Annotated in this window: 55 protein-coding genes and 3 tRNA genes (2 of these 58 cut by a window edge); 40 read left to right on the forward strand and 18 right to left on the reverse strand. The window is 52.9% G+C overall.

Features of this window, described 5'->3' with window-relative positions; genetic code table 11:
• A tRNA-Asn gene (locus tag EYC87_RS03815) sits at window positions 1-61 on the reverse strand; it reaches 15 nt to the left of the window's first position.
• A 159-nt stretch (window positions 62-220) separates the two neighbouring features.
• Here EYC87_RS03815 and uvrB point away from each other — a divergent pair.
• The gene (gene uvrB / locus EYC87_RS03820) at window positions 221-2,236 is read left to right on the forward strand and encodes an excinuclease ABC subunit UvrB (RefSeq protein ID WP_007229191.1); all 2,016 of its coding nucleotides are present in this window, start codon (window positions 221-223) and stop codon (window positions 2,234-2,236) included.
• Window positions 2,237-2,239: 3 nt separating this feature from the next.
• Here the strand turns inward: uvrB and EYC87_RS03825 are convergent, their stop codons facing one another.
• The 3 genes from EYC87_RS03825 to pdsR all read right to left on the reverse strand — a co-directional run bounded on the left by EYC87_RS03825 (window position 2,240) and on the right by pdsR (window position 5,336).
• Entirely contained in the window at window positions 2,240-2,470 is a 231-nt protein-coding gene (locus EYC87_RS03825) for a hypothetical protein (RefSeq protein ID WP_279251693.1), read from the reverse strand.
• A 122-nt stretch (window positions 2,471-2,592) separates the two neighbouring features.
• Entirely contained in the window at window positions 2,593-4,659 is a 2,067-nt protein-coding gene (locus EYC87_RS03830) for an ATP-binding protein (protein WP_279251694.1), read from the reverse strand.
• The gene (gene pdsR, locus EYC87_RS03835; protein WP_279251695.1) at window positions 4,647-5,336 is read right to left on the reverse strand and encodes a proteobacterial dedicated sortase system response regulator; all 690 of its coding nucleotides are present in this window, start codon (window positions 5,334-5,336) and stop codon (window positions 4,647-4,649) included. Before pdsR ends, EYC87_RS03830 begins: the two co-directional genes overlap by 13 nt.
• A gap of 165 nt (window positions 5,337-5,501) precedes the next feature.
• Here pdsR and EYC87_RS03840 point away from each other — a divergent pair, with 165 nt between their 5' ends.
• The 13 genes from EYC87_RS03840 (at window position 5,502) to EYC87_RS03900 (ending at window position 18,842) form a co-directional block, all read left to right on the forward strand.
• Window positions 5,502-7,679 carry a marine proteobacterial sortase target protein gene (locus EYC87_RS03840; protein ID WP_279251696.1) on the forward strand — a complete coding sequence of 726 codons (2,178 nt, stop codon included), beginning with the start codon at window positions 5,502-5,504 and terminating at the stop codon, window positions 7,677-7,679.
• Complete coding sequence (locus EYC87_RS03845) at window positions 7,672-8,298, forward strand: class GN sortase (protein ID WP_279251697.1); 627 nt, start codon at window positions 7,672-7,674, stop codon at window positions 8,296-8,298. The genes EYC87_RS03840 and EYC87_RS03845 overlap by 8 nt, the downstream gene beginning before the upstream one ends.
• A 75-nt stretch (window positions 8,299-8,373) precedes the next feature.
• Complete coding sequence (locus EYC87_RS03850; protein WP_279251698.1) at window positions 8,374-9,750, forward strand: wax ester/triacylglycerol synthase family O-acyltransferase; 1,377 nt, start codon at window positions 8,374-8,376, stop codon at window positions 9,748-9,750.
• A complete protein-coding gene (locus tag EYC87_RS03855; protein WP_279251699.1) occupies window positions 9,747-11,018 on the forward strand; it encodes an alpha/beta fold hydrolase in 1,272 nt (423 codons plus the stop codon). Before EYC87_RS03850 ends, EYC87_RS03855 begins: the two co-directional genes overlap by 4 nt.
• A gap of 240 nt (window positions 11,019-11,258) precedes the next feature.
• Complete coding sequence (thrS, locus tag EYC87_RS03860) at window positions 11,259-13,181, forward strand: threonine--tRNA ligase (RefSeq protein WP_279251700.1); 1,923 nt, start codon at window positions 11,259-11,261, stop codon at window positions 13,179-13,181.
• A 51-nt stretch (window positions 13,182-13,232) separates the two neighbouring features.
• Window positions 13,233-13,730: a translation initiation factor IF-3 gene (gene infC, locus EYC87_RS03865; RefSeq protein WP_479723009.1), complete on the forward strand. Its 498-nt coding sequence runs from the start codon at window positions 13,233-13,235 to the stop codon at window positions 13,728-13,730.
• A gap of 59 nt (window positions 13,731-13,789) precedes the next feature.
• Window positions 13,790-13,984: a 50S ribosomal protein L35 gene (gene rpmI / locus EYC87_RS03870; RefSeq protein ID WP_007229038.1), complete on the forward strand. Its 195-nt coding sequence runs from the start codon at window positions 13,790-13,792 to the stop codon at window positions 13,982-13,984.
• An 18-nt stretch (window positions 13,985-14,002) separates the two neighbouring features.
• Window positions 14,003-14,359, forward strand: coding sequence for a 50S ribosomal protein L20 (gene rplT, locus EYC87_RS03875; protein ID WP_040541246.1), 357 nt, complete (start codon window positions 14,003-14,005; stop codon window positions 14,357-14,359).
• Between the two features lie 275 nt (window positions 14,360-14,634).
• Window positions 14,635-15,648, forward strand: coding sequence for a phenylalanine--tRNA ligase subunit alpha (gene pheS / locus EYC87_RS03880; RefSeq protein WP_007229102.1), 1,014 nt, complete (start codon window positions 14,635-14,637; stop codon window positions 15,646-15,648).
• A 28-nt stretch (window positions 15,649-15,676) separates the two neighbouring features.
• Entirely contained in the window at window positions 15,677-18,052 is a 2,376-nt protein-coding gene (gene pheT, locus EYC87_RS03885) for a phenylalanine--tRNA ligase subunit beta (RefSeq protein WP_279251701.1), read from the forward strand.
• 11 nt (window positions 18,053-18,063) lie between these two features.
• Window positions 18,064-18,366, forward strand: a complete 303-nt coding sequence (gene ihfA / locus EYC87_RS03890) for an integration host factor subunit alpha (RefSeq protein ID WP_279251702.1) — start codon at window positions 18,064-18,066, stop codon at window positions 18,364-18,366.
• Window positions 18,347-18,709 carry a MerR family transcriptional regulator gene (locus EYC87_RS03895; RefSeq protein ID WP_279251703.1) on the forward strand — a complete coding sequence of 121 codons (363 nt, stop codon included), beginning with the start codon at window positions 18,347-18,349 and terminating at the stop codon, window positions 18,707-18,709. The genes ihfA and EYC87_RS03895 overlap by 20 nt, the downstream gene beginning before the upstream one ends.
• A 56-nt stretch (window positions 18,710-18,765) precedes the next feature.
• A tRNA-Pro gene (locus tag EYC87_RS03900) sits at window positions 18,766-18,842 on the forward strand.
• A 529-nt stretch (window positions 18,843-19,371) separates the two neighbouring features.
• On the opposite strand, the gene EYC87_RS03905 is transcribed toward EYC87_RS03900, so the two are convergent.
• Together EYC87_RS03905 and EYC87_RS03910 are read right to left on the reverse strand one after the other, a co-directional pair.
• Window positions 19,372-20,067 (reverse strand): anti-sigma factor family protein, encoded by a 696-nt coding sequence (locus tag EYC87_RS03905; protein WP_279251704.1) that lies wholly within the window; start codon window positions 20,065-20,067, stop codon window positions 19,372-19,374.
• 24 nt (window positions 20,068-20,091) lie between these two features.
• The gene (locus tag EYC87_RS03910; RefSeq protein WP_279251705.1) at window positions 20,092-20,583 is read right to left on the reverse strand and encodes an RNA polymerase sigma factor; all 492 of its coding nucleotides are present in this window, start codon (window positions 20,581-20,583) and stop codon (window positions 20,092-20,094) included.
• A gap of 149 nt (window positions 20,584-20,732) precedes the next feature.
• On the opposite strand from EYC87_RS03910, the gene EYC87_RS03915 reads away from it, so the two are divergent.
• Entirely contained in the window at window positions 20,733-22,532 is a 1,800-nt protein-coding gene (locus EYC87_RS03915) for a S8 family serine peptidase (protein WP_279251706.1), read from the forward strand.
• On the opposite strand, the gene EYC87_RS03920 is transcribed toward EYC87_RS03915, so the two are convergent.
• A complete protein-coding gene (locus tag EYC87_RS03920) occupies window positions 22,533-23,459 on the reverse strand; it encodes a hypothetical protein (protein WP_279251707.1) in 927 nt (308 codons plus the stop codon). It lies immediately after the preceding gene.
• A 437-nt stretch (window positions 23,460-23,896) separates the two neighbouring features.
• Here EYC87_RS03920 and EYC87_RS03925 point away from each other — a divergent pair, with 437 nt between their 5' ends.
• Window positions 23,897-24,145 (forward strand): hypothetical protein, encoded by a 249-nt coding sequence (locus EYC87_RS03925; protein WP_279251708.1) that lies wholly within the window; start codon window positions 23,897-23,899, stop codon window positions 24,143-24,145.
• 41 nt (window positions 24,146-24,186) lie between these two features.
• Window positions 24,187-24,459, forward strand: coding sequence for a DUF3144 domain-containing protein (locus EYC87_RS03930; protein ID WP_007228965.1), 273 nt, complete (start codon window positions 24,187-24,189; stop codon window positions 24,457-24,459).
• A 163-nt stretch (window positions 24,460-24,622) separates the two neighbouring features.
• On the opposite strand, the gene EYC87_RS03935 is transcribed toward EYC87_RS03930, so the two are convergent.
• From EYC87_RS03935 to EYC87_RS03960, 6 genes are all read right to left on the reverse strand, one after another.
• The gene (locus EYC87_RS03935) at window positions 24,623-26,149 is read right to left on the reverse strand and encodes an FMN-binding glutamate synthase family protein (RefSeq protein ID WP_279251709.1); all 1,527 of its coding nucleotides are present in this window, start codon (window positions 26,147-26,149) and stop codon (window positions 24,623-24,625) included.
• Window positions 26,150-26,268: 119 nt separating this feature from the next.
• Window positions 26,269-26,583, reverse strand: coding sequence for a DUF1330 domain-containing protein (locus tag EYC87_RS03940; RefSeq protein ID WP_007229095.1), 315 nt, complete (start codon window positions 26,581-26,583; stop codon window positions 26,269-26,271).
• A 25-nt stretch (window positions 26,584-26,608) separates the two neighbouring features.
• The gene (locus EYC87_RS03945) at window positions 26,609-27,487 is read right to left on the reverse strand and encodes a haloalkane dehalogenase (RefSeq protein WP_279251710.1); all 879 of its coding nucleotides are present in this window, start codon (window positions 27,485-27,487) and stop codon (window positions 26,609-26,611) included.
• Window positions 27,488-27,505: 18 nt separating this feature from the next.
• On the reverse strand, window positions 27,506-28,093 hold the full coding sequence (locus EYC87_RS03950; protein WP_279251711.1) for a TetR/AcrR family transcriptional regulator: 588 nt from the start codon (window positions 28,091-28,093) through the stop codon (window positions 27,506-27,508).
• Between the two features lie 65 nt (window positions 28,094-28,158).
• Window positions 28,159-29,409, reverse strand: a complete 1,251-nt coding sequence (locus EYC87_RS03955; protein WP_279251712.1) for a coiled-coil domain-containing protein — start codon at window positions 29,407-29,409, stop codon at window positions 28,159-28,161.
• A 298-nt stretch (window positions 29,410-29,707) separates the two neighbouring features.
• A tRNA-Leu gene (locus EYC87_RS03960) sits at window positions 29,708-29,792 on the reverse strand.
• Between the two features lie 265 nt (window positions 29,793-30,057).
• Here EYC87_RS03960 and EYC87_RS03965 point away from each other — a divergent pair.
• The 6 genes from EYC87_RS03965 to EYC87_RS03990 all read left to right on the forward strand — a co-directional run bounded on the left by EYC87_RS03965 (window position 30,058) and on the right by EYC87_RS03990 (window position 33,971).
• Window positions 30,058-30,339, forward strand: coding sequence for a hypothetical protein (locus tag EYC87_RS03965; protein WP_279251713.1), 282 nt, complete (start codon window positions 30,058-30,060; stop codon window positions 30,337-30,339).
• Between the two features lie 104 nt (window positions 30,340-30,443).
• On the forward strand, window positions 30,444-31,502 hold the full coding sequence (queA, locus tag EYC87_RS03970; RefSeq protein ID WP_279251714.1) for a tRNA preQ1(34) S-adenosylmethionine ribosyltransferase-isomerase QueA: 1,059 nt from the start codon (window positions 30,444-30,446) through the stop codon (window positions 31,500-31,502).
• Between the two features lie 14 nt (window positions 31,503-31,516).
• Complete coding sequence (gene tgt / locus EYC87_RS03975) at window positions 31,517-32,620, forward strand: tRNA guanosine(34) transglycosylase Tgt (protein WP_479723010.1); 1,104 nt, start codon at window positions 31,517-31,519, stop codon at window positions 32,618-32,620.
• Window positions 32,621-32,656: 36 nt separating this feature from the next.
• A complete protein-coding gene (locus EYC87_RS03980; RefSeq protein ID WP_279251716.1) occupies window positions 32,657-33,262 on the forward strand; it encodes an NUDIX hydrolase in 606 nt (201 codons plus the stop codon).
• Window positions 33,259-33,783: a gamma carbonic anhydrase family protein gene (locus EYC87_RS03985; RefSeq protein WP_279251717.1), complete on the forward strand. Its 525-nt coding sequence runs from the start codon at window positions 33,259-33,261 to the stop codon at window positions 33,781-33,783. The genes EYC87_RS03980 and EYC87_RS03985 overlap by 4 nt, the downstream gene beginning before the upstream one ends.
• Complete coding sequence (locus EYC87_RS03990) at window positions 33,780-33,971, forward strand: DUF1289 domain-containing protein (RefSeq protein WP_279251718.1); 192 nt, start codon at window positions 33,780-33,782, stop codon at window positions 33,969-33,971. Before EYC87_RS03985 ends, EYC87_RS03990 begins: the two co-directional genes overlap by 4 nt.
• A 10-nt stretch (window positions 33,972-33,981) precedes the next feature.
• On the opposite strand, the gene EYC87_RS03995 is transcribed toward EYC87_RS03990, so the two are convergent.
• Window positions 33,982-35,253, reverse strand: a complete 1,272-nt coding sequence (locus EYC87_RS03995; RefSeq protein WP_279251719.1) for an HlyC/CorC family transporter — start codon at window positions 35,251-35,253, stop codon at window positions 33,982-33,984.
• An 81-nt stretch (window positions 35,254-35,334) separates the two neighbouring features.
• Window positions 35,335-36,072 (reverse strand): cytochrome C assembly family protein, encoded by a 738-nt coding sequence (locus EYC87_RS04000; RefSeq protein ID WP_279251720.1) that lies wholly within the window; start codon window positions 36,070-36,072, stop codon window positions 35,335-35,337.
• A 173-nt stretch (window positions 36,073-36,245) separates the two neighbouring features.
• On the opposite strand from EYC87_RS04000, the gene ffh reads away from it, so the two are divergent.
• The 11 genes from ffh to recJ all read left to right on the forward strand — a co-directional run bounded on the left by ffh (window position 36,246) and on the right by recJ (window position 47,724).
• Window positions 36,246-37,652 carry a signal recognition particle protein gene (ffh, locus tag EYC87_RS04005; protein WP_279251721.1) on the forward strand — a complete coding sequence of 469 codons (1,407 nt, stop codon included), beginning with the start codon at window positions 36,246-36,248 and terminating at the stop codon, window positions 37,650-37,652.
• Window positions 37,653-37,932: 280 nt separating this feature from the next.
• A complete protein-coding gene (rpsP, locus tag EYC87_RS04010; RefSeq protein ID WP_007229161.1) occupies window positions 37,933-38,184 on the forward strand; it encodes a 30S ribosomal protein S16 in 252 nt (83 codons plus the stop codon).
• A 20-nt stretch (window positions 38,185-38,204) separates the two neighbouring features.
• Window positions 38,205-38,756, forward strand: a complete 552-nt coding sequence (gene rimM, locus EYC87_RS04015; protein WP_007229193.1) for a ribosome maturation factor RimM — start codon at window positions 38,205-38,207, stop codon at window positions 38,754-38,756.
• Between the two features lie 27 nt (window positions 38,757-38,783).
• The gene (gene trmD / locus EYC87_RS04020) at window positions 38,784-39,521 is read left to right on the forward strand and encodes a tRNA (guanosine(37)-N1)-methyltransferase TrmD (RefSeq protein ID WP_279251722.1); all 738 of its coding nucleotides are present in this window, start codon (window positions 38,784-38,786) and stop codon (window positions 39,519-39,521) included.
• A gap of 53 nt (window positions 39,522-39,574) precedes the next feature.
• Window positions 39,575-39,928, forward strand: coding sequence for a 50S ribosomal protein L19 (gene rplS / locus EYC87_RS04025; RefSeq protein ID WP_007229031.1), 354 nt, complete (start codon window positions 39,575-39,577; stop codon window positions 39,926-39,928).
• Window positions 39,929-40,061: 133 nt separating this feature from the next.
• On the forward strand, window positions 40,062-40,967 hold the full coding sequence (gene xerD, locus EYC87_RS04030; protein WP_279251723.1) for a site-specific tyrosine recombinase XerD: 906 nt from the start codon (window positions 40,062-40,064) through the stop codon (window positions 40,965-40,967).
• Between the two features lie 92 nt (window positions 40,968-41,059).
• Window positions 41,060-41,809, forward strand: a complete 750-nt coding sequence (locus tag EYC87_RS04035; RefSeq protein ID WP_007228982.1) for a thioredoxin fold domain-containing protein — start codon at window positions 41,060-41,062, stop codon at window positions 41,807-41,809.
• A 226-nt stretch (window positions 41,810-42,035) separates the two neighbouring features.
• The gene (gene alaC / locus EYC87_RS04040) at window positions 42,036-43,232 is read left to right on the forward strand and encodes an alanine transaminase (RefSeq protein WP_279251724.1); all 1,197 of its coding nucleotides are present in this window, start codon (window positions 42,036-42,038) and stop codon (window positions 43,230-43,232) included.
• Window positions 43,233-43,262: 30 nt separating this feature from the next.
• The gene (locus tag EYC87_RS04045) at window positions 43,263-44,576 is read left to right on the forward strand and encodes a homoserine dehydrogenase (RefSeq protein WP_279251725.1); all 1,314 of its coding nucleotides are present in this window, start codon (window positions 43,263-43,265) and stop codon (window positions 44,574-44,576) included.
• Between the two features lie 10 nt (window positions 44,577-44,586).
• On the forward strand, window positions 44,587-45,984 hold the full coding sequence (gene thrC / locus EYC87_RS04050) for a threonine synthase (RefSeq protein WP_279251726.1): 1,398 nt from the start codon (window positions 44,587-44,589) through the stop codon (window positions 45,982-45,984).
• Between the two features lie 12 nt (window positions 45,985-45,996).
• Window positions 45,997-47,724 carry a single-stranded-DNA-specific exonuclease RecJ gene (gene recJ, locus EYC87_RS04055; RefSeq protein WP_279251727.1) on the forward strand — a complete coding sequence of 576 codons (1,728 nt, stop codon included), beginning with the start codon at window positions 45,997-45,999 and terminating at the stop codon, window positions 47,722-47,724.
• A 60-nt stretch (window positions 47,725-47,784) separates the two neighbouring features.
• Here the strand turns inward: recJ and EYC87_RS04060 are convergent, their stop codons facing one another.
• Together EYC87_RS04060 and EYC87_RS04065 are read right to left on the reverse strand one after the other, a co-directional pair.
• Window positions 47,785-49,098 carry an aminotransferase gene (locus EYC87_RS04060; RefSeq protein WP_007229155.1) on the reverse strand — a complete coding sequence of 438 codons (1,314 nt, stop codon included), beginning with the start codon at window positions 49,096-49,098 and terminating at the stop codon, window positions 47,785-47,787.
• Between the two features lie 24 nt (window positions 49,099-49,122).
• Complete coding sequence (locus tag EYC87_RS04065) at window positions 49,123-50,592, reverse strand: NAD-dependent succinate-semialdehyde dehydrogenase (protein WP_279251728.1); 1,470 nt, start codon at window positions 50,590-50,592, stop codon at window positions 49,123-49,125.
• A 111-nt stretch (window positions 50,593-50,703) separates the two neighbouring features.
• Between EYC87_RS04065 and EYC87_RS04070 the strand changes: the two genes are divergently transcribed.
• From EYC87_RS04070 to EYC87_RS04080, 3 genes are all read left to right on the forward strand, one after another.
• Window positions 50,704-51,615 (forward strand): LysR substrate-binding domain-containing protein, encoded by a 912-nt coding sequence (locus tag EYC87_RS04070; RefSeq protein WP_279251729.1) that lies wholly within the window; start codon window positions 50,704-50,706, stop codon window positions 51,613-51,615.
• 84 nt (window positions 51,616-51,699) lie between these two features.
• Window positions 51,700-52,104: a Cu(I)-responsive transcriptional regulator gene (cueR, locus tag EYC87_RS04075; RefSeq protein WP_007229181.1), complete on the forward strand. Its 405-nt coding sequence runs from the start codon at window positions 51,700-51,702 to the stop codon at window positions 52,102-52,104.
• Window positions 52,101-53,243, forward strand: coding sequence for a permease (locus EYC87_RS04080; RefSeq protein ID WP_007229173.1), 1,143 nt, complete (start codon window positions 52,101-52,103; stop codon window positions 53,241-53,243). The genes cueR and EYC87_RS04080 overlap by 4 nt, the downstream gene beginning before the upstream one ends.
• Before the next feature lie 7 nt (window positions 53,244-53,250).
• On the opposite strand, the gene EYC87_RS04085 is transcribed toward EYC87_RS04080, so the two are convergent.
• On the reverse strand, window positions 53,251-53,913 hold the full coding sequence (locus tag EYC87_RS04085) for a pseudouridine synthase (RefSeq protein ID WP_279251901.1): 663 nt from the start codon (window positions 53,911-53,913) through the stop codon (window positions 53,251-53,253).
• Between the two features lie 53 nt (window positions 53,914-53,966).
• On the opposite strand from EYC87_RS04085, the gene EYC87_RS04090 reads away from it, so the two are divergent.
• The 3 genes from EYC87_RS04090 to tilS all read left to right on the forward strand — a co-directional run.
• Window positions 53,967-54,659 (forward strand): class I SAM-dependent methyltransferase, encoded by a 693-nt coding sequence (locus tag EYC87_RS04090; RefSeq protein WP_279251730.1) that lies wholly within the window; start codon window positions 53,967-53,969, stop codon window positions 54,657-54,659.
• Window positions 54,660-54,808: 149 nt separating this feature from the next.
• Window positions 54,809-55,756, forward strand: a complete 948-nt coding sequence (gene accA / locus EYC87_RS04095) for an acetyl-CoA carboxylase carboxyl transferase subunit alpha (protein WP_007229180.1) — start codon at window positions 54,809-54,811, stop codon at window positions 55,754-55,756.
• Window positions 55,757-55,776: 20 nt separating this feature from the next.
• Window positions 55,777-57,100, forward strand: the 5' portion of a protein-coding gene (tilS, locus tag EYC87_RS04100; RefSeq protein ID WP_279251731.1) for a tRNA lysidine(34) synthetase TilS. The gene runs 32 nt beyond the window's last position; the window shows 1,324 of its 1,356 coding nt (coding positions 1-1,324); its start codon is at window positions 55,777-55,779; the stop codon falls past the right edge of the window.

Below are 57,100 nucleotides of genomic sequence, written 5' to 3' on the forward strand. Positions count from 1 at the left end.
GGCTCGAACCAGCGACCCAATGATTAACAGTCATTTGCTCTACCAACTGAGCTAAGGCGGAAATGCTCTCTTCAGAGGCCGCGTATATTAATGATCACCGGGGTTTGGGTCAACAGCAATTTTGGGATTATTTTGCAATCTGGACAGGGCCTCGATTGAGGCTGCAATTGATCGCTATGTGGATGATAATAAACGGCTATTTTTCATTTAGGTCGACGCCGTGTCACGCCCATTTAAAGTTGAGTCCAGTTTCCAGCCAGCAGGGGATCAGCCCGAGGCCATTCGCCAGCTGGTAGAAGGTATACAAGCAGGTCTGGCGTCCCAGACCCTGTTGGGGGTGACGGGTTCAGGCAAGACGTTCACTATGGCTCACGTGGTTGAACAAATGCAGCGGCCAACGATTATCATGGCCCATAATAAAACGCTCGCTGCCCAACTCTACGGTGAGTTCAAAGAGTTCTTTCCTAATAACGCGGTAGAGTACTTCGTCTCCTACTACGATTATTACCAGCCTGAGGCTTATGTTCCCTCTTCCGATACCTTTATCGAGAAGGATGCCTCAGTCAACGAGCACATTGAGCAGATGCGGCTGTCGGCGACCAAGGCGCTGATGGAGCGCGAGGACTGTCTGGTGGTTGCTACCGTATCAGCGATATACGGATTGGGTGACCCTGCCTCTTATTACAAGATGCGTATGCATTTGTCGCGGGGTGAAATTATTGATCAGCGCGAGGTTTTACGTCATCTCGCTGACCTGCAGTACACCCGTAACGATGTTGACTTTGGGCGTGCAAACTACCGCGTGCGTGGCGACGTTATCGATATTTTTCCCGCGGATTCTGAGCGGGAGGCGGTGCGCATCGAATTGTTTGATAAAGAAATTGAAAATATCTACACCTTTGATCCCCTTACCGGAGCGGTAGAGAGTAAAGTGCCGCGCATCACGATTTTCCCGAAGAGCCATTATGTTACCCCTCGCGACACCATGCTTCAGGCTGTGGAACAAATCGAGGCCGAGTTGGCAGTTCGTCTCGATCAACTTAAGGACAACCAGAAGCTGGTAGAAGCCCAGCGGTTAGGTCAGCGTACGAAGTACGACATGGAAATGATTCGCGAGCTGGGTTATTGCCAAGGGGTGGAAAATTATTCTCGCTACCTGTCAGGTCGAAAGGCAGGGGAGCCGCCGCCGACCCTGTTCGAGTATTTGCCCGATAATGCATTGGTTATTATTGACGAGTCTCATGCGACTATTCCTCAGATCGGTGCCATGTACAAAGGTGACCGCTCACGCAAGGAGACGCTGGTGGAATATGGATTCAGACTGCCATCTGCACTGGATAACCGGCCCTTGCGTTTCCAGGAGTGGGAGCAGCTGGTGCCACAGGCGATTTTTGTGTCAGCTACCCCCGGTGCTTACGAAGCAGACCACGCCGGGCGGGTGGTAGAGCAAGTTGTCAGGCCCACGGGCCTCATTGATCCTGAAATTGAAATTCGTCCTGCAACCTCGCAGGTTGACGACTTATTGGGAGAAATCAAACTCACCGTGGACCGGGGCGAGAGGGTATTGGTGACCACTCTCACCAAGCGCATGTCCGAGGATTTAACGGAGTATTTAGCAGATCACGGCGTTCGCGTGCGCTACCTGCACTCTGATATCGATACGGTCGAGCGCGTAGAAATCATCCGTGACCTGCGGTTGGGCGAGTTTGATGTGCTGGTGGGTATTAACTTGCTGAGGGAAGGACTGGATATGCCGGAGGTGTCGCTGGTGACCATTCTTGATGCAGACAAAGAGGGTTTTTTGCGCTCTGAGCGTTCATTAATCCAGACCATTGGACGGGCAGCCAGAAATCTCAATGGTCGGGCTATTCTTTATGCAGACCGCATGACGGGTTCAATGGAGCGAGCGATAGCAGAGACTGCGCGGCGCAGGGAAAAGCAGTTGGAACACAACGAGGAACACGGCATAACGCCCAGGGGGGTGGAAAAGTCGGTCAAGGATATTATGGAAGGCGCTCGGCGGATGCCAACCAAGGGCAAGGGCAAAAAAGTGGCGGAGCCCAAGTTGGCCTTTGGTGCCGAGGTGGCCAGGCTGTCGCCAGCGGCTTTGTCTCGAAAGCTGAAGCAGTTGGAGTCTCAAATGCAAGAGCACGCCAAAAACCTGGAGTTCGAGGAGGCGGCCGCTCTGCGGGATCAGCTGACCGAGTTCAAGCAAGTCGCGTTTTTGGCGGAGTAGTACCTAGGCCTCGTCTCTCGACATTACCCGTTCGAAATAGGCTATTGCTGCGGGGGTAGCCGTCATTTCAATCGACTCTTCTTCGCCGTCTGGTCCTAACCAGCTTGCAAGGTTTGACAGAACCGATTCCACAGGGCTCGTTGCCGTGCGCATCGCTCTGCTCTTCACCGGTTTAAGTGGCAACTCCTGTTGCGCTTGGTGTGAGTGATCTCTTCCTGCTGGAAATGCGGTCATTACGGGTCTCCTCGTTTGTCAATGAGAGCATGTTAAGGAGAGATCACTGAACCACACATGGCCGCGAGCGACAGTGTGGTGGCCGTGTGCGCCTTTCTGCTGCGGCCTTTTTTTGCTGAGCTTTATGCGGCGGGCAGAGTCATAGTCACTTTTACCCCATTGGGATCATTCATATTTTCGGCGTATACCTTGCCCTTGTGGTAGTCACTAATCAGTCGCACCACGTGCAGTCCCAATCCAAGGTGTACAGTTTCGTCACTGTTTTGGCGCACCGACACCATAGGTTCAAACAGCTTGCTCTTGAGGTTCGCAGGTATTCTCGGTCCTTGGTTACAGACCGCGACAGCCCAATCACCATCGATAGCTTCCAACTGCAGTTCGATGGGCGAGCCGTCGCTGCTAAACGACACCGAATTTTCCACAAGTTTGTCCAGTGCCTGGGCAAGTAACTCCGGCGCCGCCCATGCAAGTGCTTGCTCTTGGCTGGTATTCAATGTGATAGCGTTAGTGCTGTATAAATCGCTATAGGCGGCGCACATCTCTCGCAATAGTGTGACCAGGTCGAAAGCAACGGTCTGGTTGTTACGAATACTTTCCTCCAGCCTGGATGCTTCGCTCATTGCATTGAGCATACGGTTAAGTCGACTGAGGCCGCCTCTTGCCCGCTCGAGATAAATGTCGGTTGTTTCTGTATTGCCCTGCTCCAGGTTTTCCAGCGAACTCTGGATTATCGCAATCGGGGTTCTGAGCTCATGCGATAGTTTGCGGCTCAAGGTTCGCAGGTACTCGTTGTATTCCCGCAGTTTTTCCAGCAGGTCGGCATAGTGACGCGACAATTCTCCTATTTCATCCTGCGCCCGACTGCGCGGGAATTCACCTGCGATAGCCCCTTCGGTATCGATGACTTTACTGGCTGCATCACTGAGACGTCTGATTCGGATTGATAGCAGTGTGGCATAAGCGAGCAGGCCCATTGCACCGATGCCAATAGCGAGCAGGCTATAACCGAGCAAGCGGCTGAATGCCTGGTCGGTGAGCGACAGGTACTGCTCTCCACTCTGGCTTACTATCACGCTACCTATGACCCTTTCACCGTGAAAGATGGGCGAGGCAGCCGCCAATAGAGTGCGAGTTTGACTGGCAGCAGCCCGATAGCGTGAACTGCTGTGCACACCGGCTAATGCGCTAGCTACGCTTTGTTTAGCGATTTTACCCGGGTTACCAGCGACGGGGAGGGAGGGTAGGTCATTCTCAGCCAAAATGCTGCGATAAACCCATCGAAGTAACCAAAAGGTGTCTGAGTTCGCGGAACCCACAGCGATTGGCTTTAATTCACCGACCCGCCAACGTCTGTTGTCAGTCACCTGGATTTCACGAGTTGCATGAGAAAATGGCGCCAGGGAATCGAGCAGCGCCGCGGAAGTATAAATTAGCCAGGGGGGAGCACTGGTCTCCAGCGCTGAGATGTTGCCAAGAGTTTCGAAGGAAGCGTTTTCTTTGCCGCTTTTATTGACGATATAGAAGCCAAGCCGTTCCCCGGTGTAAGCCAGCGGTATTTCCAACTCAAGGGTGTAACCGCCCACCGCATCCTGCCAATAGCCCTGTATGCGTCCAGGGTCATTGCCGCGCCACCTGCGATTAGCCGCGCGGGCCCGCAGGTTTCCCGGCGCAGCCGTAGCGATGACATATTCTTGTCGTTTCCCGTCCTGCCAGGTTCTCAGAATCAGGCGGTCTCCGTTGGGCTCACGGGAGAGCCCGGGGTTGTGGTAGATCACCTCTGGGTCTTTCACCTGTATTAACAAATATAGATTAGAGCCGCGCGTCACCGCTCGATAGCTCAGGGCCAGCGGCATGCTCAGGTCAGGGTTACTCAGGCTGGTTTTTGGCACATCTTCCCAGCCTTCGGCATAGCCATCCAGAGGGACGTACTGCGCCGATGGCAGTGCATACACAGGTGGCCGAGTATCGGCGGGCGATGTGATGCGAGCAGGGTCCGGATAGAGAGTTTTTTGCTCGGCGCCTACCACGGCGGCGACTGCCTCCGCTGTGGCCCGCAGACCCTGTTCCTGCCCCTGGCGAAGGGCTCCCTCCATTTCACGGATGAATTGACATCCTGCCCAGGGCAACGAAAGCAGCAGCAGGGAGACCAGAATCAACTGGCGCCGCAGGCTGAATTTTAGCCCTTCCATCGGTAACCCACGCCGTAGGCTGTATCAATGCTGCCAAAGTCAGCATCCAGTGCCTGAAATTTGCGCCTGATTCGCTTGATGTGGGAAGTGATGGTGTTGTCGTCCAGTACGACATTGGCACAGTCCATTAGCTGCTGCCGATTTTTGACGTGCCCCGGGTGGAGTGCAAGCGTATGCACCATCCAGAACTCGGTTACGCTAAGTTCCAGGGGCAATCCACGCCAGTTGGCTGTCATTCGCTCTTTGTTTAACTCCAGCGCACCTTGTACAACAAGATGCTTTTCCTGCTCCGGCTTCTGCAGAGCCTTGACCCGGCGAAACAGTGCATTAATCCTGGCGGTTAATTGTGCCTGGCTAATGCCTTTGGTGAGGTAGTCATCGGCTCCCAATCGGAAGCCGGAAATAATGTCCAACTCGGAATCTCTCGCGGTCAGAAATACAATCGGTATACCGGGAGCGCGGGCGCGCAGATCTCGGCAGAGTTCAAAGCCGCCTTCCATATCCTTGCCGAGTCCTACATCGATGATGGCAAGGTCAGGTAGCTGGATAGCGAAAGCCTCTGCGGCGCTGTTGCGATCGGCAAATAAAGAGACACGAAAACCTTGCCGCTGCAGGTGGTCACGGTAGTTTGCGGCAATGGCCGCCTCATCTTCAACGATGGCAATGTGCTGTTGCATATGGTCCCCGGTCCTTGGTGATTCCGCTATGGTTTCAAATATACCTTGTTAGCTCAAGCGCTCGTCATAATTGATCATAATTGGACATTGAAATGCCATTATTCGTGCCGTTGATTGCCATTGTTGGGAGTTTAGATAGAGGAAATCTAATCTGGAGTTTGAACAATGTATTTATCTCGCATCCATCAATTGTTTTCCCGTGATCTAAAGCGCTTCGGAGGCTGGCAATATTGGCTGTTGTTCCGGTGTCTTCCTATGTTGGTGTTCACCGCCCTATCAATAATGATCCTAGCAAGTACTAGTGCGCAGGCAGAAGACTATCTGGATGATGTGGCCAGTGGTCAAATGCTACTGCGGGAGGAGGGTGAAGATTACCAGCCAGCGCCAACCCAATCGACCAAGGTGGACTTGGTAGTGACAGGGATGCTGGCCACAGTCACTGTGGAACAGGAATTTCACAATGCGGGGGCCGATTGGGTTGAGGGTGTCTATGCCTTTCCGCTGCCTGAAGACGCGGCGGTGCGACGTCTAGAAATGTTGATAGGCGAGCGGCGAATTGTCGGTAAAATTCGTGAACGAAAAGAAGCTAAACGCGTTTACCAGCAGGCACTTAAGCAAGGGAAAAAGGCTGTTTTGGTGGAGCAGCAGCGGCCGAACTTATTTACTAATCGGGTGGCCAACATCGCTCCGGGAGAGAAGATTACTGTCAGGCTCGAGTACGTGCAGAGCGTGGAACACCGCAGTGGACGCTTTTCTTTGCGCTTGCCTACCACGATCACGCCACGATACATGCCAGGGATTGAGACAGAAACGGCAAACCAGGATATGAACGAAAACGTTGCTGTGACCCCCAGCCATGGTTGGGCATGGCCCACAGATCAGGTCACGGATGCACACTTGATTTCGCCGCTACAGTATTTCGCGCAGGGATCGGATTCAGCGCCCTTAAACCGGATTAAAATTTCAGCACGATTAGATATGGGCATGCCTCTAGCCAGTATTGAGTCACCCTATCATGAGATTGCTCTCAGTCGTCGCGCGGGTGTTTACAGCGTCAAGCTGGCTCAGGGTAGCGCCGAAATGGATCGGGATTTTGTGTTGCAGTGGTCTGCGGCGTCAGGAAGTCTCCCGGGCGCTGCCTTTTTTACTGAGCGTGTCGATGATCAGTACTATGGTCTGCTGATGTTGGTGCCGCCAGCTTCCCAGAGAGCTGCTGAAACCGTGCCCAGGGAGATTGTGTTTGTTATAGACACTTCAGGCTCTATGGGCGGCGTCTCTATCAAACAGGCGAAGGGAAGCCTCACCAGGGCTTTACGCCACCTGGGCCCGAATGATCGTTTCAATGTGATTGAGTTTAACTCGAGTCATCGAGCATTGTTCCAGCATGCGGTGCCTGCCAGTCATCACAACCTGCAGTTGGCGAGCGAGTATGTTCGTCATCTGGAAGCGTCCGGCGGGACAGAAATGATGCCGGCTCTGCAACTGGCCCTTAAGTTGCCTGGAGCGCAGGATGAGCTCCGCCCCGAGCCTGCATTGCGCCAGGTGATTTTTATCACCGATGGTGCGGTGGGAAATGAATCTGCGCTATTTGAACAAATTGTTGACAGCCTGGGCGGTAGTCGGCTTTTCACCGTCGGCATCGGTTCAGCACCTAACGCCTGGTTTATGCGAAAAGCCGCGGAATATGGACGTGGTACGTTTACCTACATTGGCGATGTGGCTGAGGTGGGTGAGAAAATGGATGCATTGTTTCTGAATTTGACCCGTCCTGTTGCGACCCATCTGAATGTCGATTGGCCCGACGGGGTTGATGTGTGGCCCGCACGAACGCCTGATCTTTACGCCGGAGAACCGCTGTTGATTGCGGTCAAATTAGGCGACGAGTTGCCTATTGATGGTTTGAAAATCCAGGGATTGTTGGGAGAGACAGAGTGGTCGACGAAGCTGCAGTTTCCAGCCGCATTGAATCCTTTGAGCATGAACAATAGTGAGGGTGTGGCCACCTTGTGGGCCCGCAAAAACATCGAGGGGCTGATTGATGAAAAGTACCGAGGTAAGAGTGAAGATTGGGTGCGACAGCGAGTATTACCTCTTGCGCTAAAACACTCTTTGCTCAGCCCCTATACCAGTTTTGTTGCAGTGGAGGAGGTTGTTTCTCGTTCCGAGAGCGAGGCAGCAAAAAGTAAGCCTTTGCCTAATACGCGGCCACAAGGTCAAAGTCCTCAGTTTTTTGCCTATCCCAACACGGCGACGACTGCGGCTGCCAACATCTGGTTGGGCAGCTTTCTGCTGTTGATAGCCCTGTTTATTATCGCGATAAGGGAGCGAGGTGCTGATGCCTGATTTGATGGCACGCGCACTGTTGCCACTGCTGATACTGCTGGCATTGCAGCAATTGGGAAGTGCAGGACTTATTAAAGCCAAAGCCGGACTGGCCCCTCTGATGCTGGCAAAAGCCTGGGAGCAGAGCCTTGCCTCCGAGGGGCGCCCCGTGAAACCGTGGCCATGGGCGGATACCTGGCCCGTGGCGAAGTTGCAGGTTCCTTCGATGGGGATCTCACAGTTTGTTTTAGCCGGCGACACGGGCAATGCTCTGGCCTTTGGACCAGGACATAATCTTGCGTCGGCTGCATTAGGGGCGGCGGGCCCTGCAATGATAGGCGGGCATCGAGATACCCATTTTCAGTTTCTCCAACACCTCAGAAAGGGTCAGCGAATAGTGCTGCAGTTGCCCGACGGTTTTTTGAGGCACTATCGGGTGAAGCAAATGACTGTTGATACTGCATCAGGTGACATGCTCTGGCCCAATGTTGGAGAGCAACTTCTGTTGGTGACTTGCTATCCTTTTGATGCGTTTGTGACCGGTGGTTCAGAGCGTTTTGTGGTGACGGCTGAGCCAGAATCCCTGCCACTGCAGACATTGGACGCATTGGGTGGCGAACCACAGCGAATATTGCTTTAGGCTAAATTGTGATTTTAGAAGCCCTGGATCTTGCTGCTATAATCCAGCGCCCACTGAATGACGATGCACAAAGTTATGCCTACGACTACTATGAAGCCACTGGATTCTGTCTGGCTGATGATGGAAACACCGGATACCCCAATGCATGTGGGTGTTCTGGCGAGCTTCGCGAAACCCGGTAGTGCCAGCAGGAGTTTTTATGCTGATATGGCTGAACAAATGCGCGCGGCGCAGGTTGTTTCGCCCTGGAATAGCCGCTTGTCTAGGGGATTAAGCCCGGGCATGGTTCCGGACAGAGAATTCGACATCGACTATCATTTCAGACGTTCAGCGCTTCCGCAGCCGGGGGGCGAGCGAGAGCTGGGAAGAATGGTTTCTCGTTTGCACAGCAATCCACTGGATCGAAGTCGGCCTCTTTGGGAATTCCATTTGATTGAAGGTTTGGAGCGTGACAGGTTCGCCTTCTACGTTAAAATTCACCACGCATTGGTAGAAGCCGTAAACGGAGTATCTGCACTGCTTTCTAATTTATCCTCTCGATCTCGAGTGCGCACAGCGAATCCTCTGTGGTCTCAGCCGCTGACTGACCATGACAATGACGATCTTACCGCGGGGCTGAATTCATCGGATCTGGCCGAGTCTTTGGACTCGATAGCTTCTCTGGGTAAAGCTGCGATGGGAATTGTGCAAGGCGCCGTTCGCCCGGGCGAGCGTAACAGTTTTTTATTTCCCCGCGGCACTCCCCGATCAACTTTGAACAGACGGATTAATTCGCAGCGTCGATTCGCAACTCAGCAGTTTGAAGAGCAGCGTATCGCCGCTTTGGCGAAGGCCACTGACAGCACGGTTAATGAAATTCTTACCTATCTTTGTGGCAGCTCTCTGCGCCGGTTTTTTAAGGAGTACAACGCGCTGCCTGAAGAGTCACTGATTGGCGTAATGCCGATTTCATTGCAGGAGCATGGTGAGCATTTAGCGGGTAATGCGATTGCGGGATTGAGGGTTCCTTTAGGCACTCATGTTGGCGACTCTGTCGCCCGCCTCGATACTGTGAAAGAAGCAATGAAGCGAGTGCGGAAGGATCGTGCAGCTTTGCCTCGCGAGACAGTGACACCCTATGTTCTGATGAGGGCGGCTCCAATGTTTGCCAGCCAGTTGAAAGGCGTTGGGCAGTTCGTACCGCCATTATTTAACCTTGCAGTTTCCAATACACCGGGCTCAGAGAAGCCGCTTTATTTTAATGGGGCTCGCCTGGAGGCGGTATACTCCTTGAGCCCACTGTTACAATTTAATGCGCTGAGCATAGATTGCGTAAGCTACGCAGGCACTTTCAATATCGGCTTCACTGGCGCCCGCGACACATTGCCTCGCCTGCAGCGAATGGCAGTCTACTTCGGTAAGGCTCTGGAAGAGCTTGAGGAACGGGTTGCCCCGGAGGAGGGTGCAGCATGAACAAACTCGCCAAATTAGCCCTGGACCAGGGTCTTGCCTTAAATCATCGCATGTCCGGCGTCACCGCAAACAGTCTTGATTGGTTGTTCAAACGAGACACATTGATCAAGTCAGGGCGAACCTGGTTTGAGCTGGTGCACGATGGCGACTTGATGTCGGTACGATATTACGAATTACCCGACGAAGACGAAATCGGCCTGGTTGACGGTAGCACTATGCCGATAAGGCGCGAGCAACATCCGGTGCCTCTGGTCTTGGTGCCGCCGCTGGGTGTTACAACGGAAACTTTCGACTTGATGCCCCAGCGCAGCCTGGTGCGCTATTTGGTGGCACGTGGGTTTAAGGTCTATCTACTGGATTGGGGCAAGCCGAAAAAAGAACACGCTCATCTGGGTATGTTGGATTATTGCGAGGACATGATGGGCACTGCCCTGGATAAGGTTCGTCGCCATTCTGGCAGTAAAGAATTGTCTTTGATGGGATGGTGCATGGGTGGCCTGTTTTGTCTTTTCTATCAGGGAATCGTCAAGGATAGGAGTATCCGCAATATTGTGACTATCGCCAGTCCTATTGACCTGGAGACAGGCAAGGGTGTTATTTCCATGGTTGCCGGTGTTGCGCAGGCGCTGGACGGGCCGGCTCAATTGGTGAGCAACTACACGAATCTTCGTCTCAATACGCTAAATCCCGCTCGCTTGTCTATGCCCGATTGGGCGACCACAATAGTCTTTAAATTGACGGACCCTGTGGGAAGTGTGACCACCTATTGGGATTTGGTGACCCGGCTATGGGATCGGGAGTTTGTGGAGTCTCATTCCACCACGTCGGACTATCTCAATAATATGTTGCGCTATCCTGGCGGCGTAGTGCGGGATATGGCCGGCGAGGTTGTCAGCGAGAATCAGATTGCCACTGGTCGGGTGCAAATACGCGATAAGGTGGCAGAGCTCGACAGTATCCAATCCGCCCTGCTGGCATTCGCAGGTGAGACCGACAACCTGGTTCCACCTGAGGTAGCGGAGCGTAGCGTGGAAATTGTCGCCTCAAACGACAAAGAGTTCCGCGTTGCTCCCGGAGGGCACATGGGGGTGATTATCGGCAGCAAGGCCCAGAGTGAGGTATGGAGTCAATCTGCTGATTGGTTGGAAGAGCGTTCCCAGGCGAAGCCGGTGAGGGCAAAACGCAAGCCCGTGTTAAAAACCAAGGCTGCAGCAAAAAATAAGGCCAAAGTGCGGCCGAAGCTCAAAGCCAGGGCGGCGCGGAAATAGCCAGCTGGTAGCGTAAATTCTTCCTCTTTAATTAACGCCCTAGCTCCATTAGAATGCGCCTCCGGCCCAGATAGGGGCCGGCATCAGCACAAACATTCAAACTTAGGGTAACGGGTCACTGAATTGGTCACTAAAACACGGAATCGTTGCCGTGAAAATGTGAAAAGCTTAGTGAAAACAACCAGTTACGAAGCGCCATGTGGCCACTAGTAGGGGCCACCACTGACACCAGGAAAACGCATGCCTGTTATTACTCTGCCAGATGGCAGCCAACGCTCTTTTGAGAACCCCGTTTCTGTTCACGACGTCGCCGCCGATATCGGTCCCGGCCTGGCCAAAGCGGCCCTGGCGGGCGTGGTTGATGGCCGCGAGGTAGATACCTCCCATATCGTTGAGGCGGACGCTGCGCTTGCCATTATCACTGAGCGCGATGAAGCGGGACTGGAAGTAATCCGTCACTCCACAGCTCACCTGCTGGCTCAGGCAACACAGCAGCTATTTCCCGGTATCCAGGTCACCATCGGCCCGGTGATTGAGGATGGTTTCTTTTATGACTTTGCCACTGGCCATAATTTTACTCCAGAAGACCTCCAGAAAATCGAGCAACGGATGGAAGAAATCGTTCAGCAGGACCTGACGGTGGAGCGTATTGTCTGCAGTCGTGAAAAGGCGGTCGAAATTTTCCGCAATATGGGCGAGCGCTACAAGGTACAAATCATTGAAGATCTGCCTGCTGACGAGGAAATTTCAATTTACCAACAAGGTGCCTGGATGGACCTCTGCCGGGGTCCCCATGTACCCAGTACAGGGAAGCTCAAAGCGTTCAAACTGACCAAGGTAGCTGGAGCTTATTGGCGCGGTGACTCCAACAACGAAATGCTGCAGCGTGTTTACGGCACAGCCTGGGCAAATAAGAAGCAGCTTAAACAGTACCTCAATAGAATCGAAGAAGCCGAAAAGCGCGATCATCGCAAGATCGGTAAAAAACTTGATCTGTTCCATACCCAGGAAGAAGCCCCGGGCATGGTTTTCTGGCACCCCGCTGGTTGGAGTATTTACCAAACAATTGAGCAGTACATGCGCGAGGCGCAGCAGCAACACGATTACCAGGAAATTAAAACACCACAACTGGTCGATTTGTCCCTGTGGAAGAAGTCGGGACATGCCGACAAGTTTGGCGATGACATGTTCATGCTCAAGGCAGAGGACCGCGAGTTTGCTGTCAAACCTATGAACTGCCCCTGTCATGTGCAGGTGTTTAATCAGGGCTTGAAGTCCTATCGTGACTTGCCACTGCGATTGGCTGAATTTGGTTCCTGCCATCGCAATGAGCCCTCGGGTTCATTGCACGGGATCATGCGTGTCCGCGGCTTTGTGCAGGACGATGCCCACATTTTTTGTACCGAAGAGCAGATCCAGCCTGAGGTTTCTTCTTTTATCGATTTCTTGCACGCGGTCTATGAGGATTTCGGCTTTTCCGATGTGATCTATCGTCTGTCGACTCGCCCGGAGCAAAGGGTGGGTTCCGATCAGGACTGGGACAGGGCGGAAAAAGCCTTAGCCGACGCACTGAATGCGCAGGATCTTCCGTGGGAGACATTACCAGGAGAGGGCGCTTTTTACGGTCCCAAGATCGAATTCTCGCTCAAGGATTGCATTGGTCGAGTCTGGCAATTAGGTACCATTCAGGTTGATTTTTCCATGCCCGGTCGTCTTGATGCGCAGTACGTAGCGGAGGACGGTTCTCGTCAGGTGCCGGTGATGTTGCACCGGGCCATACTTGGATCTTTCGAGCGATTTATCGGAATATTGATCGAACACTATGAAGGGATATTCCCCACCTGGTTGGCTCCAACACAGGCTGTAGTGCTCAATATCACCGATAAACAGTCCGAATATGCCAAATCTGTGGAAGATTCCTTAAAAAACAAGGGCTTTCGGGTCATTTCGGACTTGAGAAACGAGAAGATCGGCTTTAAAATCCGCGAGCACACGATTCAGAAGGTTCCGTACCTGCTTGTGGTAGGGGACAAAGAAGTAGAATCACAGACATTGGCCGTGCGCGCCCGTCGTGGTGAGGACTTGGGATCCATGGATTTCGAAGCGTTTGAAACGCACCTCGCAGACGATGTAGCGCGACGCGGCCGTATTGCATTGAATTAATGGAGATACAGCATTAAGAAAGATAGCGGCAAAGGCGCCAGCAAAAAGGCGATCATCAATGACCAGATTACGGCAGACCCCGTGCGTCTGGTTGGAGCCGAAGGAGAGCAGGTAGGCATAGTTCCGCTGAGCGAAGCGATTGCAGCGGCTGAGGCAGCTGGTATGGACCTCGTTCTAATAGCTGATTCGGAACCCGCAGTCTGTAAGGTAATGGACTACGGGAAGCATATATTTGAAGCAAAGAAGCAAAAATCTGCTCAGAAGAAGAAGCAGAAGCGTACCCAGATTAAAGAAATGAAGTTTCGTCCAGGGACGGAGGAAGGAGATTATCAGGTAAAACTACGCAACCTGACACGTTTCCTTGAAAACGGCGATAAGGCCAAAGTAACGCTGCGTTTTCGTGGTCGTGAAATGGCTCACCAGGAAATTGGCATGGAGCTACTCAAACGAGTAGAAGCTGATCTGGCCGAGTTGGGTGGTGTCGAGCAATTCCCGAAAATGGAAGGCCGACAGCTCACAATGGTTATCGCACCCAAGAAGAAGAACTGATGGCATTGTGACGCCTCAGTTTCTTTAATTTTTATTACTCAAATGCGGAGTATTTGATTATGTCAAAAGCAAAAGTTCACAGTGGTGCTGCTAAGCGGTTTAAGAAAACCGCCGGCGGATACAAGCGTAAAAGCGCGAATAAGAGTCACATCCTGACCAAGATGACTACCAAGCGTAAGCGTCAGCTGCGTGGAACCAGCATGATTGATAAGAACGATGTTGTTCTGATCGATCGTATGATGCGTGCCAAGTAACGGTAAAGGAGAAGACTTATGCCTCGCGTAAAACGTGGAGTGGTGGCTCATCGCCGTCACAAGAAAATTCTGAAGCAGGCCAAAGGTTACTACGGTGCCCGAAGCCGTGTATTCCGAGTTGCCAAGCAAGCCGTTACCAAGGCTGGCCAATATGCATATCGTGACCGTCGTCAGCGCAAGCGTCAATTTCGCGCGCTGTGGATCACTCGCATCAATGCCCAGTCTCGAGCCAATGGCCTTAGCTATAGCCGTCTGATCAATGGTCTTAAAAAGGCCGATATCGCGCTGGATCGCCGTGTATTGGCGGACCTTGCGGTTCACGACAAGCCGGCTTTTGCAGCGATCGTGGAGCAAGCGAAAGCCTCTTTGGCTTAAGCCCACCCCCACCGCGGAAGGTTCGCGGTTCGCTGGCTACATGTAAAACAAAAAGGGAAAGGGCTCAGCTCTTTCCCTTTTTTTATGTACAGGAGATGCGGTATGTCGCGAAAGCTCGGCAATAGGGTCCGCACGCTGGGGAACAGATGCGTTCTCCCAGTCATAAAAATACTAGCGTCACTCTCGCGAAGGCGGGAACCCAGAGGCCTTGATAATCTTCTGGATACCTGCCAACAGCGGGGAGACGAAAATTAATCACTCAGAGATAGAGATTAATGGAAAACCTTGAAGCACTGGCCAGTGAGGCCAAAGCTGCAATAGAAGCAGCCGGTGATGGCGCTGCACTGGAACAATTGCGGGTGGATTATCTGGGTAAGAAAGGCGCGATCACGGCGTTGCTCAAAGGCCTGGGCAAGTTATCTGCGGAAGAGCGGCCGCAAGCTGGCGCTCAGATCAACCTGGTGAAACAGGAGTTGCAGGGACTGATTGGCGAGCGCAAAGCAACATTGGATGCGTCAGCGGTAGCCCGGCAATTGGCGGCCGAAACCATCGATGTCACGCTCCCTGGGCGCGGACAATCTACCGGCGGTATTCACCCGGTTACCCGCACCATGGAGCGCATGGAAGCTTTTTTCGCCGCCATTGGCTTTGAGGTGGTTGAGGGGCCTGAGATTGAAGACGACTACCATAACTTCGAGGCACTCAATATCCCCGCTCATCATCCCGCGAGAGCCATGCACGACACATTTTATGTCGACGAGCACACGGTGCTGCGAACACATACGTCACCAGTGCAGGTGAGGGTGATGGAGAGCCAGGAACCGCCGCTAAAAATTATTTGTCCGGGGCGTGTGTATCGCTGTGACTCGGATCTGACCCATACCCCCATGTTTCACCAGGTAGAGGGGTTATTGATAGATGAGCATTCAAGTTTCGCAGACCTCAAGGGTGTCATCGAAGAGTTCTTGCGCGTGTTCTTCGAAAAGGAATTGGATGTCCGCTTCAGGCCGTCTTATTTTCCTTTCACTGAGCCTTCTGCAGAGGTCGATATTCAATGCGTGAACTGCGGTGGCGACGGTTGTCGAGTTTGTAGTCATACCGGATGGCTGGAGGTTATGGGTTGCGGAATGGTGCACCCCAAAGTCTTCGAATCATCTAACATCGACACTGAAAAGTACTCGGGCTTTGCCTTCGGTATGGGCGTCGAGCGCCTTGCCATGTTGCGCTATGGCGTCAACGACTTAAGGCTGTTCTTTGACAACGACCTGCGTTTCCTCGAGCAGTTCTGACCACAGCGATTTCTGGAGAATATAGATAGTGATTATCAGTGAACAGTGGCTGCGTGAATGGGTTAGCCCCGAAATTAGTACCGAAGACCTGGCGCACCAAATTACCATGGCCGGGTTGGAAGTGGATGCGATCGACCCTGTCGCCGGTGAATTTACCGGCGTTTTAGTGGCAGAAATACTCTCCGCCCAGCAGCACCCGGATGCGGATAAGCTGCGGATCTGTGAAGTAAGCACGGGCGCCGAGACGGTGCAAATAGTGTGTGGCGCACCCAATGCGCGTGCTGGGCTCAAGGCACCACTGGCAACCGTCGGGGGAGTGTTGCCCGGTAATTTCAAAATCAAGAAGGCTAAACTGCGGGGTGCAGAGTCCGTCGGGATGCTCTGCGCAGAGCAGGAGTTAGGTTTATCTGACGCCAGTGATGGTTTGATGGAATTGGCCGATGACGCCCCGGTGGGTGTTGATCTTCGTGATTACCTCAAGCTGGATGACCGAATGATTGAAATCGGTCTTACGCCTAACCGCGCTGATTGCCTCGGGCTTGCGGGCATCGCGCGGGAAGTAGGGCTGTTGAACGAGCTTGCAGTGAAAGCGCCTTTAATAGAGGCCGTACCAGCGTCAATAGAAGACTCTTTTCCTGTTGAGTTGCTGGCTCCCGAGCGTTGTCCTCGGTTTGTTAGCCGAGTGATTCGCGGGATCGATATTTCCAGTCCCAGTCCACTGTGGTTGCAGGAAAAATTGCGCAGGGTCGGCTTGCGTTCTATTGATGCAGTAGTGGACGTCACTAACTTCGTAATGATGGAGTTGGGGCAGCCCATGCACGCCTTTGACTACGGTAAGCTGGAGGGCGGCGTCAGGGTTCGCACCGCTGAACAGGGCGAGAGTTTGGAGTTGCTGGACGGCCAGACTGTAGAACTGGATAACGAGACGCTGGTCATTGCAGACCAAGGGAAAGCAGTAGCCATGGCCGGAGTCATGGGAGGGCAGGGAACTGCTGTCAGCGACAGCACAGTCGATCTGTTTCTTGAGGTGGCTTTCTTTACACCAGAGCTGATGGCAGGAAAAGCCAGGTCCTATGGTATGCATACAGATGCATCTCATCGCTTTGAGCGAGGTGTCGATTTCAAACTGCAGGCCACCGCTATGGAGCGGGCTACCGCGTTACTACTCGAAATTGTTGGCGGAGAGGCGGGTCCACTGCAGGAGACGGTCTCTGAGCCCCACTTGCCTGTTCGGCCGGATGTTTCGCTGCGCGCTGCGCGCATTCAAAAATTGCTCGGCTTTGAGATGGACAGCGAAGAGGTTGTTCGCATTCTGGCGGGTCTTGGTTTGGGCGTGACTGCCACTAATGAAGGATGGAGTTGCACGGTGCCAAGTTGGCGATTCGACATTGCCATCGAGGCGGATTTGCTGGAAGAGCTGGCCCGGGTTTATGGCTACAACCGATTGCCAGTGACGCAGATCAATGCCAATCTTGAGATTCCGTCCCGTCCTGAACAATCATTGGCATTATCGGATCTGCGATGCCACCTGGCGGCAAGAGGCTATAGAGAGGCTATTACCTACAGCTTTGTCGATCCTAAATTACAGCAGATGTTCGACCCCGGTCTAAAGCCAGTAGCCCTGAGTAATCCCATATCTGCTGATATGGCCGTTATGCGCACCAGCTTACTTTCCGGACTTGTTGCTGCGGTATTACGCAATACCAATCGTCAGCAGCCGCGAGTACGGATGTTTGAAACAGGCCTGCGTTTCTTGCCAGGTGAGGACGGTCTGAAGCAGTTGCCCAGTCTGGCGATGGTGATGACTGGCAGTCGCTTCGAAGAGGCCTGGAATGCTGATTCCGATGCAGCTGACTTTTTCGATTTGAAGGGTGATCTGGAGAGCCTGCTTGAACTTACCAGGGCGTCTGAGAGCTTCAGTTTCAGCGTTGCCAGCAGAGATGCTTTGCACCCTGGTCAAACAGCCCTGATTTACCGTGATGAGGAGGTGGTGGGTTATTTGGGCGCACTGCACCCTTCGTTGTGCAGTGAGTTAGGTCTGAACGCACCGCTTTATGCCTGTGAGATTACCCTTTCGGCGTTGCTCCAACGCGATCTGCCCGAGTTTGCCGAGCTCTCCAAGTTCCCCGAAGTTCGCCGAGATTTGGCCGTTTTAGTGGATAAAACGGTTCCGTCTCACGAACTTATGGCAAATGTTCGTGCCTCAGCAGGGACTTACCTCACGGACTTAACCCTCTTTGATGTCTATGATGGCAAAGGCATTGATCCTAAACGAAAAAGTCTGGCCCTGGGTTTGACTTTCAGAGATTCTTCACGCACTCTTAGTGACGAAGACGTGAATCTGGCAGTCGACCAAGTCGTTGATTCGCTGGAGAAAAAGTATAAAGCCGAGCTTAGGAACTAGGTAACGGGACGATGACCGCGCTAACAAAATCTGAAATGGCAGAACGCCTGTTTGAGGAGCTTGGGCTCAACAAACGGGAAGCCAAAGAGATTGTTGAGCTCTTTTTCGAGGAGATCCGCGCCTGCCTCGAAAACAATGAGCAGGTGAAGTTGTCAGGCTTTGGCAATTTTGACCTGCGTGACAAGAGCCAGCGGCCGGGGCGTAACCCGAAAACCGGGGAAGAAATACCGATATCAGCCCGTAGGGTGGTGACTTTCCGTCCTGGACAAAAGCTCAAAGCCCGAGTAGAGGAATATGCTGGAACCGAGCAATAACCATGAACTACCCGCCATTCCGGGCAAACGCTACTTCACCATAGGCGAAGTCAGCGAGCTCTGTGCCGTAAAACCTCATGTATTGCGTTACTGGGAGCAAGAGTTCCCTCAGCTAAAGCCCGTTAAGCGCCGCGGAAACCGCCGTTACTATCAGCGTGACGACGTGCTCACCATCCGTCAAATCCGCGGCCTACTATATGATCAGGGCTACACGATTGGTGGCGCTCGACAGCGCATGACCGACCAGGACAATGGCCCTACAGGCGTCGATATAACAGCGGTTATTCAGGAAACTATCGAAGAGTTGGAAGAACTGCTGAAAACGCTATCGCCCTCGAAATAGTATTTGTATGCAGTGCGGTATTGAGTATAATGCCGCCTCGCTGGTAAAGCGGGTTTCGGGGCGTAGCGCAGTCTGGTAGCGCACCACACTGGGGGTGTGGTGGTCGTAGGTTCAAATCCTGCCGTCCCGACCATAAAACTGTTGAAAAAGGTCACCTAAGAGGTGGCCTTTTTTGGTTTTGGTGAGGCGATTAACCGCCTTGGCGCTCTGACCGGGGCGGTAGCTTACAAATCGTTAGATTATTTTCGAAAATGATGGAATAAAGCGGGTGGCATGCACGTCATGTTTTTAAAGTGGAGTGAAACACCACCTCGAGGTAACGGGTTGTCAGTTATTTGGATACGCGCGAAAGTCCACACGGACATCACAGAATGCGTTGCTGCCACCGCCGACCTCACTCTTTTCGCTATAGATCTGGACAAGGTAGCTTGTTTGGATCTATGGCTCATGCCTCCCAGAGCGGGGACCGCTAGCCCTCCGCACTGAACTTCAGGGCCTGTCACCTACATGGGGTGGCAGGCCCTGTTTCTCTTTTAAATCAATCATTTAGCGTTCGCTAAAACCTTTTAACGCTTAGCGTCGCTGTGACTTCCGTAGATGTTTTGAGCATAAAAAAGCCCGGCGATCTTGCGACAACCGGGCCAAGGGGTATATCTATGGACCTACTCGCTCCAGTTGGAGGAGATGATAGATTTTTCCGCCGCTGCGTTAAGTGCTATACCCTCAGCTTTCTCAGCCAGGTAATTGGTTACTACATCTGAATCCCCCGCGCCCGCAGGGCGGAAGTCAGAAGCGTCTCCTGGGATGCTGGTGGGAGCCAGGACGCGAGTATTCCAGCGGCCGTCATCACGGCATGCAACACCATGTTCTGCGGCGCCTTCGAGCGCAACAAGGTACTCTCGGCACCAGGTGCCATCGACCGCCTTAAAGCTGAGCACCGGGCGCATTTCTCTGCCATCCGAGAGAGCCTTCCACCCGTCAGCCATAGAGGGCGTGGTCTCTAGTACCGAGGCAAGTGATGGAGCGGTGGTGGCGGGCGCCTGCCACTGTGGTGCTAATACCAGGCCAGCCGCAGCTATTAGGGACGCTGCGACTGCATATTGCCAGGCGGGTCGCCTGCGCTGTGGGAATGCCACAACGTTTGCGGGGGTTGGGCGGAGCATGTCGAGAATATGTTTTGGGGCCTGGTCAGTACCGGAATATGCCTGCCTAAGTCGGTTATCAAGGCTCCCGAGGCGATTTAGCGTATCCTGCAAGTCTGGCTCAGCAGTTAGACGCTGCTCCAGTCGACGGGTGGTGTCGTCATCCAGTTCCTGGTCCAGATACTGGGACAGTAATTCGTAATCCTGCTCGTTCATAATAGTGTCTCGTCAGCCATCTGTTTAATCGGGGCTGTAGTGCTGTAGTAAATTCTTCCTCGCTCTGGCGATGCGACTCATAACGGTCCCAACGGGAACCTCGAGTATTTCTGCTGCCTCAGCGTAGGTCTTTCCTTCTACGGTCACCAGGGTCAGGGTTAGCCTTTGCTCATCCGGCAGCTTTTCCAGCGCTGCTGATACAGCTTCTAATTTCCGTTCGCCGCCAGCGACTTCCTCGGTAGAATGTGACTCGTCATCTTCATCGGCTAACGCCGGATAACGCTGTCTAACACTCCTGGCTCGCAGCTCGTCAATCCAGACGTTTTTGCAAACCCGGTAACTCCACTTGGCAGGATGAGCGTCTTCTGGCATTCCTTTTTGCAACAACTTTTCAACGGTCGTTTGCAAGAGGTCGTCCGCGTCAGCGGCATTGCCAGTCAGCGAGTAGCAGTAACGGCGTAATCCACCCAGTTCGGCCATTAGGGCTTCACGTTGCGAATCCTTGAGCGCTGACATACAAATCCTGTTAAAATACTGGACGTTTAGCCGCATTATTTTATTCCATCAATTGGAATTTTTCTTGGCGCGGCACGTCATTAATACACTAGACGACGTTTTGTTGCGACGGTAAATATTAGCATGATTTGCGCAAGTTACTGAAAAATATGAACATATTAGATATATCCAGTGGTATTGGTCTGCTGCGTGCGGCTCTCATAGCGCTCAGTTTGGTCATTGCTATTCCTTATGGGGCGTTGGCTCAGGTTCCTGGGCAGCTGGTCGGTTCGGTCATTGAAGACGATCTAGAAGAATCTGTCGAAGACGTCGTCGAGGAAGCCGTAGACGACGCCATCGCAGAGGCAGCTGAGGAAAGCGCGCAAGAAGCAGTAGAAGAAGCCATCGAAGACCGGTTAACGCTGGGCCCTGGCGACCGCGTGGTCGAAGTAATAGAAGAACAGGTTGAAGAAGCTGTCGAGGAAGTAGTCGAGCAGGTAATTGAAGAAGAATCAGAACAGATAGTCGAAGAAACCATCGAAGGCAGCGTGGAAGACGCCATTGAAGATACGGTTGAAGAACAGATTGCCGATGCGGTCACTGAAGACGTCGAAGAGAACGTGGAAGAAAGTGTCGAAGAGGTCGTTGAGGAGGCCGTCGAAGAGGCCGTAGCCAGTACAGTAGAAGATTCGGTTGAAGATGAAATACAAGATGCTGTGCAGGAAGAAGTAGCTCAGAGTGTTGAATCGAACGTTGAGGAGAGTGTGGAAGGCGAGGTTGAAACTGCGGTCGAGAGTAGCGTAGAACAAGTGGTTGAAACCTCTGCTGAATTGCAAGTGGCTGACATCGTAGAAGAGCGTTTCGAAAGTCAGATTGATGACATTCTTGATGACCTGGAGACCGATCTTGATGTCGATGAGCAAAGAATACATCGCGAGCAGTGGCTGGTAATGGCTGAGCCTGCGGTTTTCGAGGAGTTAGCTGAGAAAGGTTACCTTTTCGATACCGTCACCGATCTGCCCGCTCTGGGCATGCGCATTGCGGAGGTGGCCGGGCCATCCAGCTTTGACATAACCGAGGTACGCCGCGGAGTGCTCGATGTGGTGGGCAAGGATAGAGCTGAGGTGGACCTTAATCACATTTATACAGCGGGATCACAGCTGGCGGTAAATAACACTGGTCTTACTCCCAGGGCTGCGATCAATATGCCTGAGCGAGGATCGCAACTTACACCCCGTATCGGGATGATTGATAGTGGGGTGGATCTCGACCACCCGGCATTCACGGCTGCTAATATCCAGAGCCGTTCTTTCGTGTCGCAGGGAGCACAGCTCCCCGACTTTCATGGCACCGCTATTGCATCAATCATCGCGGCTAATGACGCCGGTTATCAGGGACTACTACCGAATGCCCAGCTGTATGCGGCTGCGGTTTTTGAACAGGACGCTGAAAGAGGTGAAATTGCCTCGACGGTAAGTTTGCTGCGAGCGCTTGATTGGCTGATGTCGGCAGAGGTTGATGTCGTTAATATCAGTCTGGCTGGCCCCCCTAATCGATTACTGGAAGCTGCGCTTCAACGCGCCGCCGAGCGGGAAGTGCTGGTCATGGCTGCGGCTGGAAACGGCGGCCCGATCGCCAAGCCAATGTATCCGGCTGCGTATAATTCGGTTGTAGCGGTGACTGCAGTCGATGAGGGCCACCAGGTGTTCCGTCTGGCGAACCGTGGCGATTATCTTGATATCGCTGCTCCGGGTGTTGGTTTGCTGCACGCGAAAGCTGGGGGAGGCTATGTTGCGTCTTCGGGAACCTCTTTTGCAGTGCCATTTGCGGTAACCGCGGCGGCCAATCTCATGAGTCAACACCCTGAAAAAGACGTGATGACATCATTATACCAATCAGCGGAAGACCTTGGGCCCCCAGGACGCGATGAAATTTATGGTTATGGGTTGCTGCGCTTTGACGAGTCTTGATTACCAGCTGTATGACAGCCGGGTCCCTACCACCTCTTGGTCATAGTCTGAGCGTGGGTAATTAGAGTCGTAGTCAGCGTAGCCCGCGTAGACCGCGATTGCGCCAGACCCCAGAACCGGGTACTCAATATCCACCTGCCATCGATGTCGCTTGTCATCGCGCTCCTCTCCTATACTTGGCGTTACTGAGCTGTAATTACGGTGTTCATAACGCCACGAGAACTCAGTCTTGAGGACATCGCCAAATGCATCAAACCTATGGACATAGCGGGCCTTGATGTTGTTGGCGGCGTAGTCGAAACGATCCTCTATCGCATCTTCATCTTTGTATTTGTAACCGAAATTAAAATAGCTACGTAAGCCCCGGCGAAAATAGTAGAGATCCAGTTCGCCCGCATGGCTTTGGGCATCGCGTCCCTGGTTTTGTTCAATCGTTTTGTCAGAGTATACGTAGGCTCCGCGGGCGAACCACTTTTTGGCGAGAAACCCGGACAGGTACGGGGAAGCCCGGTAGTATTTTAAAAAAGCACTGCCGTCGAGGCGAGCGTTGATATAGTAAAGCGATAGTCCGGAGTTGATCTTGCGAAAGCTGGTGCCGAGATCAAGTCCCAGCAAATGTGTCTGCCTGTCAAGAAAACTGAACTGGTCGTAGTTGCTTTGGCTGAAATTGTAAGTAGCTGCGACATTGGTTGTGTCATTGAACTGATGATCCAGTTGCAGTTCCACATCCATATTGAGTGAATAGTCGCTCTCGCTACTGGAGGCATCCAGTTCGTCGATAGTGACGTTGCTATCATATTCAGCTCCCAGTCCTACTTCAGCTGAAAATTCAGTTGAAGCTTGACCCTCATCGCAAACAGCAGGCGTGGCGAACAACACGCTGGCAAGGGCGCAGGAAGTTTTAATCGTGTGTGCCGACAGCTTCATTCGGGGTCCTGGTAAAGTCGTACTTGTCTGTTCCGGGGGTTGCTTCCGGGGCTTGGACCAATGATAGCAAAAAAAAACAGGAGGAGGTCACATTGGAAATAACACCGCTGACGTGCAACTTAGAGGTCGATGTAGCGGCTAAGAACCCTGATTATGTTCAGTGATCTAGCCGCGTTATCTGCTTTTGGTCTTGGCTTTGGCAAGCCCTGTCGCTAGTTCGCAAAGCGAGTCCCCTAAGGAACGTGTGGCGCTATTGCATGGCGTGTTCAGATCGGCTTGTCTTAGACGCCTCTAAAGTGGAGTCGAGAGCGGAGGGGGCTTTCGATTTTTGGGGCGAATTTAAGCCGCTCGCTATAGATCAGTTGGGCTGGCGACAGCAGTAGTTTGTGCGTTAATTGGGACCAGTGGGGTTTCAGCCAGGAGTCATTGCGGGCAACTTGAGAAATACCACGTCTCTACCGGGCTTTCCCGATCAGCCCAGCGATGGAACTGTGTCTGTTGCAGAAACTATCGTTCCGGGAATGATGGACTTTTTACAAGTACCTAGGCTGCATAAGACCATGATTTTGAATTCCGTGGTCTGGGAACAAACTGAGCATTTTCTGCGAACGGGGGAATTTACCCGGGGGCTGATTAAGTATCTTTTAGCCGTTGCAGTGATTCGCACCGTCGCTCTAAAGTGCTAGACTCTTTCGCTTTCTCATACTCTGTTTTCAGGAGCTAACCGATGTCAAAATCTGATGCCGAACTTCACCACGAATGCATGAATCGTTTTATTGATCTTGCCAATACAATCAAGGATGAGAACGTGGGCACTCACGTTATTTCCGCAGCTATGATGTCGGCATCTGCCGTGTATGCAACGTATGTGTCCGCGGGAAATGAAGGCGGACTTACAGAATCAGGTATGGAGAAGGTTATTGACGCCTATCGGCACCAAATGCAACAGGTGCAAGCGATGAAAAAAGCGGAATTTGACCGAGCAAACGAGGCCTCTTAAATTCAAGCAGGGTTATTACGGTGAGAAGGCCAGAGCCTGGTGGTGGTATTTAAGCCTTTGACTGCACTCCTGGCCCCTGACCGTATCATCATCGTTACCCAGGCCTACTTCTTGGGCAGGGCTGCATTTTTGAGAGTCACCATCCTTGGCCGGAGGCTTTGACCTAGCTACCGCTTTGGTACTGCGATCGCGTGCGCGCGTCGGGATAAATTTCAGTCAGCGCCTGCGGACTGCCCATTTCGTTGATGATCTGCGCGTGCTCACGCCGCAACAGAGACGGTTCAGCCACGCCACAGGAATGGGAAATAACTTCGACCTCGTGCATAAGATTCTGCGCGTACTTGGCGACGCGTGCGGCCTTATCTGTTGCGTCCAAGCCTTTTTGCAGGTCCTCATCATGCGTAGTGATGCCTGTGGGGCAGGTGTTTTTATTGCATTGTAATGCCTGAATACAGCCAAGTGCGAACATGAAGCCCCTGGCAGAGTTTACGCAGTCTGCGCCCAGGCAAAGAGCGGCGGCAACGCCTGCCGGGTTGATCATCTTGCCCGAACAAATCACTCGAATTCTGTCGCGCAGACCGTATTCTACCAGTTTGTCCACGACTAATGGCAGACTGCGCTTTACCGGTAAGCCCATAAAATCTATCAGGCTCTGAGGTGCCGCGCCGGTGCCCCCGTCGGCACTATCGACAGTGAAAAAATCAGGGGCATAGTCCAGGCCCTTGTCCTGGATTGCCTGGAACAATTCGTCCAGCCATGCTGATTGCCCAATGACTGCTTTGATTCCAGTAGGCTTGCCGGTTACCTGGCGTACTCGGTGAATCATCTCGAGCAAGTCTGCAATAGAGCTGATGTCGGGATGGCGGTTGGGGCTGAGGGAATCCTCGCCTGCGGGTATGCCCCTTGTACTGGCAATGACCTCGGTGACCTTGGCTGCAGGAAGTATTCCGCCCTTGCCGGGCTTAGCTCCCTGGGAGAGCTTTATTTCGAACATTCGCACCTGCTCATGAGCCGCGATTTCACGGAGCTTGTCGTCACTCAAATTGCCCGTCTGATCTCTCACCCCATACTTAGCTGTGCCGATCTGGAAAATAACGTCACAGCCGCCTTTAAGGTGGTAGGGGGAGATAGCGCCTTCGCCAGTATTCAGCCAAATCCCTGCCTTGGAGGCGCCGGTAGAGAGGGCTGCAATTGCCGGCGCAGACAAGGCACCGAAACTCATTGCAGAAATATTGAAAAATGAAGAAGTTTGAAAGGGATTAGCGGCGAAGTTTTCACCGAAGCAAATGTCTGTTCGTGGCTTTACTTCCTCTTCGAGCGGCGGAAACAGGCCGTTTAGAAAAATAAAATCTCCGGGCTGATTTAACGGATTGGTTGATCCAAACGCCACGGTGGAATCAATGTCCTTGGCAGCACGGTATACCCATGAGCGCTGAGCGCGATTGAAGGGGAGCTCCTCGCGGTCAAGAGCGAAAAAGTACTGTCGAAAAAATTCCCCCAGATGTTCAAAAAAATAACGAAAGCGGCCAATAACGGGATAATTGCGACGTATGGTCTGAGAGGTCTGGGTGATATCGACTACGTACATATAAACGATGGCAATGATCAACAGGCCAAACGCAAGGCTCAGCACAATAGCGCTCACCTCGATAAAACCAAGGGCAAAGTCCTTGAGTGTATCTATCTCCATCTCCACCACCTGTTCTCCAATTTTTTACCGAGAGTAGAGCTGGCGAAGAATTTCTCGCCAGCGATACCATCAAGTTCTTATAGACAGGGCACGCCACCAGTCGTCGCTAAACCAGCTTCCTAGTCTCGCGGTGGAAGGCCGTGCACCATGGTAATGAATTTCAGGTCTGTACCGGCGCGGCGAAACTCTGACAGTTGCTGGTAGTCCGGGTCGTTATACCATGACTTGGCAGCGTCTTCGTTCGGAAATTTGAAGATAACCATTCGACCTTCCCTGGGCTCTGCGCCCTCGAAGGTCACTGGCTTGTCGTCGAAGGTAAAAAATTCGCCTTGATGACGATTTAATATCGGAAAAAATCCTTTTTCATATTTACGGTATTCATCCTTGTCGTGAACGATGAAATTGGCAATGACGTAAGCTGGTGCATCAGACATGTGTTATTTCCTGTGTTGGGGGTAATTAAATGTTCGTTAGCCAGTTGGCTACCGCTTGGCCGATTTCGACAGGGGAGTCTTCCTGCAAAAAATGCAGGCCGTTGACGGTAACTTCTTGTTGGTTGGGCCATTGCCGGCAAAATTCGCGGGCCGGGCCGGTCAGGATTGATCCTGGGTCCGCGTTGATGAATAGCTTGGGAATGTCGCTGCCCGCCATAAAAGTGCCGTAAGCGTTGACCAGGTCGACCATGTGAGCGGGCTCGCCATTGATAGGGATATGCCTTGGCCAATTGAGCGTAGGCTGACGATCGTCCGATGATGAAAAGGGTTCCCGGTAGGCTGCCATCTCTTTTTCGGTGAGCTCGCGGATGACAGAGGTTGGCAAAACGGCTTCAACAAACATGTTTCGATTCAAAATGAGGTCTTCCCCTTTTTCAGAGCGAAAGCCTTTGAAAATTCCCCTGGCGCCTTCAGGCCAGTCATCCCAGTTGAGTGGACATACGATAGCTTCCATATAGGCAACGCCGTGAATCGCATTCGGGTTATTCATAGCCCAATGGAAACCCAGGCCGCTGCCCCAATCGTGAATCACCAGAGTGACCTTTTCTTCTGCGCCCAACTCCTTCAAGAGTCCGGCCAAGTAGTGATAGGCCACCTCAAAACTGTAGCGATCGGCGCCGTCGCTTGCGGGCAGTTTGTCGGAGTCACCTTGGCCGATCAGGTCTGGAGCGATTACTCGGCCACTACCCTCTAATTCGGGAATGACGTTGCGCCACAAAAAGGAAGAGGTCGGATTGCCGTGTAGTAATACGATGGGGTCACCTGAGCCCACATCAACATAAGCAATTCTTTTGCCGTCAACAGTGGCGAATTTTTTTTCATAAGTCATCGTTTCGGCAATCATGATGTGCTCCTTATGGGGTTAGGCGGCGATGCCAAATAGAGTGAGACTGATGTCTATCGATTGTTGTAGACGAATTCGGTCAACCTGCTTTCTACATTGGACGCGAATGCCGAGATTCAGTGTCATCAAGGTTTCAGCCAGTTCAGCAGGGCTGTGGGTGTCGGTCATTTCGCCAGTCAATTGTGCGTTCGTTAGCAGCTGCCGAAATCGGTCCTGTATTTCATCCAACTTGGTTTGTGCCAGTAGCTGTAACTCGGGGTCAACGTCCGCCATTTCCAAGACGCTGTTGACCATCATGCAGCCCCGGGAAATTCGCTGCTCGGGTGCCTCGCTGACGGTTTGTAAGAAGAATGTCCGAATCGGGGCAAGGTTCTCGCGGGAAGATCCGGGCATCGCCAAAATAGCCAGCGTGCGGTTGCCGAATAACTCAAGACACTCCCTGAATAGCTCGCGCTTGCTGGAGAATGATGCATAAAAGCTGCTTCTTGCCACACCCATGGCGCCGAGTAGTTCTGGCATGGACGTGGCCGCATAGCCCCTGCGCCAAAACACCTTCAGCGCTGCATCGACCGCTGCATCCCGCTTGAAAGAGGAGGGGCGTGCCATAAGAAATCATCGCTCGGCTGTTTAAGAAGACAATAATTCTGAACCGATCGGTTCAGAATTTCAAGTCAAGTAAGAGCAACCTCGCCTCGTTTAATCTTTTCTTCTTCCTCCTTGAACCTCCGCAGTCGAGCATCCAGCGATTGCTCATGTCTCGCTCGTATTTTTTCCAGCTCGTTGAGGCGTTCCTGAACCTTGTTGTTGAGCTGTTGTTCCTTTTTCCAGAGTTCGGCAAGCCTGTCTTCGCGCGCGCGATCAGCCAGTTGACGGAGATGGCGAATTTCACTCACTTCAGTCATTTGCTGCTGCTCGTGTTCCTGCCGTTGTATTCGCAGGCTGTTAATGGCTTGCTGATAGGCTCCCTGTAACGACTCTGCTTTCATTGCCAGTCGTGCTTGCTCTTGCTGCAACACGGCTCCCGCTTCCTGCTGCAAACGGTCTATTGCTAACAGGTCCCGCTTTACCTGTGCTTCTGATGCAGCAATTTTCGCTTTCAAGCTTTCAATAGTTTCCTCGGCCAACTTTTGACAAGTCGAGCGGTCAATTTCAAGTTGTGTAGCGGTGCCTTCGTCTTTCTTTAATGCCGTTGCAGTTTGCTCATTCACTTGCTTGATTTGGCGCTGCAGTTTGTGTTTCTTTTCGGCCTCCTCTGCAGAAAGAATGGAAAGGCTTTTGTCGAGTTGTTCCTTGCTCTCGGCTTCCAGCTGCTGCAAGCGGGCAAATTCTTCCTTCGCGGCGAGCAAGGCTGCCTCCCTCTCTACCTCGACGTTCTTCAGGGCTGATGCATTTTCGTCTTTCACCTCTTTCTGCATCTGGCTCAACTGCTTCAGCTTGCTCTTGTGACTGGTTTTCGCGTCCAGTTTCAGGTCTTGCAGTTTTGCCAGGATTTCATTGGCAGGCGGCACGGCTGGTTCTAAAATAGTCGCTGAGGTCTCTTCAGGCTCAAGCAGAGCGTCGACTGCAGGGTCGCTGATAATTTCGCCCTTTCTGGCACGGTGAGGGCTGGAGGCAAAAAACACGCCCGTATTCTCCTTCTGTACTCGGGTCATTACCTGCTGTTTGGGTGCGTCTGTGGGGATAGCCGAAGACTCAGTAGGCACCAATTCTGCTACTCCACCGATATCAGTAATCTTTCTGAAATAGTCCGCTGCCGACTTGCGTCCCAAATTACTACGTAATACGAAGGTACCCCCGGAGAACAACTCGTCCATAACGAGGGGGTCGCGAACTTGAAACAACTCAGCCAGGCCCTCGCGAACGTGAGCAGGGTCGTAGTTAGGCAGAATATCTCCTTTGAAGGTGAGGTCAAAATTTTTCACCCGTTGGTCCTGTTTTCAGATGATTTCAGTCATCGAATTTAGGTGCGCGCGGGCTGCATTTCCAGATAAAACGAGCGAAAAGTAGAGATTTGTTCGATCAAATAAAGAGGCGTTTTAATCAGCTCATTGGTCAGTCTGATGGTTATCAAACTGCCTGTTCAAGCTGTGAGCGAAAGGCTTACCTCACCCTGTCTCCTGCATGCGCTTAGGGGATGCGCACACATTCACTATTGAGTGACACAAAGGATGCACGCGATGAGCACGTGGCTTGCAATGTGCAATTATTTTAGGTTGAGAGTGGTACCGGTGAACGGACTTGAACCGTTACTCCCGAAGGAACCAGATTTTGAATCTAGCGTGTCTACCAATTCCACCACACCGGCATTTTACTCTTAACCCATGACGTCGCAGCATCTCGTTCTCCACTGCTCTGTGTCTCAGCTCAGAAAGGCTGAATTGGCAAAGAGCGCCTGGACGTCTGTTTGGAGAGCGCCGGATTATAGCAATCGGCCTCTAAACTGCAATATTTTTCCTTAACCCCGCCCCTATTTGGTTGTAAACTCCGCGCCAGTTCCGTCGAGAGCAGCTAATTTATACCCAGGCCGCTGAAAGTGCGGATGATCTGAGTACCTTTGAGGAGAAAAGAACATGGCCATGAAACTGGTTAAGAAAACTGCAGATTACAGCATCTTCAAGCGCAGCGATGACCGCTATGCGGTAAAGGATGCCAACAAAAATGCTGTTAATGCTGAAGAAAAAGTCAAAATTTTACTGGCGGAAGACCTGATAAAGGTAGCAGCGGCGGCTGCACCCGAAGAAGCGCCGGTTGAGGAAGAGACCGCTGAAGAAGCTGAAGCTGCTGCAGAAGAACCTGAAGCTGCAAAAGAAGAATCCGAGGCTGCCGAAGAAGAGGCTCCTGAGGAAGAGTAATCTCTTTAGCAGGTTGCACCCTTAGAAGCCGGCCCCTGTGCCGGCTTCTGTGTCTATGAATGGACGTCAGTGAGTGTGGATCCGCTGGTTTACGGTATTAATCGATGAAGCGTACAGATTTTTCCTATCATCTTCCTGAGGAACTGGTAGCGCAGTATCCATTACCTGAGCGAAGTGATAGTCGGCTATTGTGCCTTGACGGTTCTGATGGGGCGATGGCACATCGCAATTTCACTGATTTCCCAGGCTTGCTAACAAGCGATGATTTGCTGGTCTTCAATAACACTCGAGTGATTCCGGCACGCCTTTGGGGCCAAAAAGAAACGGGCGGTAAGCTGGAAATCCTGATCGAGCGTGTCATTGGCACACACTCGGCCCTGGCTCATATTCGCTGTAGTAAATCCCCCAGACCGGGCACCCGAATTTTGCTTGCAGAGCGTGAAGGCGCTAGCCCCGGCGATTACCGTTTGGAGGTTACGGGGAGAGAGGGGGCATTGTTTATGCTCTCCAGTGAAGGCGGCCTGCCACTGACTGATATCATGCGGGATATAGGACACATGCCGCTGCCACCATACATCGCACGGCAGGATGAAGAAGCTGACCAGGAACGCTATCAAACTGTGTTTGCTGAGCGCGAGGGTGCGGTTGCTGCGCCTACCGCGGGGCTGCATTTTACTGACGATCTGCTGAGGCAGATCGCCGAATTGGATGTTCGCACTGCCAAGGTGACTCTGCACGTTGGAGCGGGTACTTTCCAACCCGTCCGTGAAGACAATATTCTCGATCATATTATGCATTCCGAATTTGTAGAAGTAGGGGAAGACGTCTGCGCCGCGGTTAGTGACGCACGTGCACGGGGCGGCCGAGTCGTAGCGGTGGGTACTACCGCCGTGCGCTCTCTTGAGTCTGCCAGCACCACCGGTGAGATAAGGCCTTTCGTCGGAGATACGGATATTTTTATTTACCCGGGGTATCAATTCCGTTCGGTTGACGCCATGGTGACGAATTTTCACTTGCCGGAGTCTACTTTGCTGATGCTGGTAGCCGCTTTTGCGGGCAAGGAGCATATAATGAACGCCTATGAGGAGGCGGTCGCAAGGTCTTATCGATTTTTCAGTTACGGAGATGCCATGTTTTTGAGTGCGGGAGAAAGTTCACAATGAGCCGTGATTGTCGCATGCGCTTCGAGCGGTTTGGGAGTGATGGGGATGCGCGCCGAGGCCGTCTACATTTTCCCCGTGGCACCGTTGAGACCCCGGCATTCATGCCAGTGGGAACTTATGGCACCGTAAAAGGCATGCTGCCCAGGGATATTCATGAAATTGGCGCCGAGATCATTCTGGGCAATACCTTCCATTTATGGCTTCGCCCCGGTACTGATATCATCGAGCAGCATGGCGATTTACATGACTTTATGCACTGGAATGGTCCAATCCTCACCGATTCAGGCGGGTTCCAGGTGTTTAGCCTTGGCGATATGCGGAAAATTTCTGAAGAGGGGGTAAAGTTCCAGTCGCCGGTGGATGGGTCGAAAGTCTTCCTTGATCCGGAAAAATCAATGTCCATACAGCGCAAGCTTGGGTCAGACATTGTCATGATATTCGATGAGTGCACGCCTTACCCGGCCACGGAGCAGGAGGCTAGCGATTCCATGAAGTTGTCTCTGCGCTGGGCGGCGCGCAGCAAAACCGCGCACGCTGATAGTTCGGCAGCGTTATTTGGTATTGTCCAGGGCGGCATGTACTCCCACTTGCGAGAACAATCGCTCGTCGGTCTCAAAGAGATAGGCTTTGATGGCTACGCTATTGGTGGCCTGTCTGTGGGCGAGCCCAAGGACGAAATGATGTCTGTGCTTGAGGTCATGCAGCCTCTTCTTCCTGAAGACAAGCCCAGGTACCTCATGGGAGTGGGTACACCTGCAGATTTGTTAGAGGGCGTGCGCAGGGGGGTGGATATGTTTGATTGTGTCATGCCTACTCGCAATGCTCGCAACGGCAATATTTTTACCTCGCACGGAGCGCTTAAACTGCGCAACGCAAGACATAAAACCAGCACCTTGCCACTTGATGAGGAATGCGGCTGTTACACCTGTAAAAACTTCAGTCGCGCTTATCTGCACCACTTGGACAAATGTAATGAGATTCTGGGTTCTCAGCTAAACACTATTCATAATTTATATTTCTATCAGCAACACATGGCGGGTATTCGAGAAGCTATCGAACAGGGCCGACTGGAGCAGTTCGCCGACCAGTTCTATGCGGAGCAGGAACGCGGTGTTTAGGTCTGGCATTACTTTCCGGACAGAGGCGCTGGCCTGATGGGCTTGCTATCTCCCATTCTGCAAACACTGGAAAATTCGCTGGTGCTGAATGGCTTAGTCTGGGACCACAGCGACCTGCCGCAGGCGGCAGTGCTGGTGATGCTGTCAGACGAGGCTGAGCCCAGAGTGCTTCTGGGTAGACGGGCAAAGCACCTGAAAAATCACCCGGGTGAAATCGCTTTTCCCGGCGGTAAGCGCGAGCCTGAAGACCTTACCCCTTGGGTAACTGCAAGACGCGAGGCCTGGGAGGAGGTTGGGGTTCGAGAAGAGCTGGTACATGCGCTCGGAGAATTATCTCCGCTGGTAACAAGAACAGGGTTTGAAGTTCACCCCTGTATCGCTCGTGTACCTGCTCAATTGGAGCTGAAAATTGACTACGGTGAATTTGACTCGTTGTTTACCCAGCCTTTGAGCTGCTTTGCTGATGTTGATTTGTTTCGACTGGAGCGAATGCAGGTAAATGGCGCTGAGAGAATGGTGCCGCACTATCAAATGAATGACGACAATATCTGGGGTGTAACAGCTGCCGTGCTGGCTATGATGGCAAATATTGCCTACGATGCGGGCCTTGATTTACAACGTGATTGGAATACTAGACCATGAAGTACTCTCTGGGGAATAAACAGGTAAAGCTGTTAGGCCAAGGCCATTTTATAGCGCCCAATGCGGCAGTGATTGGTGATGTCACTTTGCATGACAATGCCAGCGTCTGGTTTAGCTGCGTACTGCGTGGTGATGCGGATCGTATTGAGGTTGGTGCAGGAAGTAACATCCAGGATGGCACTGTTATGCACGCTGACCCAGGTTACCCAATGATCGTTGGCGAAAATGTAACAGTGGGCCATAACGCCATGCTGCATGGCTGTACGATTGGCGATGGTTCGTTGGTCGGCATCAATGCGGTCGTGCTCAACGGTGCACGTGTGGGCAAAGGCTGTTTGATAGGCGCAAATGCGCTGGTTACTGAAGGCACTGAAATTCCTGATGGCTCGATGGTGCTAGGCTCACCGGCTAAAATTGTCAGGCAGTTGAGTGATGAGGCGCAATTGCAACTGCAGCGTAATGCCGATCATTACGTAGGCAATGCCAAGCGCTTTGTTCAGGACTTGGTTGAGCAGACATGAACGATATTGGCCCGCAGTCACCTTGCATTTCAATTTGTGTTCTGGACGGTAATGATATTTGTCAGGGTTGCTTTCGCAGCGCCGGGGAAATCACTGAATGGTTTATGGAGAGCCCCAAAGGCAAGCAAGATATTCTGGAGCGGGCAATCGCGCGCCGCAAAGACTCATTCCCGGTAAAGCTGCTGTAAATAGAAGCGCTTAATTTGTCGGTTCAGCAGCGACCACATTTGCCTTTACGGCCTGCACAACATTACCTTCAAGTTCGAGAATTTCCAGTCGGTAAGTGTCTATAGACAGGCCGGCATTGGCGTCAGGAAAGCCTTCCAGGTATTCGAGGATCAGGCCACTGATTGTCTTGGGGCCGTCGGTGGGCAGATGCCAGTCCAGGGATTTGTTGATTTCTCGAATATTGGCAGTGCCTGCAATAATAAAACTACCATCTCGCTGGGGAAAAATATTGTCCTCGGTGCCTGCCATGTTAGAGGTGAACTCGCCAACGATCTCTTCAAGAATATCCTCCAGTGCGACCAGCCCCATCACTTCTCCGTATTCATCTACAACGACAGCAAGGCGGCTCTTTTTCTGTTGAAAATTCAGGAGCTGGGTATGCAGGGGAGTGCCTTCCGGTATGAAGTAGGGTTTTTCCATTTCCCGTTCCAGCGCATTTCGATCTAGTCCCTGGCTATCGATTACCCGGCTCATATTGCGCATGTGCAGCATGCCTACAATATTGTTGATGTCTTCTTTCCATACGGGCAAACGGGTGTGAGAGCTGGTTTGAATATAGCGCAGGATCTCATCGTCGCTGTCATCGAGGTCTATACCAAAAACATCGTTACGCGGAACCATAATGTCGTCGACGCTGACTTCTTCAAGGTCGAGAATGTTGAGCAGCATGCCGCGGTGGCGTGCGGGAATCAGCTTGCCTGCGTCGGTGACGATAGTACGCAATTCGTCCGATGAAACGTGTTCGTCATTTTGTTTCGCAGGGTCCATGCCAAACGTGCGCAGTAAGCCGTTGGTTATCCAGTTTACTGCAGCGACCAGTGGGTACAGTATTTTCAATAGCGGTAGCAATATCAGGCTGGCAGGGAACGCTATTTTTTCAGGGTGAAGTGCTGCAATAGTTTTCGGCGTTATCTCAGCAAAGATCAGGATGACCAGGGTTAGAGCGAAAGTGGCAATGAAAATTCCCGCGTCGCCCCACAGTCGTATGGCGATGACCGTGGCGATGGCCGAGGCAAAAATATTGACCAAATTGTTGCCGATCAGAATCAAGCCGATAAGCCGGTCTGGGCGTTCCAGTAATTTGCCGGCGCGAGTAGCGCCTCGGTGCTTGTTGTTCTGCAGGTGCTTCAATCGATAGCGATTGAGGGACATCATGCCGGTTTCTGAGCTTGAGAAAAAACCGGAGAGAAGAACAAGTGCAGCCAAAACCGAGAAGAGTAGACCCAGCGGTGCTTCGTTCAAGGTGGGTATAAACCTGTAATAATTTCTGAGTCGGTATCTTGAAGAAAAAGATCGGTAGGAGCAAGCCCCCAGCGGGCATGATTAGCCGCGCTGTAATATCAGTTCGAGGACCAGTTTGGAGCCAAAGAAAGCCAGCATCAGTGCGGCGAAACCGGCGAGCGTAAGACGCACGGCTGTTTGACTGCGCCACCCCAGCTTGTGGTGGCCCCATAGCAGCACGGAGAAGAGAATCCAGGCGAGCATAGTTAGCGCAGTCTTGTGCACCAGATGCTGGGCAAAAATGTCATCGAGGAATATAAAACCACTTATGATGGAAATTGTGAGCAGGACCACGCCCACCAAGAGCAGCTCAAACAGCATGATTTCCATGAGCTGCAGGGGCGGTAGTATTTGGACAATACCATGAGTATGTCGGTGGCGTAGCTGGTAGTCCTGGGCGGCAACCAATGCTGACTGGGCTGCAGCCAGGGTAAGTACTGCATAGGCCAGAATAGAGCAGCCAATGTGCAACAGCAGTCCACCGGGTAATTGAGTGGTAATTGATGCTGTCTCGGGTGCGAAAGTCGACACAAGCACCGACATCGCCGAGAGCGGAAAAAGAACGACAAGCAGGTTTTGCAGTGGGCGTCGAAGCATCAGCAAAACACACACCAGGTTAACAGCCAGAAACATCAAGGCGGAAATTTTGTAAAACCCGAGGCTGAGGCCGCCGGTAACACTGACACCCTGCACGGCCACGATGCTATGGCAGACCATCGCAATGCTGCCCATGACGGCAACCCCGCGGCTTAACCCCTGGCGTTGCTGAAAAATGTGCATGAGGTGCAGACCTGTCGCGGTCAGATAAAGTAATGCAGCAATAGGTGCTAGGAGGCTGGCAGACATCAGTTTGGGGGTTGGACCGAGGTGGCGTATACTCTGTCCTTTGTACAGGGGTGGCCCAGCAGAATCAATAGCGGCTGCTCTCCATTATGAAGTTTGAGAGTATTTAGATGTTTCAAAGTCTCAGCGATCGCCTGTCAAACAGTCTGCGTTCGATTACCGGTAAGGCAACCCTCACCGAAGATAATATCCAGGAAACCTTGCGTGAAGTGCGCATGGCGCTGCTGGAGGCCGACGTGGCTTTACCGGTAGTGAAACAGTTCGTGGAGTCTGTGAAACAGCGGGCTGTTGGCCAGGAGGTGATGAAAAGCCTCAGCCCGGGACAAGTTTTTCTGAAAATAGTCCAGTCCGAGCTCGAGTCTGTTATGGGTTCCGCCAACGAAGGGCTCAATCTTGCAACCCAGCCCCCGGCGGTGATTCTCATGGCTGGTCTGCAAGGGGCAGGCAAAACAACCTCTGTGGCCAAATTGGCCAAATTGCTGAAAGAGCGCGATAAAAAGAAGGTGACGGTAGTGTCGGCTGATGTCTACCGTCCTGCCGCAATCAAGCAGCTGGAAACCCTTGCAGCTGAGGTGGGTGTCGATTTTTTCCCTTCCGAGTCCTCGGAAAAACCGGTCGACATTGCCACTGCGGCACTTAGCCATGCCAAGAAGTCATTTTCTGATGTACTCATCGTGGACACCGCGGGTCGTCTCGCGGTAGACGAGGATATGATGGCTGAGATCGCGCAGCTTCATGCATCAGTTAATCCCATCGAGACCCTGTTTGTGGTCGATGCCATGACAGGTCAGGATGCAGCCAACACCGCCAAAGCTTTCGGAGAAACGTTGCCTTTGACCGGTGTCATTCTCACCAAGGTTGATGCTGATACGCGCGGTGGTGCGGCCCTGTCGGTGCGCTCGATCACGGGTAAGCCTATTAAATTCCTGGGCGTTGGCGAAAAAATCGCAGCCCTGGATCCGTTCCACCCGGATCGCCTGGCGTCACGCATTCTTGGCATGGGTGATGTACTGTCCCTGATCGAAGAGGCAGAGCAGAAGGTCGACAAGGATAAAGCTGCCAAATTGGCCCGCAAGGTCAAAAAGGGTCAGCGCTTCGACCTCGAGGACTTTCGTGACCAGCTGCAGCAGATGAATAATATGGGCGGTATTACCGGCATGTTGGATAAGATGCCGGGCATGGGAAACATGGCACAAATGGCTCAGCAAAACCTGGATGTGAAAATGTTTGCCCGTATGGAGGCGATGATCAACTCTATGACCCCCAACGAACGGCGTCGTCCGGAGACGATTCAGGGGTCTCGCAAGCGTCGTATCACCAAAGGTTCTGGTACTCAGGTGCAAGACCTCAACCGCCTGTTAAAGCAGCATAAGCAAATGCAGAAAATGATGAAGAAGATGAAAGGCGGGGGTATGCAGAAAATGATGCGCGGCCTTGGTGGAATGATGCCACCCGGCGGCGGCGGTATGGGTGGTCCAGGTGGCATGCCTCCGGGCGGAATGCCGCCCTTCAGATAGATTGTTTAAGACTTCTGGAGTCCGGATCGCAAGACTGGCTCCCTTTGTGCAGATGGGTCCTGAACGGAAGCTACTGCGCTCCCCAAAGGAGGTCTGGTAAAGGTAACTGGTTTCGCAGCTAAGCTGCGGAATTACCTAAATAAATCCCGCTTTTGGGGTTTTATTCCACAGCTGATTTCCGTATGATACGCCACCTTTCCGGCCGGTGTGTCGGTTTTTGTCGTGGGTAGCTGAAGCAAATCGACTCAGATGCCTCTAATTTTTCAGGAATTTTAAGCAAATGGTAACAATTCGTCTTGCACGTGGTGGCTCCAAGAAGCGCCCCTTTTACCACCTGACCGTAACTGACCACCGCAATGCGCGTAACGGTCGTTTCATCGAGCGAGTGGGCTTTTTTAACCCGGTTGCCCGTGGCCAGGAAGAGCGTCTGCGCGTCGACGCCGACCGCATCGAGTACTGGCAGGGCCAAGGTGCCCAGCTGTCTGAGCGTGTTGCCAAACTGGTCAAGGACGCAGCAGTAGCCGCGGCTTAAGGCCGGGCGACCGGTCTTTGATGAATGAGTCCGGATCCAACCCCCTGACCGCCGGTAAGATTACGGGCTGTTATGGCATAAAGGGCTGGGTAAAAATACATTCGTTCACTGATCCTGCGGAGAATCTCTTCCGCTTCGGTAAGTGGATGCTTCAGCGTCGAGGTGCACTGGTAGCGGTGGAGTTCGATCATTGGAAGCCACAGGGTAAGGGCATGGTTGCCCATATTGCGGGAGTTGATGACCGCGACCTGGCAGAATCCTATAAGGGACTGCAAATCGTGGTGGAAGCCGATAGTCTTCCACCGCTGGAAGAGGGCGAGTTTTATTGGCGCCAACTGCAGGGTCTGCAGGCTTGGGGTCGGGAGCCAGATTCCGGTGATGACAGAGTGTTGCTGGGCACCGTGGATTACCTGATCGAAACCGGTGCCAATGATGTGTTGGTCTTAAAGGCCACTGGCGACAGTATTGATGACAAGGAACGGCTCATTCCCTATCTGCCCGGCGATACAGTCAGCAGGGTAGACCTGGAAGAGGCAGTGATAGACATAGACTGGTTTATTCACGAAGAATAGGTCGGCAGAAATAACCGGGGGGGCAGGATGCAGATTGCACTGGTAAGCCTGTTCCCGGAAATGTTTGAGGCTGTCAGTGAGTTCGGTGTTACTGGCAGGGCGGTGAAACAGGGCCTGGTTCAGATCAGCCACAGCAATCCGCGGGATTACACCACCGACAAGCATCGTACGGTGGATGACAGGCCCTTTGGTGGCGGCCCGGGTATGTTGATGAAAATAAACCCTTTGCAGCAAGCAATAGCTGCAGCAAAGGCGGCGACAGGGGAAGAGGCAAAAGTAATTTACCTGTCACCTCAGGGTCAGCGGCTTGATCACAATAAGGCTGTGGCACTTTCGCGAGAGCGAGCGCTGATATTGGTTGCAGGCCGCTATGAGGGTGTTGATGAACGTCTTATAGAAGCCGAAGTCGATGAGGAACTATCCATCGGCGATTATGTACTAAGTGGCGGTGAGTTGGCTGCCATGGTAGTCATCGATTCGGTGACACGCCAGTTGCCAGGTGTTTTGGGGCATGAGGACTCTGCACAAGAGGATTCTTATGCAGATGGATTGTTGGATTGTCCGCACTACACAAGGCCCGAGGAGTACCTGGGTAAACGGGTACCTGATGTTTTGCTCAGCGGAAATCACGAGTTGATTCGCCGCTGGCGCCTGAAGCAGGCACTGGGCAGGACGCAAGAGCGTCGCCCGGATTTGCTGCAGAGCCGGTCAATGACGGCCGAAGAGAATGAATTGCTGGCGGAATATCTCCGTGAGCGAAGTTAATTAACGAGCCCGCTAGCTGTGAAGCTACGACTGGAACACTAAAGGAGCGCACCATGAGCACCAACAAGATCATTTCTCAGCTTGACGCTGAACAAATGGAAAAAGACCTGCCCGAGTTCGGCCCCGGTGATACCGTGGTTGTTCAGGTAAAAGTGAAAGAAGGCGAACGTGAGCGTTTGCAGGCCTTTGAAGGCGTTGTTATTGGCAAGCGTAATCGCGGCCTGAACTCTGCTTTCACCGTGCGCAAAATCTCCCACGGTGTTGGTGTTGAGCGTACTTTCCAAACTTACAGCCCTTTGGTTGACAGTCTGTCCGTCAAGCGCCGTGGTGACGTGCGCCAAGCTAAGCTTTACTACCTGCGTGAGCTGTCTGGTCGGGCTGCCCGTATCAAGGAAAAGCTGGGTTAATCCAGTTTTACCTTAGCAGTCTTCGAAAGCGGCCTTTATTGGCCGCTTTTTTATGCTCATAGGTTAATCCTGCTTTGTTATCCATCGAAGTGCGCCTGCCCAACTTATTCGCCGATCGTGGTAGTGTAGTGGAATGACCTCCGAGCTCCTCGTACACCCTGAAATTGAACGCTACATTGACGCCATGTGGATGGAGAAGGGGTTGAGTGATAATACGCTCAGTTCTTATCGACGTGATTTAAGGCAGTTCAATGACTGGTTGGCGAAGAGTAAAAAGAGCTCAGTTATTCGCACTGACAGGGCCGAGCTTCAGGCCTACCTTGGTGCGCGGTTACAGCAGGGGCAGTCGCAGCGCTCTGCCGCTCGATTTATGTCCTGCGCGCGAGGTTTCTACAAATACCTGCTGCGCGAGGGCAGGTTGACCGTAGACCCCACCCTGGATGTAGACAGTCCAAAGCTGGGACGCCCTCTGCCCAGGTCATTGTCCGAGGGCGATGTTGACAAGCTATTGGATGCCCCGGACCTGGATATCGCGCTGGAGTATCGTGACAGGACTATGCTGGAGATGCTTTACGCCTGTGGCTTGCGCGTTAGCGAGTTAACCGGATTGCAAATAAACCAAATCAGTATTAACCAGGGAGTTGTCAGGGTGTTTGGTAAAGGCAGCAAAGAACGCCTGGTACCCATGGGAGAGGAAGCGCTAGCCTGGTTGCAGGGCTACCTGGCAGGCCCCCGGGCTGAGCTTCTCAAGGGAATTCCCTCAGATGTAGTGTTTCCGAGCAAAAGAGGGCGACAGATGACTCGCCAGACCTTCTGGTATCGTATTAAAATCTACGCCCAGCGCGCTGGGATCAAGCAGAACCTGTCTCCCCATACGTTGCGGCATGCATTTGCTACCCACCTGCTTAACCACGGTGCTGACTTGCGGGTAGTGCAAATGTTGCTGGGGCATAGCGACCTGACGACGACCCAGATATACACTCATGTGGCTAAGCAGCGAATGCAGGAATTGCATGCGCAGCATCATCCCAGGGGCTGAGGAACTCTCGGCGTTAAAATTGTTCAAACAGGCGATGCATAATTTATCCGGTGGCAGGCGAGGAGTCTGTCACCCGCAATTGAGGAAAAACCATGGTATTTCGATTTAATCAGTCCGTTTCTGCGTTTCTGCTGCTGGCGCTGGCAGTCTTCGCCCAGGCGGGGACTCCAGCTGATAAAGCCACTGTGGCAAAGGTGCGCGCTGCCCTGGATAGTCCGGCAATGGGGCTGAAGGTGGCTACCGTTGAAACCAGTGAGGTCCCCGGGATGCTGGAAGTCCAGTTCGAGGCTGGGCCTATGGTTTATGCGACGGAAGATGGCAGTTATTTTATCCTTGGCGATTTGTTTCAGGTGAATAATGGCCAATTCGTAAACCTTGCAGAAAAACGCCGCGATAAAGAGCGATTGGTGAAGATGGAAGCGGTCGATACCAAGGACATGATCGTTTTCCCGGCGCAGGGTGACACACTTGCTCATATTTCAGTGTTCACAGACGTGACGTGCTTTTACTGCCAGAAGTTGCATAAAGAGGTACCTGAGCTCAATAAACGTGGCATTGAAGTGCGCTATCTGGCCTATCCACGCTCTGGCATGGACTCCCCGGGATATCGCCAGTTGGTAGGAGCCTGGTGCGCGAAAAACCCGCAGGAAACATTGACCAGCCTGAAAAACAAGGAATCTGTTGCGGTTAATCAGTGTGATGATAATCCGGTAGCCCAGCAGTATCAGTTGGGTCAAGAGTTGGGAGTGCGTGGCACACCCGCGATGATCACCGAAACAGGCCAGATGATTCCTGGCTACCAGAGTGCTGACCAGTTGATGGTGACGCTGGGCCTGAACTAGCCACTAGCTGCTTCAAATGGGCGACAGTTATCGCTAACTGACGCCTGACCTTGCTTCCCTGCCTGTGCGGGGATGCCAGGGTCGGTTAATTTGGCACCATTAAGCGCGGGTACAATGCCACAGTTACGGCCCCGCGCGTTGACATAACTCCTCTGAAACCTTACTGTTCCTGACCTTTCCCGGTCATCAATCCAGCCTCTTTGGGCCCCAATTCAGAGTTAATACTGTGGACGAGCAATTTCGGCGGATATCACGCCTTCCCCCCTATGTTTTCAATATTATTGGGGATTTGAAACAGCAGGCGCGCGCGGCGGGTGAGGATATCATTGATTTCGGCATGGGCAATCCAGACCAGCCGACACCTAACCACATTGTCGACAAGTTGGTGGAAACCGCCCAACGGGGTGATACCCACCGTTATTCGCAGTCCAAGGGCATTCCGCGCCTGCGCAGAGCGATTTGTGACTGGTATCAGCGTCGCTATGACGTGACCCTGAATCCGGAAACAGAAGCTATTGTAACTTTGGGTTCGAAAGAGGGGCTTGCTCATCTGGCCCTTGCGACGACCGGCCCCGGGGACGCGATTCTGGTGCCAAACCCCTCTTATCCAATTCATCCTTATGGCTTTGTCATTTCCGGGGCGGACATCCGTCACGTGCCCATGGGCGCAAATGAGGAGGAGTTCTTCGACGAACTGGACAAGGCAATTCAAAATAGCTGGCCGCGGCCTAAAATGCTGGTGCTGAATTTTCCATCGAACCCAACAGCTTATTGCGTTGAACTTGAGTTTTTTGAGCGTGTGGTCGCTATCGCCAAGGAGAACGAGATTTGGGTCGTGCAGGACCTGGCCTATGCGGATCTTTGCTTCGATGGTTATGTAGCACCTTCTATTTTGCAGGTAGAGGGCGCAATGGATGTTGCAGTAGAGTTCTACAGCATGTCTAAAAGTTATAATATGCCGGGGTGGCGCGTGGGTTTCTGTTGCGGCAACCAGGCCCTCGTAGGTGCTTTGGCTCGCATCAAATCGTATCTTGACTATGGGATGTTCACGCCTATTCAGGTCGCTGCTATTGCCGCGCTTGAAGGTGATCAGAGCTGTGTTAGTGAAATTAATGCGATGTATAAATCCCGCAGGGATGTTCTGTGTTCTGGGCTCACCGATGCCGGATGGCCTGTAGATCCACCCAAGGCGACCATGTTTGTCTGGGCGAAAATTCCCGAGTGCTATTCGAACCTGAATTCACTGGAGTTCAGTAAAAAATTGCTAAAAGAGGCTAAGGTTGCTGTGTCACCCGGCGTGGGTTTCGGTGAATACGGCGAGGGCTATGTGCGCTTCGGCTTGATCGAGAACGAACACCGAACTCGACAGGCTATCCGCAACATTCGAAAAATGATAAAAAATGATGGGGTCGCAGCGGCCTAGCCAGAGTTGTATCGGGGAAAGTAGCTAATAATGAGCTCAAATCTTGTAAAAATCGGCATTTGCGGTCTTGGCACTGTTGGCAGTGGCACCTTCAACGTGTTGAATCGCAATGCACAGTCGATTAACGCTCGCGCCCAGGCTGAGCTGGAGGTGATTCACATCGGTGCTCGCCGTGACAACCCCGACTGTGACATCGGTGAGATTCGGGTTAGTCGGGATATTTTTGACGTCGCCAGAGACCCCGAGGTGCAAATTCTGGTGGAGTTAATCGGCGGTACTTCGGTTGCTAAAGAGCTGGTCGAAGAGGCGCTGCGCAATGGAAAACACGTAGTGACCGCCAATAAAGCACTGGTTGCAGAGTTTGGTAATGAGTTGTTCGCACTCGCAGAGCAGAACAATGTTGTTATTCGCTACGAGGCAGCGGTGGCTGGCGGCATTCCCATTATTAAAGCTTTGCGCGAGGGGCTTGCGGGCAACCGTATTGAATGGCTTGCCGGTATTATTAATGGCACGGGCAATTTCATTCTCAGCGAAATGCGTGAGAAGGGTCGAGACTTTGCCGACGTACTCACCGAAGCCCAGGAACTGGGCTATGCCGAAGCCGACCCTACTTTTGACGTAGAAGGGATTGATGCCGCGCACAAGCTGGTAATCCTCGCGTCGTTGGCATTTGGTATGCCCCTGCAATTTAGCTCTGTCTACACCGAGGGGATTACCAGACTCACTACACAGGATGTGGAATACGCTGAGGAACTGGGTTATCGCATCAAGCACCTGGGCGTTGCCAAGCACAGTGCCGACGGCGTAGAACTGCGGGTTCATCCCACGTTGATACCTGAGGGGCGTTTACTGGCTAACGTAAATGGCGTTAAAAATGCGGTGTTGGTGGAAGGAGACGCAGTTGGTCCCACTCTATACTACGGCGCAGGTGCGGGGGCAGAGCCCACCGCATCTGCAATAGTTGCCGATATCGTTGACCTGGCGCGAGAGCTGTCTGCTGGACAGTCCTGTCGAGTACCGGCCTTGGGTGTTGCTACTGCAGACCTTAAGGCTTTGCCTGTTTTACCGATGGAGCAGGTCGTCACACCATGGTATCTGCGGATTATTGCAGAGGATAAACCCGGCGTATTATCTTCGATAGCATCAATTTTTAGCGATCACGGCATTAGTATGGAAGCTTTAATTCAGAAACCGCCGGCGGAAGGTGAAACTCGCGTGCCTTTGATTGTTCTCACCAGTCGCGCATCGCAAGGCAGCATGGATGTAGCGGTCGCCACTATCGAGGCATTAGAATCTATTTCAGGCGAAGTAGCCCGCATTCGGGTTGAAGCACTGGACGGTTAGGGTAAAAGAAGTGAAATACATTAGCACCCGGGGCCAGGCCCCTGCGCTCAACTTCGAAGAAGCACTGCTGACAGGGCTTGCCTCGGATGGCGGTTTGTATGTTCCAGAGTCTTTGCCTACTTTCAGCGCCGAGGAAATCGGCAGTATGGCAGGTCTGAATTATTCTCAGCTGGCACATAAAATCATCACTCCCTTTGTGGGCGAGTGTATTCCTGAAGATGATTTAAAAGCAATCCTGCGAGAGACCTACGCTGAATTTCGCCACGATGCTGTGGCGCCAATGATTCAACTTGGTCACAACCAGTGGGTGTTGGAGTTGTTTCACGGTCCTACGCTTGCGTTCAAAGACTTTGCCCTGCAGCTGCTGGGGCGTCTGCTTGACTATGTGCTGGAACGAAAGCATCAAAAAGTGGTGATCATGGGCGCGACTTCGGGGGATACAGGCTCCGCCGCCATTGAGGGCTGTAAGCGCTGTAAGAACATCGATATTTTTATACTGCACCCTCATGACCGCGTCTCCGACGTACAGCGCAAACAGATGACAACAGTGGTCGGAAGCAATATTCACAACCTGGCGGTGCAGGGCAATTTTGATGACTGCCAGGCGATGGTCAAAACCAGTTTTAACAAGCGTGATTTCCTGCCAAAAGATCGCAGGCTGGTGGCTGTTAATTCGATTAACTGGGCTCGGATCATGGCCCAGATTGTGTATTACTTTTATGCTGCTGTTGCGCTTGGCGCACCCGGGCGCAGCGTCGCTTTTTCTGTGCCGACGGGAAATTTTGGCGATATTTTCGCCGGCTACCTGGCCAGCCAGATGGGTCTCCCCATTGAGCGCCTCATTATTGCTACCAATCGCAATGATGTGTTGCACCGAGTTATGAGCAATGGCAGCTACGGGCGCCAGCCGCTTGAGCATTCTCTGTCCCCGAGTATGGACATTACTGTTTCGTCCAACTTTGAGCGTTTGTTGTTTGATTTGTATGAACGTGATGGTGCTTCCATTGCACAGCTGATGGCTGACTTCGACCAGGGCGACATCAGCTTTTCACAACAGGCGATGGCCAAGGCCAGTGCATTGTTTTCCAGCCAATGTGTTAATGATGCGGAAACCTGCGCTCAGATGGCAGCCACGTGGAAAGACTGTGAATATATGTTGGATCCGCACAGTGCGATTGGTGTGAAAGCGGCGTTTGATGCCAAGGTTCCCGCCTCGGTTCCCGTGGTAACGCTGGCCACTGCTCATCCGGCGAAATTCCCCGGCGCGGTGAAGGCAGCCAAGCTTGATACGGAACCATCGCTGCCCCATCACCTGCGTGATTTATTCGATCGCCCTGAACGATTCGAAGTCTTGCCCAATGACCTTTCAGCAGTGCAGGCGTTTATGCTGAAGAATGTTAACGCCTGATTTAGCGCGATTGTGAACAAACTTATTCGTCGGCGCGAAACTCACTCCTCAGTCCAGTGGGACGAAAATAAGCTGCATCCCCTCCTTGCCAGGGTCTATTCCGGCAGGGGAGTGCGGTCATCTCAAGACCTCGACCTTGGTCTCACCCACCTGCTGCCACCTGCACAATTACTTAACGCAGAGCGCGCAGCGAAAATGCTCGCTGACGCATTGGCTGAGCAACAACGCATTCTTATTGTTGGCGACTATGATGCAGATGGCGCGACCAGTACCGCGCTGGCTTTGGATGCACTGAAATCATTTGGTGCCACGCAAGTGTCCTACCTGGTGCCCAATCGATTTGAATATGGCTATGGCCTGACCCGAGAAATTGTTGAACTCGCCCTGGAGCAGGGTAAGCCCGACATCATCATTACTGTAGACAACGGTATCTCCAGTATTGATGGCATTGCCACTGCGCGGGAACAGGGTATCAATACACTGATCACCGACCATCATCTCGCTGGCCACCAATTGCCGGATGCTGACGTTATCGTTAATCCCAATCAGCCGGGCTGTAACTTTCCCAGCAAAAATCTCGCTGGTGTTGGAGTCATTTTTTACATCATGATGGCCTTGCGGTCCGAGTTGCGGAATCGGGATTGGTTTGCCGATAGAACAGAACCTAACTTGGGGCGACTCACCGACCTGGTTGCACTCGGCACAGTCGCCGACGTTGTGCCCCTGGATCGAAACAATCGAATATTAGTTGCAGCCGGCCTGCAGCGTATTCGCGCAGGGCAGGCACGCCCGGGCATAATTGCCCTGTTGGAAGTGGCCTCTCGCCCGCTGCGCGGTGTGGTGGCATCAGACCTGGGATTTGCAGTTGGACCTCGCATTAATGCTGCGGGCCGGCTGGACGATATTTCGGTGGGCATTGAATGTTTGTTGCAGGATGAGCCTTCGGCCGCCCGCAGGCTCGCAAGCGAACTGCACCAGAAAAACCAGGACCGCCGACAAATTGAGCAAGGTATGCAGGATCAGGCGCTCCAACTGCTGGATGAATTAGCCCTGGATGAAGTCGGTGTGCCCGTGGCTATGACGCTGTATCAGGGCGACTGGCACCAGGGCGTTATTGGCATACTTGCTTCTCGGATTAAAGACAGGCTGCATCGACCAACAATCGTTTTTGCCGATGGTGATGAAAGCGAAATTAAAGGTTCCGCCCGGTCCATCAATGGAATTCATATTCGTGACATACTCGACGCGGTTGCCACCCGTCATCCGGGCATGATTCTCAAATTTGGCGGGCACGCTATGGCGGCGGGATTGACCATTCCGCGCGAGCTTTACCGTGACTTTAATACAGCATTTATTGCGGAGGTGGAGCGCCATGCCAAAGATGTCGAACTGCAGGCCGTAGTCGAATCAGACGGTGAGCTGGGGGCTGGCGATTTCGCCCTGGACCTCGCGAATGAGCTGCGTTTTGCGGGGCCATGGGGGCAGCATTTTCCGGAACCGGTTTTCGATGGCCATTTTAAAATCGTTCAGCAGCGACTGGTTGGCGACAAACACCTCAAGTTAGTGCTGTCTTTGAAAGACAGTCAACAAATCATCGACGCCATTGCCTTTAATGTGGACCTGGATGTTTGGCCGGATGAGTCAGTGCTCGAGGTGGAGGTGGCTTATCGGTTGGAAGTTAACGAGTTCCGAGGTAAGCGCAGTGTGCAGTTGATGGTCGAGTACTTGCGGGCGCTCTAGCCTAGCTGTCCTCCGGATTCCCAGACGGGCGGAAATCCAGAGAACGCATGAAAATTTTCCTCAAATAGTCTGCTCAAGCGAGAGTTTCAGTTTATCTATCATCTCATCAACCTGCTCACGATTAATAATTAACGGTGGACACACCGCAATGGCATTGCCGGCCACATTACGCACGATCAGACCATTTTCCTGTGCTGCCAGGGTCACCTTTTTTGCCAGAGCGGCATCAGGTGCTTTACTGTCGCGGTGCTCAACCAGCTCGATAGCGCCGATCAGGCCCGCACCGCGTACTTCGCCGACTTGTTCATATTCCATAAGCTCGGCAAGCCGTGACTGCAGGTGTTCTCCCTGAGTCGCTGCATTGTCATAAAGACCGTCCCGTTCATAGATTTCCAGGGTTTTCAGTGCCGAGGCACAAGCTACCGGATGCCCCGAGTAGGTGTAGCCATGGCCGAACACACCGACTTCTTCGCTGGCCGCAATCATTGGCTCGTACATTTCGCCGCTGATAACAGAGGCGCTAATAGGGTAATAGGCGGACGACATTTGCTTGGCAAAAGTCATCATCGAGGGTTGCTGTATGTTGACCGTTTCACAACCGAATACTTTACCGGTGCGGCCAAAACCGGTGATGACCTCGTCAGCCCAAAATAGAATGTCATACTTTTCCAGAATGGCTTGTACTTTTTCGTAATAACCCGGTGGCGGCACCAGTACGCCGCTCGCACCGGTAATAGGTTCGGCGATAAACGCCGCTATGGTATCGGGGTCTTCTTGTAGAATGAGCTGTTCCAGGTTGTTGGTGATGCGATCAACGAACTGCATTTCGCTCTCGTCGCCCTGGGCTCCGCGATAGTAGTGTGGGTGGTCTGTGCGCAAAACGCCCAGTGCTTCCAGCGGAGCGTCGAAATGCGCCAGGTTAGCCGGCAAGCTGGTGAGTGAGCCTGCTGCTACGGTCACGCCGTGGTAAGCGCGATCACGGGTAATAATTTTGCGCTTTTCGGGTTTACCAATAGCGTTGAAATAGTAGCGGAGCATTTTGATATGGCTGTCGTTGGCATCGGAGCCCGAATTACCGAAGAACACCATCGCATCTTTTACCGGCACCATGTCTGCGAGTTTATCGCCCAGGTCAATAACTGGCTGATGTGTTTTGCCACCAAAAGTATGGGAGAAAGATAACTTGCCCAGCTGGTCACTGATGGCATCGATCAGCTCGCGGTTACCGTAACCGAGGCCGGTGCACCAGAGGCCTGCCATTCCCTCGAGGTACTGCTTGCCGTCCTGGTCATAAACATAAACACCGTCTGCGCGCTCGAATTTGAGCTGCTCGGTAGCGGCCAGGTTAGTTGTGGGGTAAATGACTGCTGACATAATAAGTACCTTATATTGTCCGTTTTAGGCTTGGGCGATGCCGCCCATACAAATGTATTTCACTTCGACATAATCGTCGATACCGTAATGGGAACCTTCCCGTCCCAGGCCTGATTCCTTGACGCCACCAAAGGGGATCAGCTCGGAGGTGATCGCTACTTCGTTGACGCCCACCATGCCGTACTCAATCGCTTCGCTGATCCGCCAGACGCGGCCTAAATCATTAGTATAGAGATAGGCAGCCAATCCGTACTCGGTATCGTTGGCCATAGCGATAGCCTCGATCTCATCGCTGAAGCGAAGCACTGGGGCGACGGGGCCAAAAATCTCCTCGCGAAAGACCCGCATGTCATTGGTGACATTCGCCAGTATGGTGGGCTGATAGAAGTTTGGCCCCAGTTCAGGCATCGCTCTACCGCCCAGGGCCAGGCTAGCACCGTCGGCAACAGCATCTTGCACCATAGCGTCTACCTTCAAAAGTGCCTTTGGTTCTATCAATGGCCCAAGGGTGTTGCTTTCATTCATGCCATCGCCCACGCGAAACTTGCTCACCTCTTGGGTAAGTTTCTCGATGAAGGCGTCATAGATAGTGTCCTGAACCAGCAGACGATTGGCACAGACGCAGGTCTGGCCTGCGTTACGGTATTTGGTGTCAATGGCTCCCTGGACCGCAGTATCCAGGTCTGCATCATCGAAAATGATAATAGGAGCGTTGCCTCCCAGCTCCATGGAAACCTTTTTTACTGTAGCGGCGCTCTGCGCGAGCAGATGTTTGCCGACGGGGGTAGATCCAGTGAAGGTAAGCTTGCGAATGATGTCACTGGAGGTGAGTTCGTCGCCAATTGCAGGAGCATCGGTGCCGGTGATGACATTAAATAAACCGCCGGGTATGCCCGCTCTATCTGCCAACTCGGCCAACGCCAGAGCCGACAGAGGAGTCTCGGCTGCAGGTTTGAGCACCACGCTGCAGCCTGCGGCGAGGGCGGGCCCCACTTTGCGGGTGATCATCGCACTGGGAAAATTCCAGGGTGTGATCGCTGCGACCACACCGACAGGCTGCTTGATGACAATTGAGCGTCTGTCATTTGGGCCAGGAATCACATCGCCGTAAATTCGTTTGGCTTCTTCAGCAAACCATTCCACAAAAGATGCGGCGTAGGTAATTTCCAGGCGTGACTCAGCAAGTACTTTGCCTTGCTCTGCCGTCATCAGGCACGCCAGGTCTTCCTGGTTGTCCATGATCAGGTTGAACCAGCGGCGTAATATTGCGCTGCGTTCTTTCGCTGGCTGCTGTCGCCAGCTGATCATTGCCTGCTGTGCTGCTGCAATGGCGGCGCGGGTCTCTGCCGCACCCAGATCCGTCACATCAGCAATCACCTCGCCAGTTGCCGGATTCTTCACAGTGAAACTGGACCCGTTGGCCGCCGGGCGCCACTCACCGTCAATGTAAGCCATGCTCTTCAGCAGGGTGGGGTCGCTGAGCTGCAGTTTCATGGTATTGATTCCGATAGAGTATGGCGATGTAGAGCATTTTATGTATTGTATTTGTCACTGCAATCGATATATTTGCACCTATGTGGTGATTAAAAGTAAACAGGAGTAGCCGTGGAACTATTGAGACGCAACTTGCCGCTTAACGCTATGCGTGCTTTTGAAGCCGCAGCCAGACACTGTCATCTGCGTCGAGCGGCGGCGGAACTGGGGGTCACCCACGGTGCGGTTTCCAGACAGGTTCGCCAGTTGGAGGAACAGTTAGGCATCCTGCTTTTTGATCGCAGCAGGAATCGGTTGACCCTGACTCAAGAGGGCAACCGCCTGGCGCAGGCGGTGGGTGAGGCACTGGACCGGCTGACGGAGGGAGCTCTTTCTGTCGATCCAGCATCCTTGCCTGGCGAGCTCGTGCTGGCCGCGCCGCCCTCCATATCTGCTTGCTGGTTGTTAGCGATGATCGGTGAATTCAATCAGAGCTATCCTGAAATTGAAATTCGTCTGGATAATATCCTGCCGATGCAACGAGAGTTGCCCGCAGAAATAGAGGTTGCCGTTTGTTTTGGTGAACCCATAGCGCCTAAAAAAGTGGTACGAGAACTGTTTCGCGAGAAATATGGGCCGGTCGTGAGTCCATCGCTGTTGCCCACTGGAGGTAGCGTTCTGGAGCCTTCGGAGTTGCTCAGATTGCCCTTGATTCATGACCGTCATGGACGCTGGCAGCGTTGGTTATCGAATAATGGGCTGGAGCAAAGAGAGGCTCGCACTAACCTTTACGTGCAGGATTCCTATTTAGGGATATGCGCAGCTCGCGATGGCTGCGGCGTGTTCCTTGCCGATCGGGTAGAAGTCTCCACCGATTTACGCAACGGCAGCCTGGTGGCACTGGGCGGTCAGACCGTAGAAGCTCAGCATTCCCATTACCTGGTGACTGGACAACCGGGCGTAATGAGCGCCCGCGCCCAGATCTTCACCGAATATCTAGGACGAGCGCTGAGCACGGAAGTCACCGAAGAAGTAGTTGCTTGATGAATTGAACATCGATGCACGAAAGGGTTGACCTTCTAGTAACTGGAAGGTTTACATTAGGGTGATGGGAACCCGGAGACGACAATGAATATCTCGGAAGCCGCCCGACGCAGTGGGCTCAGCAGTAAAACAATTCGTTACTACGAAGATATTGGCTTGACCGCTCCTGTCGATCGGACAGAGAACGGCTACCGGGTATACGAAGATGGCGCGGTGGAGGAATTAAAGTTTCTAAGTCGTGCCAGGGATGTGGGTTTTGACCTGAGCGAATGTCGGCAACTTTTGGGCTTACATCGCGACAGCGGCCGGCAGAGTCGGCATGCTCGCGCCCTGGTGTTGGAGAAGACTGAGCAGCTGCAGCAACGGATCGATTCGCTGTTGGCTATGCAGCAGGTTTTGCGGGACATGGCCAGTCGTTGTCACGGGGACGAGGGGCCCGATTGTGCCATCCTGAACGATCTTGCCAGCGCTGATGATTCCTCGCTATGAGTAAAGAACACGAGAGTAAAGACAGTCACTGTTGCGCGAGCGGCACTGAGGCGGCCAGCGCCGCTGAGAGTTCTGAGGCACCAACCGCCAGCTGTCATGCTCCAGAAACTGATGGCGACAGTTGCTGTGAAACACCGGCAAGCAGAGACTATTTCTTCTGGGTCTGTCTGCTTGTTGTTGCTGTTGCCTACTCTATAGGGGCGTTCAGCCAACACGATCACGGTGGCGTGTTAGGCGTTTTCACCGGCGGTATATTCGAGTTGTTTAACGCCATGTGGTGGGGTATCGCGCTGGGAATAATTTTCGTCGGATTGCTGAGTCGGGTGCCACGGGAATTGGTGATGGGTATTCTTGGGCGTGATGGAGGTATCCACGGGCTGTTTCGAGCCACCCTCGCGGGGGTGTTTCTGGACCTCTGCAGTCACGGCATTCTCGCGGTTGGGATGAAGCTCTACGAGCGTGGCGCGACGGTGGGCCAGGTGATGGCTTTTCTTCTGGCCAGTCCCTGGAACTCATTCTCTCTCACTCTGATTTTGTTTGGACTGATTGGCGTAGTTTGGACCTTGCTCTTCATTCTGCTGTCATTGGTGATTGGCTTAATTTCAGGAATGATTTTTGACGCACTGGTCTCTCGCGGCACCTTGCCCTCCAATCCCTGGCGGGAAGAGTTGGGCGAGGAACGCCCGCTGGATGAAATGTGGTCCGAGGTTCGCCGCTCCATGCGTTTCTCGCTTGGGGGAACCGTTGACATCCTCAAAGAGGGGTTTGCGGGGTCAAGGGTTGTGATTCGCTGGTCACTATTTGGCTTGATTTTGGCCGGCGCAATACGCGCTTTGGTGCCAGAAGATGCTTTCGCCGTCTGGTTTGGTGCAACATTTGCGGGACTCTGGCTGACCTTGTTGGCTACCACCGTCATTGAAGTCTGCTCGGAGGGCTCTACACCCATTGCGGCCGACCTGATGAATCGCGCCAACGCGCCCGGTAACGCGTTTACATTCTTGATGGCGGGCGTGGCGACTGACTATACCGAGGTCATGTCGATCAGGGATACCACCCGGTCATGGAAGATTGCACTGTTTCTGCCCCTGATTACAGTGCCACAGGTGATGGTCATTGGCTTTATTCTCAATCAGTTTTGATGGTCAATCAGAAGTCTGGTGCGCACTCACCTGTTAACCACTCGCCACTGGTCGGGTGCTCAAATCCGATGAAGCTTGCATGCAGTAACATCCGGTCGGCCATTTCCAGGGCTTGCTGATGGGCATACATATCACAGCCCAGAATAGGATGCCCCAGCTCGCGCATATGAATACGGAGCTGGTGAGAGCGGCCAGTGACAGGTTTTAACAACAGCCGAGTGCGGTCGCTGAGTCGCTCCAGTATCTCGTAGCGGGTCAGGGCGTGCTTCCCTTGTTCATGATCAATCATCTGCAAAGGCCGGTTTTCCCAGTCACAGCGTATGGGCAGTTCCACTTCGCCTGAGTCCTGCTCGACCAATCCAAACACTACAGCGTGGTAGCACTTTTCTACCAGGCGCTCCTGAAACTGACGGCTGATATGGGCATGGGTGGGCTTGTTCAAAGGAATGATCATGATGCCCGAGGTATCAAGGTCCAGTCGATGAACAATACTCGCCGTGGGGTAGTCCTGTTGCAGTCGGGTAATAAGACAGTCTTTGTTGAGCGGGTGCCTGCCGGGAATGCTCAGCAGGAGATCGGGCTTGCGCACCAGCAGTAGGTCGGCATCTTCGTAAAGAATGCGTATCTCTTCCTGGCTATGGGGAACAATGTAGGGAGGTAGGTCTGACATGGCGCGTAGTGTAATCGCCGCAGTTTTTATCACAACCGTTATAATGCCCGCACATGTCTTCCTCTCATAAAAAATTGAATTCTCGTTTAAAGGAAATTATTCCCAGCGCAGAGCTGGAGGTGATGACTTTGCCAAATGTGCCTGAGCTCAAGCTCTTGTTGTTGGCGAAAAACTATCCGCAGGGAGCGCTGAGTGAGCAGGAAATGCAGCGGGTGATGAACAATCCGCTGTACTGGGTTTTTTGCTGGGCCTCGGGCGAGGTGCTCGCCCGCTACCTGTTAGACCATCCAGAGCAGGTGAGTGGCAAGCGAATACTGGATTTTGGCTGTGGCTCCGGTGTCGTCGCTATCGCAGCGGCTATCGCCGGGGCAGGAGAGGTTATCGCCTGCGATATCGACCCGTTGGCGCTGGAAGCGACGGCGGTGAATGCGAAACTCAATGGTATTGACCTGCAGTTATGCGATGACTATTTCGATATCGAGGGCGAGGTAGACCTGATTATTGTTGCTGACGTACTTTACGATAGCGAAAACTTCGTCTGGTTGGAGAGGTTTTCCAGACGAGCTCCGCGTGTGCTCGTTGCTGATTCCAGGGTGAAAAATTTCGACTATCCCCCTTTTAGCCAAATCGATCAGATGGACAGCTGTACGCTGCCTGACCTCGATGAGTCTGCTGAATTTCGCGATGTGCGAATTTACCTGGCGGACAGGTCACAAAGCACGGAAGAAACCTTGGTCTTGGTTTGAGGCGGGTAATTTAGAGGCGTTGGCAGGGTAATCAACACAACGACTCGCGGTTGGCATCAAAAGCTGCCTTGCGTAGCAATGTGCATTGGTGAGACAGCACGATTTTTTGTACACTGGCCGCTGCCATAGACATCAGGAACTGCTGACGCATGAATCCCAATTACCTGGATTTTGAACAACCAATCGCAGAACTCGAAGTGAAGATCGAGGAACTGCAGTTGGTTGGCTCGGATAATGAGCTCAATATCGGTGAAGAAATAGAGACCTTACGCGACAAGAGCACCAAGCTCACCGAGAAAATATTTTCCAATTTAAGTGCCTGGGATATTGTTAAGGTGGCGCGCCATCCGCAGCGTCCCTATACCCTGGATTACATTCCCCAGATATTCACTGAATTTGATGAACTGCACGGCGATAGGCACTTTGGGGATGACAACGCGATTGTGGGAGGTATGGCGCGTCTGGAGGGACGTCCCGTGATGGTTATCGGTCAAGAGAAGGGCCGTGCTGTCAAAGACAAGGTGATGCGCAATTTTGGCATGCCCAAACCCGAGGGCTATCGCAAGGCTTTACGTCTTATGGAGATGGCCGAGCGTTTCAAGATGCCGGTCGTCACGCTCATTGATACGCCGGGAGCCTATCCGGGCATCGATTCAGAAGAACGCGGTATCAGTGAGTCCATCGCTCAGAACCTGGCGGTAATGTCGCGACTGGCCACACCCATTATCTGCATTGTGATAGGTGAGGGCAGCTCAGGTGGTGCGCTGGGCATAGGCGTCGGTGATCATTTAGCCATGCTCCAGTATTCCACCTACTTCGTTATTTCCCCCGAGGGTTGTGCCAATATCATCTGGAAAGATTCAGCTAATGCGCCTGACGCCGCTGAGGCTATGGGTGTAACGTCCTCTATCCTGCAGGATTTGGAAATTGTAGATGCGACTATTGCGGAGCCCCTCGGTGGAGCTCATCGAGATGTTGCGTTGATGGCTGAACGCATTAAAACTCACCTTATTGAGCAGCTGGATGTCCTGCAGGCACTTCCTCTGGAAGACCTTTTGGCCAAGCGCTACCAGCGGTTGATGTCCTACGGTAACTAACGCGCAGATGTACCTGTTTTATGGCAAAGGCCATTAGTCATAGCAATCTGAATGCGGAGCTCTCCGCATTCAGTGATGCGCCTCACTGGTACGTGGCCTACAGCGGTGGGATTGATTCAACCGCACTATTGCAGCTGGTTAACAGCTGGTGCAAAGCTAACGGCCAAGCGCCACCTCTCACCGCGCTGCACATTAATCATGGTCTGCAGGCCCAGGCTGCAGACTGGGAGAATCACTGTGCCTGGATTTGCCGCTTTCTTGATGTTCCCTTTCTTGCCTTGAATGTTGATGTTGATCCCGATGGCAAGGGCGTGGAATCTGCCGCCAGACAGGCGCGTTATGCTCGCTTCGAAGAACAGCTGGAAGAGGGCGAAGTGTTATTTTTTGGTCATCACCAGGATGATCAGGTGGAGACATTTTTCCTGCGACTATTGCGAGGCGCAGGCGTCGATGGTCTGGCCGCTATGCCGCGGCAGCGAGAGCTGGGCAAGGGCTTGCTGCTAAGACCGTTGCTGGATTATTCCCGAGCACAATTGGAAGCCTATGTTGAGGCCCAGGGACTTCGTTATATTGAAGATCCTTCCAATCAGGATGTGTCCCTGGACCGTAATTATCTGCGCCAGGATGTACTGCCGGTGTTGGCCAGTCGATGGCCTGGGTATCGTCAGACAATCACCCGGGCAGCAGGGCACCTGGCGTCGGTTTCTGGGGCCAGGGAATCAGCGGTGACCATCCCCCAGACCTGCTACAGCGCGCTGGGTGATCCGGGTCTGCCAGGCGGTGTCTTGAAAGTCGATGACCAGGTACAGGCGGCGCTGGTATTGAGAGGGTGGCTGAAATCAGGGGGCTACCAGGCTCCGGATCAGTCGGTTCTGGATGAGTTTTTGCGACAGCTACGGGCGTCTACTGGAGACGCCAGGCCACAGTTGAATTCGGGTAGTTATCGCTTACAGCGCTACAAAGAGGCCATATACCTGCTGCCAGAGGATCCAGGGCCGGTTGATCAAGAGCTCGCAATAGCTCCCGGAGGGGTTATTGAGATCCCCGGCGTTGGCCGCATTAGCTTGCGGCGCACCGAGAGCGAGGGCATCTGGCTGGCGGCAGATGAGAGCCTATCGCTGCAATGGCGAGATGGCGGCGAGCGCTGCCGTTTGGCTGGGCATAAGCGGAGCAAAAGCCTCAAGAAAGTCCTTCAGGAGTCTGGAATACCGCCCTGGTGGCGACAGCGTGTTCCCTTACTGTACCTTGAAGAGGAGCTGCTTAGCCTGGGCAGCGTGGGCCCTTGTCAAAGCAGCCGCTGGGGAGTCAGTGGCCAGGATGCAGAAGCTCCCTGGGAGCTGGTTT

This window comes from Candidatus Seongchinamella marina (assembly GCF_026262685.1).
In the GTDB taxonomy this organism is placed as follows: domain Bacteria; phylum Pseudomonadota; class Gammaproteobacteria; order Pseudomonadales; family Halieaceae; genus Halioglobus; species Halioglobus marinus.

Bases quoted from the DNA above. Each gene is read 5' to 3' on its own strand.
- EYC87_RS03915 (WP_279251706.1), top strand. From the start codon at position 20,733: ATGAACATATTAGATATATCCAGTGGTATTGGTCTGCTGCGTGCGGCT.
- thrS (WP_279251700.1), top strand. From the start codon at position 11,259: ATGCCTGTTATTACTCTGCCAGATGGCAGCCAACGCTCTTTTGAGAAC.
- EYC87_RS03965 (WP_279251713.1), top strand. From the start codon at position 30,058: ATGGCCATGAAACTGGTTAAGAAAACTGCAGATTACAGCATCTTCAAG.
- EYC87_RS03855 (WP_279251699.1), top strand. From the start codon at position 9,747: ATGAACAAACTCGCCAAATTAGCCCTGGACCAGGGTCTTGCCTTAAAT.
- EYC87_RS03825 (WP_279251693.1), bottom strand. From the start codon at position 2,470: ATGACCGCATTTCCAGCAGGAAGAGATCACTCACACCAAGCGCAACAG.
- cueR (WP_007229181.1), top strand. From the start codon at position 51,700: ATGAATATCTCGGAAGCCGCCCGACGCAGTGGGCTCAGCAGTAAAACA.
- EYC87_RS03935 (WP_279251709.1), bottom strand. From the start codon at position 26,149: ATGGAGATAGATACACTCAAGGACTTTGCCCTTGGTTTTATCGAGGTG.
- rplT (WP_040541246.1), top strand. From the start codon at position 14,003: ATGCCTCGCGTAAAACGTGGAGTGGTGGCTCATCGCCGTCACAAGAAA.
- trmD (WP_279251722.1), top strand. From the start codon at position 38,784: ATGCAGATTGCACTGGTAAGCCTGTTCCCGGAAATGTTTGAGGCTGTC.
- accA (WP_007229180.1), top strand. From the start codon at position 54,809: ATGAATCCCAATTACCTGGATTTTGAACAACCAATCGCAGAACTCGAA.
- rpsP (WP_007229161.1), top strand. From the start codon at position 37,933: ATGGTAACAATTCGTCTTGCACGTGGTGGCTCCAAGAAGCGCCCCTTT.
- EYC87_RS03920 (WP_279251707.1), bottom strand. From the start codon at position 23,459: ATGAAGCTGTCGGCACACACGATTAAAACTTCCTGCGCCCTTGCCAGC.
- EYC87_RS03990 (WP_279251718.1), top strand. From the start codon at position 33,780: ATGAACGATATTGGCCCGCAGTCACCTTGCATTTCAATTTGTGTTCTG.
- EYC87_RS03945 (WP_279251710.1), bottom strand. From the start codon at position 27,487: ATGATTGCCGAAACGATGACTTATGAAAAAAAATTCGCCACTGTTGAC.
- EYC87_RS03850 (WP_279251698.1), top strand. From the start codon at position 8,374: ATGCCTACGACTACTATGAAGCCACTGGATTCTGTCTGGCTGATGATG.
- ffh (WP_279251721.1), top strand. From the start codon at position 36,246: ATGTTTCAAAGTCTCAGCGATCGCCTGTCAAACAGTCTGCGTTCGATT.
- EYC87_RS04090 (WP_279251730.1), top strand. From the start codon at position 53,967: ATGTCTTCCTCTCATAAAAAATTGAATTCTCGTTTAAAGGAAATTATT.
- EYC87_RS04045 (WP_279251725.1), top strand. From the start codon at position 43,263: ATGAGCTCAAATCTTGTAAAAATCGGCATTTGCGGTCTTGGCACTGTT.
- pheS (WP_007229102.1), top strand. From the start codon at position 14,635: ATGGAAAACCTTGAAGCACTGGCCAGTGAGGCCAAAGCTGCAATAGAA.
- EYC87_RS03910 (WP_279251705.1), bottom strand. From the start codon at position 20,583: ATGTCAGCGCTCAAGGATTCGCAACGTGAAGCCCTAATGGCCGAACTG.
- tgt (WP_479723010.1), top strand. From the start codon at position 31,517: ATGCGCTTCGAGCGGTTTGGGAGTGATGGGGATGCGCGCCGAGGCCGT.
- EYC87_RS04080 (WP_007229173.1), top strand. From the start codon at position 52,101: ATGAGTAAAGAACACGAGAGTAAAGACAGTCACTGTTGCGCGAGCGGC.
- EYC87_RS04060 (WP_007229155.1), bottom strand. From the start codon at position 49,098: ATGTCAGCAGTCATTTACCCCACAACTAACCTGGCCGCTACCGAGCAG.
- EYC87_RS03845 (WP_279251697.1), top strand. From the start codon at position 7,672: ATGCCTGATTTGATGGCACGCGCACTGTTGCCACTGCTGATACTGCTG.
- pdsR (WP_279251695.1), bottom strand. From the start codon at position 5,336: ATGCAACAGCACATTGCCATCGTTGAAGATGAGGCGGCCATTGCCGCA.
- EYC87_RS03840 (WP_279251696.1), top strand. From the start codon at position 5,502: ATGTATTTATCTCGCATCCATCAATTGTTTTCCCGTGATCTAAAGCGC.
- EYC87_RS03940 (WP_007229095.1), bottom strand. From the start codon at position 26,583: ATGTCTGATGCACCAGCTTACGTCATTGCCAATTTCATCGTTCACGAC.
- EYC87_RS04035 (WP_007228982.1), top strand. From the start codon at position 41,060: ATGGTATTTCGATTTAATCAGTCCGTTTCTGCGTTTCTGCTGCTGGCG.
- xerD (WP_279251723.1), top strand. From the start codon at position 40,062: ATGACCTCCGAGCTCCTCGTACACCCTGAAATTGAACGCTACATTGAC.
- EYC87_RS03950 (WP_279251711.1), bottom strand. From the start codon at position 28,093: ATGGCACGCCCCTCCTCTTTCAAGCGGGATGCAGCGGTCGATGCAGCG.
- EYC87_RS03930 (WP_007228965.1), top strand. From the start codon at position 24,187: ATGTCAAAATCTGATGCCGAACTTCACCACGAATGCATGAATCGTTTT.
- EYC87_RS03905 (WP_279251704.1), bottom strand. From the start codon at position 20,067: ATGAACGAGCAGGATTACGAATTACTGTCCCAGTATCTGGACCAGGAA.
- rplS (WP_007229031.1), top strand. From the start codon at position 39,575: ATGAGCACCAACAAGATCATTTCTCAGCTTGACGCTGAACAAATGGAA.
- EYC87_RS03895 (WP_279251703.1), top strand. From the start codon at position 18,347: ATGCTGGAACCGAGCAATAACCATGAACTACCCGCCATTCCGGGCAAA.
- rimM (WP_007229193.1), top strand. From the start codon at position 38,205: ATGAATGAGTCCGGATCCAACCCCCTGACCGCCGGTAAGATTACGGGC.
- EYC87_RS04065 (WP_279251728.1), bottom strand. From the start codon at position 50,592: ATGAAACTGCAGCTCAGCGACCCCACCCTGCTGAAGAGCATGGCTTAC.
- EYC87_RS03830 (WP_279251694.1), bottom strand. From the start codon at position 4,659: ATGGAAGGGCTAAAATTCAGCCTGCGGCGCCAGTTGATTCTGGTCTCC.
- rpmI (WP_007229038.1), top strand. From the start codon at position 13,790: ATGTCAAAAGCAAAAGTTCACAGTGGTGCTGCTAAGCGGTTTAAGAAA.
- EYC87_RS03985 (WP_279251717.1), top strand. From the start codon at position 33,259: ATGAAGTACTCTCTGGGGAATAAACAGGTAAAGCTGTTAGGCCAAGGC.
- EYC87_RS03980 (WP_279251716.1), top strand. From the start codon at position 32,657: ATGGGCTTGCTATCTCCCATTCTGCAAACACTGGAAAATTCGCTGGTG.
- queA (WP_279251714.1), top strand. From the start codon at position 30,444: ATGAAGCGTACAGATTTTTCCTATCATCTTCCTGAGGAACTGGTAGCG.
- EYC87_RS04000 (WP_279251720.1), bottom strand. From the start codon at position 36,072: ATGCACATTTTTCAGCAACGCCAGGGGTTAAGCCGCGGGGTTGCCGTC.
- EYC87_RS04085 (WP_279251901.1), bottom strand. From the start codon at position 53,913: ATGTCAGACCTACCTCCCTACATTGTTCCCCATAGCCAGGAAGAGATA.
- ihfA (WP_279251702.1), top strand. From the start codon at position 18,064: ATGACCGCGCTAACAAAATCTGAAATGGCAGAACGCCTGTTTGAGGAG.